Source organism: Mycobacterium sp. E3247 (assembly GCF_001667785.1).
In the GTDB taxonomy this organism is placed as follows: Bacteria; Actinomycetota; Actinomycetes; order Mycobacteriales; family Mycobacteriaceae; genus Mycobacterium.
The window spans coordinates 1-56,341 of the sequence record NZ_LZJG01000554.1; the positions used below are offsets into that span (position 1 = coordinate 1).

Below are 56,341 nucleotides of genomic sequence, written 5' to 3' on the forward strand. Positions count from 1 at the left end.
GGAGGCGGGTACGAACCGCCGGCGGGTGCGGACGGAGGGGGCGGGGTTTCCTGCCCACCCGTTGACTCGGGCGACGGGTGAGGTGGCGGATTTGTGCCGCCGGGCGGCGGTTGATCGGTCATGGGCACCCCTTCCACTACGGACCAGCTGAGCCAGGCCGCATTACAGTACCTGAGCGCGCGGCGGCCGGGCGAGACTCGCTAGCGACGCCCCGCTGGTCCACGAGGCGCCTCCGAGAGGAAGCCCAGCAGGTCGTATCGGGTGATCACCCCGACCGGTTTGCCCTCCTCGACCACCATCAACGCGTCCCAGTCGCGCAGCGCCTTGCCGGCCGCACTGACCAGCTCCCCCGCGCCGATCATCGGCAGCGGCGGGCTCATGTGCAACGAAACGGCGTCGGCCAGTTTGGCGCGGCCCTCGAAGACCGCGGACAGGAGTTCGCGCTCGGAGACGCTGCCCGCCACCTCTCCGGCCATCACCGGCGGCTCGGCGCCGACCACGGGCATCTGGGACACCCCGTACTCGCGCAGGATGCCGATGGCGTCGCGCACGGTCTCGGACGGATGGGTGTGAACCAGGTCGGGCAGCTCGCCCGATTTGCGGCGCAGCACGTCGCCCACCCTGGCCTGCTCGGTCGACCCGTCGAGACGGCTGCGCAGGAACCCGTACGACGACATCCAGGCGTCGTTGAAGATCTTCGCCATGTACCCGCGCCCGCCGTCGGGCAGCAGGACCACGACGAGCGCGTCGGGCCCGGCCTCCTCGGCGACCTTGAGCGCGGCCACCACCGCCATCCCGCACGACCCCCCGACCAGCATCGCCTCCTCGCGGGCCAGCCGCCTGGTCATGTTGAACGAGTCCGAGTCGGAGACCGCGATGATCTGGTCGGGCACCGTGCGGTCGTACGCGTCCGGCCAGAAATCCTCGCCGACGCCCTCGACCAGGTAGGGCCGGCCGGTGCCGCCGGAATACACCGACCCCTCGGGGTCCGCGCCGATGATGCGCACCGCTCCGCCGGACACTTCCTTCAGGTAGCGGCCGGCGCCGGTGATGGTGCCGCCGGTGCCGATGCCGGCGACGAAGTGGGTGACCTTGCCGTCGGTGTCGGCCCAGATCTCCGGGCCGGTGGTGGCGTAGTGGCTGGCCGGGCCCTCCGGGTTGGCGTACTGGTCGGGCTTCCACGCACCGTCGATTTCGCGGGTCAGCCGGTCGGAGACGCTGTAGTAGCTGTCCGGGTGCTCGGGCGGCACCGCGGTCGGGCAGACGACCACCTCGGCGCCGTAGGCGAGCAGCACGTTGCGCTTGTCCTCGCCGACCTTGTCGGGGCAGACGAACACGCATTTGTAGCCGCGCTGCTGAGCCACCAGCGCAAGCCCGACGCCGGTGTTGCCGGAGGTGGGTTCGACGATGGTGCCGCCCGGCTTCAGGAGTCCGCCCGCTTCGGCGGCGTCGATCATCCGCACCGCGATCCGGTCCTTCGAGCTCCCCCCGGGGTTGAGGTACTCGACTTTGGCCGCCACGGTCCCGGCGCCCTCGGGGACGACGGAGTTCAGGCGTACCAGCGGCGTGCCGCCGATGAGCTCACTGATGTGCTGGGCAATCCGCATGCGTTCATCGTCTCAGGCACCCCTCGGGGGTGCACGACGTGCTTCCCCTCGGCGCCCACGGCGGTTGCGCTAGCCGGTGGCCTCGCGGATGTAGTCGCCGATCTGGCGAAGCGACCGGGCCGCCTCCGGCACCACCGGTGCCGCCAGCTGAAAGTCGTGAACCTGGCCGGGCCACACCCGCACCTCGGCCGGCACGCCGACCGCCGCCAACCGGCTCGCCGCCAGCCGCGCGTCGTGCAGCAGCACCTCGGAGCCCGAGACGTGGATCAGGGTCCGCGGCAGGCCCGGTTTGATGTGCTCCAGCGGCTCGTAGACCTCTTCGGGTTTGCCGGCGATCGTGCGCTTCCGCGCCGCGCTGGCGACCAGCTCGGCGAGCGCGTCGAACGCCCGGGCGGAGAACATCGCGTCGGTGTCGATGTTGGGGTGCGCCTGCTTGTATTCCTTGGCCAGCTGCAACAGCGGCGAGATCATCACGAGGGCGGCGGGTTCCTCGTCTTCCTCCTGGAGGCGTTGCGCGAGCGCGAGCGCCAGGTAACCGCCCGCGGAGTCGCCGGCGAGCACGATCTGATCCGGCTGGTATCCCCGCAGCCGCAGCCATTGGTAGCCGTCGTGGCAATCGTCGAGGGCCATCCCGATCGAGTGCTTGGGCAGCAGCCGGTAATTGACCACCAGGACGGGTGCGTCGGCGAAGTTCGACAGCGCTTCGACCAGCCGGCCGTGGGAGTTCGCCCCGCACGTCAAGAAGGCGCCGCCGTGGAAGTAGACGACCACCCGGCGGGTGCCGTCGGCCGGCAGCACGCCGGGTGCGCGCACCAACTGCGCCGAGGCGTTGGGCAGCTTCACGGTTTCGCGGACGGTGGCCGACACCGGCAGCACCGCCCGGGCGGCCAGGTCGATGAGGCCCCAGGGCCAGGGGAAGTTCGGCACATGGCTGCCGACGGACAGCACCGGCCGGACGGTGATCCGCGACGTCAGGTTGGCCAGCCGCGCGGCAACGCTGGGCCCGGATTCGAGGACTTCGACCGGCGTGCCGTCGCTCATCGCGAACTTGCGGGTCTTGGCCCTGCGGGCCCTCAGCACGTCGTGGGGGCGTACGGCATTCTGGGGCCAGCCGGATACCTTGCCGGGTGCGCTCATGCTCAACACTTCCTACGCCTTTGTAGTGCGATACAGCATGTGACGAGGCGGCCAAGCGTCTGGTTCAGCCGTTTGCTCGAGGCGCTCAGCCAACCCCTGGGGATCAGGGTGACAGGCATTTTTTACGACAACGTCGGAAAAGCCCGATTCGATACCAATTCGTTTCCCGCCGTGACCGGATTGTTGGTCAGCCGACCCCGCAAACAAGCGAGCCGAACTAAACTGGCTTCCGTGACCATGCGGCTGCCACGTCGTTCGGCGATCGCTCTGGCCACAGCGGGTGCACTCGCCTCGACGGGAACTGCCTACCTGGGGGCGCGAAACCTGCTCGTCGGCCAGGCGACGCACGCGCGCACCGTCATTCCCAAGGCGTGGGACATCCCCCCGCGCGCCGACGGCGTGTACACCCGCGGCGGCGGGCCGGTGCAGCGGTGGCACCGCGGCGTGCCCTTCGACCTGAGCCTGATGATCTTCGGCGACTCGACGGCCGCCGGCTACGGGTGCATCAGCGCCGAGGAAGTGCCGGGGGTGCGCATCGCGCGGGGCCTCGCCGAGCAGACCGGCAAGCGGATCCGGCTGAGCACCAAGGCCATCGTCGGCGCCACGTCGAAAGGCGTTTGCGGCCAAGTGGATGCGATGTTCGTGGCGGGCGCCCCGCCCGACGCGGCGGTCATCATGGTCGGCGCCAACGATGTGACCGCCCTCAACGGCGTCAGCCAGTCGGCCCAGCGACTCGGGTTGAGCGTTCGCAAACTGCGCGCCCGCGGCGCCGTGGTGATCGCCGGCACCTGTCCGGATCTCGGGGTGATCACCGCCATCCCCCAGCCGCTGCGTTCGCTCGCGCACGAGCGTTGTTCCCAACTTGCGCGTGCCCAAGCCGCGGCGGTGCGGTCCGCCGGCGGCATGCCGGTACCGCTGGGACAGCTGATGACCCCGCAGTTCCGGTCCACGCCCCACGTGATGTTCTCCCCGGACGGCTTCCACCCGTCCGCCCCGGCATACGCGATCGCCGCCGACGCGCTGCTGCGCGCGCTGTGCGAGGCGCTGGGCGAGAAGGTCGACATACCGCCGATGGACCTGGCGGCATCGACGACCGAGCCGGTCCTCGGCCAGCGCCACACCCGAACCAGCGTGATGTCGCGGCTCTGGCGGCGCCCCGTGCCGGGACCCGCCCCGTCGTCGTACCCCCTGGTGGGCACCGACTAGATTCGAGCTAGCCCGTCGGCGTGGAGCCACCACCCGTTTTTCAGATAGCGAGCTCGTCGGAATCCGGAAGGGATTTGAAGGGAACCGTCATGCCTGAAGCCGTCATTGTCTCAACCGCCCGCTCGCCGATCGGCCGCGCGATGAAGGGGTCGCTGGTCTCCATGCGGCCCGACGACCTGGCCGCCCAGATGGTGCGGGCCGCGCTGGACAAGGTGCCCGCGCTCAACCCTCATCAGATCGACGACCTCATCCTGGGCTGTGGCCTGCCGGGCGGCGAATCCGGCTTCAACATGGCCCGCGTCGTCGCCGTCGAGCTCGGCTACGACTTCCTGCCCGGCACCACCGTCAACCGGTATTGCTCGTCATCGCTGCAGACCACCCGGATGGCCTTCCACGCGATCAAGGCCGGCGAGGGCGACGCCTTCATCTCCGCGGGCGTCGAGACCGTCTCCCGCTTCGGCAAGGGCAACTCCGACTCGTGGCCCGACACCAAGAACCCGCTGTTCGACGAGGCGCAGGAGCGTTCGCAGGCCGCGGCGGCCGGCGCCGACGAGTGGCACGACCCCCGCGCCGACGGCAACCTGCCCGACGTCTACATCGCGATGGGTCAGACCGCGGAGAACGTCGCCATCATGACGGGCATCAGCCGCGAAGACCAGGACCACTGGGGCGTGCGCAGCCAGAACCGCGCCGAGGAGGCGATCAAGAGCGGCTTCTTCGAGCGCGAGATCTCCCCGGTGACCCTGCCCGACGGCAGCACCGTCAGTACCGATGACGGCCCCCGCGCCGGAACCACCTACGAGAAGGTCTCCGAACTCAAGCCGGTCTTCCGGCCCAACGGCACCGTGACCGCCGGCAACGCCTGCCCCCTGAACGACGGCGCCGCCGCGCTGGTGATCACCAGCGACACCAAGGCCAAGGAACTGGGCCTGACCCCGCTGGCGCGCATCGTGTCGACCGGGGTCAGCGGTCTGTCACCGGAGATCATGGGCCTGGGCCCAATCGAGGCCTGCAAGAAGGCGCTCGCCCGGGCGGGGATGTCGATCAACGACATCGACCTGTACGAGATCAACGAGGCCTTCGCGGTTCAGGTGCTGGGCTCGGCGCGCGAGCTGGGCATGGACGAGGACAAGCTGAACGTGTCCGGCGGGGCGATCGCGCTGGGCCACCCGTTCGGCATGACCGGCGCGCGCATCGCCACCACGCTGATCAACAACCTGCAGACCCACGACAAGACGTTCGGCCTGGAGACCATGTGCGTCGGCGGCGGGCAGGGTATGGCGATGATCATCGAGCGGCTCAGCTGACGCCTCGCCGGAGCTAGCTGTCGAGCCTGCGCCCAGGGCGGCGACACGCCGAGCGGGTCCGCCCGCAGCGCACACTCGACGCCAGCGCACACGAAAAGACCGGCACGCCGATCGGCGTGCCGGTCTTTTCGTTGAACAGAACTAGTCGTTCTGCAGATAACTCAGCAGACGCAGGATCTCGATGTACAGCCAGACCAGGGTCACGGTCAGGCCGAGGGCGATGCCCCAGGCCGCCTTCTCCGGCGCACCGGCGCGCACCATCTGGTCGGCCGCGTCGAAGTCGATCAGGAAGCTGAACGCCGCGATCGCGATGCACACCAGCGAGAAAATGATCGCCACCGTTCCGCCGCTGCGCAGGCCCAGGCCCGTACCGCCGTTGACGTGGAACATCGCGAGCACGAAGTTGCCGAGCATCAAGGCCAGGACGCCGAACATCGCGGCGACCAGCATCCGGGTGAACTTGGGTGTCACCCGGATCGCGCCCGTCTTGTAGACGACGAGCATGCCGAAGAACACCCCGAAGGTGCCCAGCACGGCCTCCCCGATCAGCGCGCCCGCGTTGGCGTGCGAGACCGAGAAGTTCGCGAAGACGAACGAGATGGCGCCCAGGAAGAGGCCTTCGAGGACGGCGTAGCTGAGCACGATCGCCGGGCTGTCCTGTTTGCGGCCGAAGGTCGCGACCAGCACCAGCCCGAGGCCGCCGAGCGCGCCGACCATGGTCAGCGGCATCGCCAGCGCGAGGTTGGACGCCACCAGGAAGTAGGAGACCACGGCGGACACCGCCAGCACCGCCAGCGTGATGCCGGTCTTGGTGACGACGTCGTCGATGGTCAGCGGACGCGAAGCCCTGGCCTCCTGGTAGGGAGCTTGGTAGGGGGCCGCGTAGGGGTCGGCTCCATAGCCCTGCATGGGGGCCGCGCCCGTACCGAATTGCGCGTATCCGCCTCGCTGCTTGGGCAGCGAACGAAATACCGGGTTGCTTGTCTCCCGCACCGTCGGATCCTCTCTATTGGCTCGAGCTGTGCGAACACACTCTCAACGCGCAGCGCCCGCTCCGGGTTCCCAGTCGACCTGGCCAGGCCTCGGGGCATTTGCTGCCGTGGTCGCGTTAAAGATAACCCTTACCCGCGGGGATCGCGCCGGTCGTCACGATCTAGATTTTTCGTCGAGGGTGGACCGGCGATGGGAGGCCAGGGCGTGACCGACGGATCCGATGAGGTTCTGACCCACATCGACGGCAACGTCGGTCTGATCACGCTCAACCGCCCCAAGGCGATCAACTCGCTCAACCAACCGATGGTGGACGCGCTGAGCGCCGTGCTCGCCGACTGGGCGAAGAACGACGCGGTGGGCGCGGTGGTGCTCTCCGGTGCCGGCGAGCGCGGGCTGTGCGCAGGTGGCGACGTCGTCTCCATCTATCACAGTGCCCGCAAGGACGGGGTCGAGGCGCGGCGGTTCTGGCGGGACGAATACCTGCTCAACGCCCAGATCGCCGATTTCGCCAAGCCTTACGTGGCGCTGATGGATGGCATCGTGATGGGCGGCGGCGTAGGGGTCAGCGCGCACGCGAACACCCGCGTCGTGACCGACACCTCCAAGATCGCGATGCCGGAGGTCGGCATCGGATTCATTCCCGATGTCGGCGGGATGTTCCTGCTGTCCCGGGCGCCCGGCGGGCTAGGCCTGCATGCCGCGCTGACCGGAGCTCCGTTTTCCGGAGCCGACGCCATCGCCATGGGATTCGCCGACCACTACGTGCCGCACGACGACCTCGGGGCGTTCACCCGGGCGATCATCGCCGACGGCGTGCAGAGCGCGCTTGCAGAGCATGCCGTCGAGCCTCCGCCGAGCAGCCTTGCCGCACAACGCGATTGGATCGACGAATGCTACGCCGCTGACACGGTCGAAGACATCATCGCCAGCCTGCGCGGCCATGACGCCGGACCGGCTGACGACGCCGCCGACCTGATCGGCACCCGCTCGCCGATCTCGTTGTCGGTGACCCTGGAGGCCGTCCGCCGCGCCGCCGACCTGCAGACGGTCAAAGACGTTCTGGTTCAGGACTATCGGGTCTCGTCGGCGTCGCTGCGATCACACGATCTGGTGGAGGGCATCCGGGCGCAGCTGATCGACAAAGACCGCAACCCGAAGTGGTCGCCGTCCTCGCTGGCCCAGGTGACCCGGGCCGATGTCGAGGCGTACTTCAAACCCGTCGACGACGACTTGCGTTTCTAGAAAGGCGATTTGCGATGACTGACACCTCCCCCGGGAACTACGAGACCATCCTGGTCGAGCGCGACGGCCGGGTGGGCACCATCACCCTGAACCGGCCCAAGGCGCTGAACGCGCTGAACACCCAGGTGATGAACGAAGTGACCAGCGCGGCAATGGATTTCGACAACGATCCCGGCATCGGCGCGATCATCATCACCGGGTCGGCCAAGGCGTTCGCCGCCGGCGCCGACATCAAGGAGATGGCCGCGCTGACATTCGCCGACGCGTTCGACGCCGATTTCTTCGCCCCCTGGGCCAAGCTGGCCGCCGTGCGGACCCCGACCATCGCCGCGGTGGCCGGGCACGCGCTCGGAGGCGGCTGTGAGCTCGCCATGATGTGCGACGTGCTGATCGCCGCCGACACAGCGAAGTTCGGGCAGCCGGAGATCAAACTCGGCGTCCTGCCCGGCATGGGCGGCTCACAGCGCCTGACCCGCGCCATCGGCAAAGCCAAGGCCATGGATCTCATCCTGACCGGGCGCACCATCGACGCCGCCGAAGCCGAACGCAGCGGCCTGGTTTCGCGCGTGGTGCCGGCCGACGACCTGCTGGCCGAGGCCAAGGCCGTCGCCACCACGATTTCACAGATGTCCCGCTCGGCGTCCCGGATGGCCAAGGAGGCCGTCAACCGCGCGTTCGAATCGACACTGTCCGAAGGACTTCTCTACGAACGCCGGCTGTTCCACTCGACCTTCGCGACCGAGGACCAGACGGAAGGCATGGCAGCCTTCGTCGAGAAGCGCACTCCGAACTTCACCCACCGGTAAGCCTGCGATGAGCGAGCCGGGCCCCGCGACGAACAATCCGACGGCCGTCACCGAGGAGGCCGAACCGGGCGCACCTCCGGAAGCCACACCCGAAGCCCGCCCGGCGGCTCGCGGCCCCCGGTGGACCGAAAAGCCCTGGTGGGTCCGCCACTACACATTCACCGGCACCACGGTCGGTCTCGTCTTCATCTGGTTCTCTCTGACGCCGTCGCTGCTGCCGCGCGGTGCGCTGTTTCAGGGGCTGGTCAGCGGGATCTCCGGCGCCATCGGCTACGGGCTGGGCGTCTTCGCCGTATGGCTGGTGCGCTACATGGGCGCCATGGATCACAGCCCCCCGCCGCCGCGCTGGGCGTGGAAGGTGCTGATCCCGATCGGTGCGCTGGGCATGGTGCTGATGGCCGTCTGGTTCCACGTGTGGCAGGACAACGTGCGCGACCTGATGGGCGTCGCCCACCTGCAGTGGTACGACTACCCGGTGGCCGCGGGCCTGTCGCTGGTGGTGCTGTTCACCCTGGTCGAAATCGGCCAGTTCATCCGGTGGCTGGTCCGGTTCCTGGTCGGGCAGGTCGACCGGATCGCGCCGTTCCGGCTGTCGGCGACCATCGTGGTGGCGCTGCTGGTGGTCCTCACCATCACCTTGCTCAACGGTGTCGTGCTGAAGTCCGCCATGCGCACCATGAACAACACCTTCGCCTCGGCGAACAACGAGATGAATCCCGACACCGCGCCGCCGAAGACCCCACTGCGCTCCGGCGGCCCCGAGTCGCTGGCGTCGTGGGAATCCCTTGGCCACCAAGGCCGCATCTTCGTGGAAGCCGGGCCCACGGTCGCCCAACTCTCCGCCTTCAACGGCACACCCGCGACCGAACCGATCCGGGCCTACGCCGGGCTGAACTCGGCAGACGGGATCACGGCGACCGCCGAACTCGCCGCGCGGGAGCTGCAGCGCACCGGCGGACTGCAGCGTGCCGTCGTCGCCGTCGCGACAACCACCGGCACCGGCTGGATCAACGAGGCGGAGGCCGACGCGCTCGAGTACATGTACAACGGCAACTCCGCGATCGTCAGCATGCAGTACTCGTTCCTGCCGAGCTGGCTGTCCTTCCTGGTGGACAAGGAGAACGCCCGCCACGCCGGGCAGGCGCTGTTCGAGGCCGTCGACCGCCTGATCCGCCAGATGCCCGAGGCGCAACGCCCCAAGCTCGTCGTGTTCGGCGAAAGCCTGGGATCGTTCGGCGGCGAGGCGCCGTTCATGAGCCTCAACAACGTCCTCGCCCGCACCGACGGCGCCCTGTTCAGCGGACCGACCTTCCAGAACACCATCTGGACCGACCTGACGTCGACGCGCGATGCCGGTTCCCCGGAGTGGCTGCCGGTGTACAACGACGGCAAGAACGTCCGCTTCGTCGCTCGCCCAACCGATTTGGGCCGTCCGACCGCCCCGTGGGACCACCCCCGGGTGGTCTATCTGCAACACGCCTCGGATCCGATCGCCTGGTGGTCCCCCGACCTGCTGTTCAGTCAGCCCGACTGGCTGCGGGAGCGGCGGGGCTATGACGTGCTGCCCGAGACGCGCTGGATCCCGGTGGTGACGTTCCTGCAAGTCACGGCCGACATGGCGGTCGCGGTCGACGTACCCCAGGGGCACGGCCACCACTACGTGGCCGACGCGGCCGACGGGTGGGCGGCGGTGCTGTCACCGCCCGGATGGACGCAGGAGAAGACCGACAGGCTGCGGCCACTGCTCCATTCGGACGCCACCTCCACCGGGTAGCTAGAGCCAGCGGCGGCCGGGGGTGCCGGAGTTGGCGAGCACTCCCGGGCCGGCGTCGAGCGGGGCGGCACCCGAAAGCTGTTCAAGGACACCGGCTCCCGCGAGCGCGTGGTAGCCGCCGACGACGTCGGTGGCGCGGTGCAGGCCGATGTCCAGCAGCGCGGCCGCCGCGAGGCTGGAGGTGTAGCCCTCCGAGCACACGATGACCCACTCGACGTCGTCGCCGACGGCCTCGGGCAGCCTGGCCTCGCTGGTCGGGTCGCAGCGCCACTCCAAGACGTTGCGTTCGATCACCAGGGCGCCGGGGATCTCGCCCTCGCGGAAACGCTGCGCCTGCGGCCGGATGTCGACGAGCACCGCCCCGCGCCGCAGCGCGTCCGGCACTTCGGCGGCGGGAAGGCGGCGAAAGCGGCGGCGGGCGGATCTCAACACGACGTCGATGCGGCTCATCACGGTCCTTCCGGTTGATCGGTCAGTTCGGTGCGCTGGCGGCGCAACCGGTTTCGGCCGGTGACCTCGTAGTAGGACATCGCGGTCAGCGGCGGTGAGTAGGCATGCACGCTCAGCGAGGGCCGCACCGGACCCGAGACGGACACGGCCACGGGCCGGGGCGCCCACACCACGTCGTGCACCCAGCCCAGTGGGAACCCGGCCTGATCGCCGGCGTCCAGTCGGCGCTGGCGCAGAACGCGGCCGTCCCAACGGAATTCGGTGAGCGACCCGGACACCACCGTCAACGCGCCCAGGGAGCCGCCGTGATCGTGCAGTTCGGTGTGATGGCCGGGAACCCAGCTGATCAGCCAGACGTCCAGCTCGTCGTCACCGTGGATGCGGGTGAACCAGCGCCGCGACTCCGGTATCCCGCCCGGCGGCAGCAGGTGGTCGCAGCGCCCGCTCAGCACGTCGTCGGCGGCCCGGTCGGTGGCGTGCAGCAGGTCGGGCACGCGCAACCGGGTCGGGCCCGGCGACGGGGACGAGAAGGTGCGCGGGCGCAACGCGGCCGGCGCGGCGAGGGGCACAGGACTCGCCAGGGGCAGTGACATCGTGGAGCTCCAGGGAAAACGGGATCGGACGGGCGGCGGCGTGTTACGGCCGACAACACTCGCAAAATCCGAAGCGCTCCATCACGGCCGCCAGTGTTGCATAGATTGGGTCGGTGCGCTGGTGCGGTCACCGGCCCCGGCTGTGGGGCACGCTCGTCGTGGCGGCCGCTGTGTTCGCGGGCACAGCGTGCTCGGCCGGCGCCCCGAGCCGCACCCCGGCCTCCCCGCCGGGGCGGCCGGCGGGCGTGCCGGGTAGCCCCGACGCGGCGCCGCCGGGCGCCGTCGGGCTCTCCCCCTCCGGCGTGACGACCAGAGTCGACGTCCCCGCGAATTCGACCGAGGAGGAGTATTACCAGGCCTGTCACGCCGCCAAAGTGTGGATGGACGCCCAGCCCAGGACCGATCAGTCGCTGTTCGAGCCCTATCTGGCGATGGTCCAGGCCGCGCCCTCGGGCACCGCGGGCAGCTGGAACGCCCGCTGGGCGGATCTGGCGCCGGCCCGGCAGGCGGCCGTGATCACCGCCGCGCGCGCCGCCGCCAACGACGAATGCGGCTAGCCCGTTCGAACCCGTGCGCGATTGAATTCACGGGTACCTAAAGTGACGGCCCGGCCGGTGTGCCGGCCGGCTCCGCCGCGCAGAATGAAGGAATGCCGGATGGAACGGGCGGTGTTGGCGTGCGCCGATCACCGACGCGGGTGGCGTTGGCGCTGGGCAGCGGCGGGGCCCGCGGCTACGCCCACATCGGGGTGATCGAGGCGCTGCGCGCCCGGGAGTACGAGATCGTGGGCATCGCGGGCTCGTCGATGGGCGCACTGGTCGGCGGTTTGGAGGCGGCCGGGCGCCGCGACGAGTTCGCCGAGTGGGCGAAGTCCCTGACGCAGCGCACCATCCTGCGGCTGCTGGACTTCTCGATCAGCGCGGCCGGGGTGATGCGGGCCGAGAAGATCCTGGACGCGGTGCGCGACATTCTCGGCCCGGTCGCCATCGAGCAGCTGCCGATCCCCTTCACCGCCGTGGCGACCGACCTCTTGGCCGGCAAGTCGGTGTGGTTTCAGCGCGGCCCCGTCGACGCGGCGATCCGCGCCTCCATCGCCATACCGGGCGTGATCGCGCCCCACGAACTCGACGGGCGCCTGCTGGCCGACGGCGGAATCCTGGACCCGCTGCCGATGGCACCCCTCTCGGCGGTCAACGCGGACGTGACCATCGCGGTGAGCCTGTCCGGCAGTGAGGCGATCGCCAACCGTGAGGGGGAGGCCGGCGCGACCGCCGACTGGCTGAACCGCATGGTGCGCAGCACTTCCTCGCTGCTCGACACCTCCGCGGCCCGGTCGCTGCTCGACCGGCCGACCGCACGCGCGGTGCTTGCCAGATTCGGGGTGTCCCCCGCGGAAGCGGACGCCTGGCCGGACGACGCCGACGTCGCCGAGGCCGCCGAGGCCGCCGAGGCCGCCGCCGGGGATGATCCGGCCGGCGAATTGTCCGACACCACAACCGAAGTCCCGAAGCTGGGCAGTTTCGAGGTGATGAACCGGACGATCGACATTGCGCAGGCCGCGCTGGCGCGCCACACGCTGGCGGCCTACCCGCCCGACCTGTTGATCGAGGTTCCGCGATCGATCTGCCGGGGCCTGGAATTCCACCGGGCGGCCGAGGTCATCACCGTCGGCCGGGCACTGGCGGACGAGGCCCTGGACGCGTTCGAGGCCGACCGCGCCGCGCCCCCCGCAGCCGAAGACTGAAAATTCTTCTGCCGCACACGATTCAACCCCGGCTCGATCAGACGCCGAGGAACCGCGCGACGGCCGGGGCTTCGCGGCGGCCTTGTTCGCGTCCGGCCAGCGCCGAGGTGACGCGGCACTTCGGGTCCAGCGGATTGGGTCCGAAGGCCGCCACCGAGCCCGGGTCGGCGAACACCGCGAACGTTGCGCCGGGAAAGGCGGAGATCTCCGCGGCAGGCCCGGCGCCGAACGGCGAGGGCGCGTCCGCGCCCGAGGGCACCAAGACAACCGCCGCGTCGCAATCACCGGCCACGCCGAGGTTGACCGAGCTGGCGACGCCGCCGTCCATGTAGCGTCGACCCCCGATCGCCACCGGCGGCCATGCGCCGGGCACCGCGCAGCTGGCCGCCACCGCGTCGACGAGGTCGACGCCGGACTCGCGATCGAAGACGACCAATTCGCCGGTGCTTACGTCGATGGCCGTGATCCGCAGCGTCCGGTCGGGCCAGTCGTGCGACGGCAGGCGCTGGGCGATGACCTGCCGGCGCAGCGGTGGCGGAACGGTTTCGGCCGCCAGCGCCACCGCACCGATCCGCTGCAGCTGCTGCCGCGTCTTGTCCGACCCGTCGGCGTAGGGCTCCGCCAGGGCCGCCAGGAACATCCCGGTGATGGTGTCGACGTCCACCCCGGAATCGATCTCGGCCGACGCTTCGGCGACCTGCCGGCCGAACAGCGCGTCGAGCGTGCTCCCACTGCCGATCTGCGCGGCGACCGTCGAGCCGGCCGAGGTCCCCACCAGCACGTCCGAATCCAGCAACAGCCCGGCCGCCGCGGGCGACTCGTCGGCGATGCCGCGCAAAACACCTGTCTCCCAGGCAATTCCCGCTATCCCACCGCCCGCCAGCACAAGCGCCCGTCTGGTTGCCATGCCCACCCACTCTGCCAGGCCGGCATCGGGCTAACTCTGAGCGCTCGGCACCGCGTGTTGCGCGTCGTGGACCGGCGCGCTCAGTTCGGCCCGGCGGAGCTGATGCGCGGGCGGGTGGGGCAGGATCACCGTGCGCTCGACACGCAGGCCGGCGTCGACGTGGACCAGCTCACCGGGCTCGAGCAGACGCCAGCGGGGGTCGTCGTCCATGCGTTCGGTGGCGAACACCACCGACGGGCGGGTGCACAGGTGTTCCGATCGCGCGTTGATTCGCTTGGTGCGCATGTCGAATTTCGGGGCTTGGGCGGGGGCCTCGCCGGACCGGTCCAGGACGTAGAGCTCATGGGTGTCCGGGTACCGCAGCGCCCACATGTCGGTGGCCGTGCTCAGCAGCACGTTGACCGCATAGATCGGCACATTGGCCGCAAGCCATGTCATAGCATCGACCAGACCCGCGGTCACGTCACCGTCGAGCGCCCGGATCGAGGCGGTGACCAACGCGAACACCCGCTCGGAATCGGTGTCGCCCAGGACCAGTTCGTCGATGCCGACCGCGCGCAGCCGCTCCTCGAGGATGTCCAGGCCCTCCAGGACGCCGTTGTGCGCGAAAATCCGGCCGTCCTGCAGGAACGGGTGGGTGTTGCGGACGTCGAGCGAACCGGTCGTCGCGTAACGCACATGCGCGATGAACGTGGTGCCGGTCAGCTCGTGCGCTTCGGTGGCGAACGCGGCGTCCTCCCAGGCCGCCATGGGCTGCTTGTCCAGCTGCGGGCGGCCCCGGCGGTCGAAGACCCCCAGGCCGGTCCCGTCCGGATTCCTCCTGCTCTGTTGGGCGAGGCTGTCGGGGGCGCCCAGCAACCAGAAGGTCGCGGTGCATACGTCCGTCCCGGCGTGCAGCCCGAATAGTCGGCACATACCGGCACGGTACCCAGCTTCAGCGGGTCAGCACCTGGGCGAGGTCCTGTAACGCTCGCCGCGCGTAGCGCTTCCACAGCATCCCGAACAGTGGCAGGCCCGGCGCGGACAGCGGCGACTTGGGGTAAATGGTCCAGCGCCAGGTGATCTCGGTGCCGTCGCCGGCCGGGGTGAAGGTCCACTCGCCGGTGACCGAACCGACCAGGAGCGCCATCGGCCCGTGGATTCCGGTGAGCCGGTAACCGAACGATCGCGGCGCGTCGACACTGGTCAAGTCTTCCCGCGCGCTACCGCCGACCAACATGATCGTGCGGCTCCGGCCCGCGGTGTCCCAGTCGCCGGTCTGGTCCCGCACCTCCCTGATCGGCGGGATCGGGCCGTACCAGCGGCCGAAGATCTCCGGAAGGGAGACGGGCAGCGTGCCGTGGAACGCCGCGTCCTGCGCGACGGGCACCACGCGCGATTGCTCGACGACGAGGGGCTGGGTCATCGGGGATCCTTCCGCAGGGCTGGTGAATCTCGAATAGACCGAACAGGCCGACCCTATTCGTGAGCAGTCGCGGCCCGCGCTCAGTCGCGGGCCTCGACCACCCAGTAGCCGTGCTCGGCGTAGCGCGCCCGGATGGCCTTCTTGTCATACTTGCCCACGCTGGTGCGCGGAATCTCGTCGACGAACGCCCACCGTTCGGGCAGCCACCAGCGAACAACCTTCTCCGCCAAAAACTTTCGCAGATCCTCGGCGCTGACCGTGGTGCCCTCCTTGGCCACGACGACGGCCAGCGGCCGTTCCTGCCACCGCTCGTCGGGCACGCCGACCACCGCGGCCTCGACCACATGCGGGTGCCCGATCAAGCCGTTCTCCAACTCGACCGAGGAGATCCACTCGCCGCCGGACTTGATCACGTCCTTGGCCCGGTCGGTCAGCGTCACGAATCCCTGCTCGTCGATCCGCCCCACGTCACCGGTGCGCAGCCAGCCGGAGTCGAACTTCGAGTCGTCGGCGGTGAGGTAGTAGGAGCCGGCGATCCACGGGCCGCGGACTTCCACCTCGCCCACGGCGGCACCGTCGTTGGGCAGCGGGCGGCCGTCGTCGTCGACGATGCGCATTTCCACGCCGCAGAGCGGCTGGCCCTGAGTCGCCCGGAACGCCCAGTGCCGGTCCGCGGGCGTTCCCGGCGGCGGCCACGCCATGGTTGCCATCGGCGAGGTTTCCGTCATGCCCCACAGCTGCCGGATCTGCACGCCGTGGTTCTCCTCGAAGGTGCGCATCAGCGACACCGGAACGGCCGATCCTCCGCAGACCACCAGCCGCAGCGACGACATGTCGTGGCCGGGTTCTTCCTCCAGGCGGTGCAGGACGTCGTTCCAGATCGTGGGCACCGCACCCGCCACGGTTGGCCGCAGGTCCTCCACCGTGCGGATCAGCGACCGCGCGTCGAGGTGGCAGTCGGGTAATACCAGGTCGGCGCCGGCCATCAGCGCCGCGTAGGGCAGCCCCCACGCGTTGGCGTGGAACATCGGCACGATCGGCAGCACGCTGTCGACGGATCCCACGCCGATGCCGTTGGTGGTGCAGGCCGCCATGGTGTGTAAGTAGCTCGAGCGATGGCTGTAGACAACGCCTTTGGGGTTTCCGGTGGTACCACTCGTGTAACACATTGCGGCCGCGGACTTCTCGTCGAGCTCCGGCCATTCGAAGTCGGGGGACTCGCCGTCGAGCACGTCGGCATACCGCAGCACGGCCTTGCCCGATCCCTCGACCGCGGCGGTGTCGCCCTCCCCGACCACGATCACGGTGTGCACGGTCTTGAGGTCGCCCAGCACCGGGGCGAGCAACTTGGTCAGCGACGCATCGGCCAGCACCACCTGGTCTTCGGCCTCGTTGGCGACATAGGCGATCTGCTCGGCGAAGAGGCGGATGTTCAGGGTGTGCAACACGGCACCCATCGACGGCACCGCCAGGTAGGTCGCCAGGTGTTCGGCGTTGTTCCACATGAACGTCGCCACCCGCTGGTCCCCGGTGACGCCCAGGCGTCGCAGACCGTTCGCCAACCGAGCGGCATCTTGACCCAGCTCACGGTAGGTGATTCGCCGGTAGCCCGCACCGGTGGCGGTGGCGACGGTACGCGCACCGTGGATACCGCAGCCGTGCCGCATGATCGCGGTGATCGTCAACGGAAAGTCCTGCATCGTGCTGTCCATCGAGATACCGCCTTTGGATCGAGGCGCAGCGTCGCCTGATGTCAACCCTGCGGAACGCGTGGTGCTGGCCGCGTCCCGGGGCCGGCAACGCCTGGCCGCCGGCAGCCTCCACCCTAAGCCCGGGCTCGGCGACCGGTGCGCAATTTCCCTAGGCGAGCACGGGTTCCCGCGGCACCGCCACGGGCAGCCGGGTGGTCGACGCCTCCTCCGGCCCGCCGCCGGCGGCGATCGGCACGACGGTGACGACGCCAGAGTGGCCGGCGATGTAGAGGTATCTGCCGTCGGGGCTTTCGACCACGCAGGACGGGTGCCTCGCCACCCCGATGTCACCGACGACGTCGTGGGTGCTTGTGCACACGACGGCGACATGCTCGTCGCTGACCAGGTAAGCGTGGCGCCCGTCACGACTGAGCGCCAGGCGGGTGAGCGGACCGGCGAGCTCGCTGAGCTTGCGCGTCCCGGTGATGTCGCGGGCCCGGGTGTCGACGACGTCGAGCACCGCGCCGACCACCGGGCCGCAACTGGCAACGTAGGCGGTGCTGCCGTCGCTGCTGAGCGCGACGTCGCGGATGGGCAGACCCAGCTCGTAGGCCCCGACGATGCGGGAGCCGCCGTCGGAGGGTGCGCCGGTCTCGATGACGACAAGTTCGCCGCCGGAGGGCCCGTTGGTGGCGGCATAAAGCTGAGCGCCGTCGGGGCTGAGGCGCACGCAGTCCGCGGTGACACCCGCCGCGCCGGCCAGGTCGATCACCTCGGTCTCGTCGGTGGCGGTGTCCACGACCACGACGTCGGCACCGCGGGCGTGGTTCCGGCCGGCGTAGACGAACCTTCCGTCGGCGCTCACGGCGAGGTCGCTCACGCTGTGGGCCAGCGGATGCGTCGCGATGCGCGCGTTCGACGCGACGTCGACGACGGTGACGGAGTCATAGGACGGGGTTGCGGTGCTGATGTAGGCGCGCGGGGCGTCGCCGCCGCTCAGGGCGACCGCGAACGGCTCGTCCAGGGCGAGGGTTTGCACCACGAGGCGGGCATCGGTGTCGACGATGGAGACCGTGTCGCGGCCGTGGTTGGCCACGACCAGCCGGCTGCCGTCGGGGCTGATGCCGATGTCGCTGATCGGACCGTTTCGCACCGGAATTGCGACGATCGAAGTGTCGTCGAATTGGAACACCCGGTCATCCGGGAAGGCCTTGCGGCCGGTCGAAGCGCTCACGCTGTACCGCCTTTGCTGTGTTGTCGGCGCGGGGCGAAGTCGCCGGGACTTGCGCGACAGTTCGGCCTCCGGATCCCGCAGGATCTCAGCGCCTAAAAGGCGCCGACGCGACTGGTTTTGCGAGTCTACCGGCCAAAATTCGCGTCAAACGGTTCGAAAATCCCCCGACGTTAGCTACGTCACTCCCCGCACTCAGGTTCTGCTCAGGCTTTCAATTACGCTGTATCGCAGTCGCTTACCCGTAGCGAAACTGACGCAAACGCGCATCCGGGGTATTTCGCTTTCACCGCTAACGTTCCCGGTCAGCGCCCTGAGGCCATCCACGTTAAGAAACTCTCAGCGTTCACTTCCCGGGGAGGGGAAGATCACAGGCCTTCACTGGCTGAACTGGGTCTGCGGCCTGGCCAAGGCGGCACCGTCGACCAAGATGTCGAGCTTTTCGTTGTAAAACGCCACCAGACCGGCGATCTGGCCCACCGCGGGCAACGGGTAGTGGTACGTCCAGGCCAGGTCCGGGTGCACGACACCACCGGAACGCACCGACCAGTAGCCCGACGTCACGCCTTTGTACGGGCACAGCGTCTGTGTCGCGCTGGGCTCCAGATGCTCGAAGGCGACATCCGTTGGATCGATGTAATACCTTGTCGGCAAACCTGTTTCGAATAGCAGCACAGGAGAACTGGTGTCCGCCAAGATCATTCCGTCCAACTCCACACGAACATGCCGGTGTGAGCGTAGCGCATCCACCCGCGAGTAGGGATTGCGCGGATGGCCGTAGATCGGCTCGTCTTCCTCGAACCAGCGCAACGATTCCCATTCGAATCGCACGGTCCCGGCCACCGGGCCGCCACCGTCGGCGTCGAACACCCGCGCGGCGGACGGGTAAGTCGCACCGGCGCCCTGCAAGGAGTGCAGCCGCGACGGACCGAACTGCACCTTCTGCGGATGGTCCTCGTCGCGCAGGAACTCCGCGCGGACATCAATCAACGGGATGTAGTACTGCGGGTAGTAGGGGACCTCCCACACATAGCGGGCGGCGGTGGTGTCGAAGACCAGCGCGTCGCCCAGATAACCGCGCACCCGGCGCGGCGCGGGTTCGACCCTGCCGCGCATGGCGGCCATCTGGGGGTAGTCGCGATCGGCGGTCACGTCTGATCCTTGGCGGCCAGGCCGGCCGGCGCGTGGGCGATCGCCGCCCGGATGGCGTCGGCCAGCGCCAGGGCGCTTTCCTCGGTGAGCTCCAGCGCCACCCGCGCCGACGGCCCCAGCTGCGGGTTGAGCACGTCGATGTTGACGGTGTGGCCGTAGGGCGCGTGGACCGGGTGATCGACATACACCGTCGCGCGGCTGGCGCCGAACCACCCGGTGGCGCCCTTGCCGCTGCCGTCGATCGCGACGTGTTCGGTGAGATGAGTGCACATGACGGGCGTACCTAGCCTTTCAGGTGGGTGGCGAAGAAGTCGTCGATGCGCCGCCAGCCGTCGACCGCCGCCACCGGCCGGTAGGCGGGCCGGTCGACGGAGAAGAACGAGTGGCCCGCGCCCTCGTAGGAGTGAAACTCGTGCGGCTTGTCGAACCGGCTCAATGCCTCGTCCAGTGCGGCCACCGCGGCCGGCGCCGGGAATCGGTCGTCGAGCCCGAACAGGCCCAGCATCGGACAGCTCAGATGCGGCGCCAACTGCAGTATCGGCTTCATCGCCTTAGGCATGCCCTCGGGTGGATCCTCGACGATGAAGGCGCCGTAGCAGTCCACCGCCGCGTCGAACGGCAGCGAACACGCCGCCAGGTACGCGTGTCGCCCACCCGAGCAGTGGCCGATCACACCGAACTTCCCGTTGGCGCCCGGCAGCGAACGCAGGTGCTCGACCGCGCCCGCGACGTCGCCGACCAGCCGCTCGTCGGGCACCCCGCCGGCGGCCCGCGCCGCCGCCGCCGCGTCGTCGGGCGACGCGCCCGGCGCCTCACGCGAATAGAGGTTGGGGGCCACGGCGTGGTAGCCGCTGACGGCCAGCCGCCGGACGAATTCCTTGGTCTCGCGGTCGTAGCCGGGCATGTGGTGGATCCACACGACTCCCCCGCGCGTCCCTTCGGCTAGGGGTGAGGCACGGTACGCCTCGATCTCGTCGCCGCCGTGGCCGGTGATCGTGATGGTTTCCGCCCGAATGGCGTCGGGGCTGAGCGCGTTCATCGCAAACCTTCCGGGCTCGCCGGCTGGGCCGCAACCGGACGGAGCGCGTGCGGCCGGTCGGGCCGCCCCGCCGGACACCAACGTATCGGAACACCCGCGCGCCCGGGCGATTCGTGTTCTCTCCCGGGCCCGGCGCCGGCCCGCAACTCGCGTGTCGTGCGACCCCGCCACCCCGGGTGGACGTCACGCTGTAGGGGACGCCGAGCAGGAACTGGCCGCGCTGACGAATGGGGCACCGCACGTGGTTGACAGCGCTGAACATCGAGAGCCGCGAAGCCATGCCGCAGAACAGGGCCATCACCGGCTGGTGGGTCGGCCGCACCGCGACGACGAGGGTGTGATCGTCGAAGCCGAACAACGGGCCGCCCGGTTGCGTTCCGAGGAACATCGCTTCGGCCGGCGCGGCGAGCGGTTCGACCGGCGTTCCCCCTTCGTCACGGGAATGACCGCCGCGGCCGGCGTGGCAGTGACCTATGGGGCGGTCCGCGTCCTCGGGTCGATGTCGTCGGTGCTGGTCTTGATCGGTGTGGCCATGTTTTTCGCGCTCGGGCTCGAGACCGCCGTGTCGTGGCTGGTCAACCACAAGCTGCCGAGGTGGGCGGCGGTGACGGTCGTGGTGACTCTCGTGTTCGCCCTCATCGCCGGGACAGTGGCCGCGACCATTCCCCCGCTGGTGCAGGAGGCACGCCAGCTCGTCGAGCAACTGCCGCATTATCTGCAGCACATCCAAGACCGCTCGTCGCTCATCGGCAGGCTCGACGAGCGCGTCCATCTGCAACAGCGGATCACCGAGATGGTCAACGGGTCCGGCCGCTTCACCTTCGCGGGGATCATCAGAACCGGGTCGGAGGTGTTCGGTGTCCTGTCCCACATCGGCATCGTGGCGATGCTGACCATCTACTTCCTGGCCGACATGCGCCGGATCCGGGCCGGCTTCTACCGGCTCATGCCCAATTCCCGTCGGCCGCGCGCCATCCTGATCGGCGACGAAGTGGTGGCGAAGTTCGGCGCCTATCTCTTCGGGAACGTGCTGACGTCGGTCATCGCGGGGTTCGCCACGTTCGTGTGGTGTGTCCTGCTCGATGTCCCCTACGGGGTCCTGCTGGGTGTCGTGGTCGCCGTCTTGGACCTTTTTCCCTACGGCTCCACGGTGGGCGGATTCGTCGTTGCCGCCGTCGCGGTCAGCGTCTCGATCCCGGTCGCCATCGGGACCGTCGCCTTCTACATGGGATTCCGGCTGGGCGAGGACTACCTGTTGACGCCCAGGATCATCGGGCGGGCCGTCAGGGTGCCGGCCGGCGTCACGGTCGTCGCCGTGCTCCTCGGCGCCGCGTGGCTGGGCGTGGTCGGAGCGCTGGTGGCGATCCCGCTGGCCGCGGCGCTCCAGCTGCTGGTGCAGGAACTGCTGTTCCCGGCGCTGGACGAGGCGTGAAAACGTACCGAAGCCGTTGCCGCATAAGAAATGACGGCGACGGCGCTCTATTCACATTCCGCGCTCATGCTGGCTGCGGGCCCCCAGCCATCCGCTGCCCACCAGGAGTCCCGTCACGGTTGCCCCGAAGGCGAATCCGCCGACGTGGGCGAAGAACGCGACACCACTGCCACCGGATTTCGCCGACATCAGCGCGTAGTTGCCCTCGAAAAACTGCAACAGGAACCATCCCCCGAGGTAGACCCACGCCGGGACCCGGATTGGGAACCACCCCACCAGCGTGAGGATGCTCGAGCTGGGATAGAGCACGAAGTAGGCACCCAGCACCGCGGCGATCGCGCCGCTGGCTCCCAGGGTCGGTATCTGCGCGTCGGACGCGCTGCCGAACAGCAGGGTCATGGCGCTCTGCAAGAAGACCGCGGCGAACCCGCCGACGAAGTAGAAGATCAGGTAGCGCAGCCTCCCGAAGGCGTCCTCGACGTTCTTGCCGAAGATCGCCAGAAACCACATGTTGCCGAGGATGTGGTCCCAGCCCGCATGCAAGAACATGGCGGTGATCCACCCGATGCCCCACGGCTCGGGCGTGGCGCAGGAGTTTTCGATGGCGCACGGATAAAACGACGCCTGGTGGATCGCTGCCTCCGGGTCCGGCAATTCGTAGAACACAAACACCGCAAGGTTCGCGGCGATCAGCCCCACATTCATCCAGGGGAACCGGCGGGCAGAAATACTATCGCTGTAGGGAATCATCCGAACGCTTCCGTGCCGTGCAATGTCGACGTGTCCCAGGCTGGTCGGGCGTCACCCTGGACACGAGAGTCCAAAGACACTTGGTTACCGTCTGGACGTGGTGCCTGCCCTGTCAGCGAGTGAGCGCGCGTCCGCTCTGTCGCACGGGGTGGGCGTCGTCCCCGGTACCGTCGGCCGCCCCCGTGCCGCCTCGCGGCCCCCGGTGAGGTCGAGCGCGATGTCGACGAGCATGTCCTCCTGGCCGCCCACCATCCCGCGACGCCCGGCCTCGACCAGAAGCGTGCGCGCGTCGACGCCGAACCGTTCGGCCGCCGCCTCCGCGTGGCGCAGGAAGCTCGAATACACGCCGGCGTAGCCGAGAGTGAGCGTCTCGCGATCCACGCGCACCGGCCGCTCCTGCAGCGGGCGGACGAGGTCGTCGGCGGCATCCTCGAGGGCGTCGAGGTCGCAGCCGTGTTGCCAGCCCATCCGGGTGGCGGCCGCGATGAACACCTCGAGCGGGGCGTTGCCCGCGCCGGCGCCCATGCCGGCCAGGGATGCGTCCACGCGCCGGCACCCGTGCTCGACGGCGACCATCGAGTTGGCGACGCCGAGGGAAAGGTTGTGGTGGGCGTGGATGCCGATCTCGGTCTCGGCGGAAAGCTTTTGGCGCACCGCGTCGACGCGCTCGGCGACGTCACGCATGGTCATCGCACCGCCGGAGTCGACGACGTAGACGCAGCCGGCGCCGAACCCCTCCATCAACTTGGCCTGGTCGGCCAGGGCCCCCGGGGTGGTCAGGTGGCTCATCATCAGGAAGCCGACGGTGTCCATGCCCAGCTCGCGGGCGGCGGCGATGTGGTGCGCCGAGATGTCGGCCTCGGTGCAGTGGGTGGCGACCCGCACCACGGTGGCGCCGACCCGGTGCGCCGCGGCGAGGTCGCGGATGGTGCCGATTCCCGGCAGGATCAACGTGGCGATCTTCGCGCGGCGGACCACCGCGGCGACCGCCTCGATCCATTCCAGGTCGGTGTGTGCGCCGAACCCGTACACGCAGGTGGAGCCGCCGAGCCCGTCGCCGTGGGCGACCTCGATGGAGTCGACCCCGGCGGCGTCGAGCGCTGCGGCGATGCCCGCGGCCTGTCGCAGTGTGTACTGGTGGCGCACCGCGTGCATCCCGTCCCGCAAGGTGACGTCGCTGATGTAGAGCTGATCGGTCATGACGGCGCCCCCGCACCCGTCAACGCATGCGCGGCAATGCTTTCGGCGGTGGCCAGCGCCGCGGAGGTCATGATGTCGAGGTTGCCGGCGTAGGCGGGCAGGTAATCCGCGGCGCCGGCCACCTGCAGCAGGGTGGTGACCCGGGTGCCGATGAACTTTCCAGTCTCGGGAATGTGCAGCGGGTTGTCGGGACCGAACGTCTCGAACTGCACGGGTTGCTTGAGCCGGTACCCGGGCACGTAGCGCCGGACCCGCTCGATCATCGCGGCGATGGACGCCTCGATGGCGGCGTGCTCGCAGTCGCCTTCCACCAGGCAGTAGACCGTGTTGCGCATCAGGATCGGCGGATCCGCCGGGTTGAGCACGATCACCGCTTTGCCCCGCTGCGCCCCGCCGACGACTTCCAAAGCGGTGGCCGTGGTTTCGGTGAACTCGTCGATGTTGGCCCGGGTGCCCGGGCCCGCGGACTTCGCGGAGATCGACGAGACGATCTCGGCGTAGGCCACCGGCGCCGAGCGGTTCACCGCGGCCACGATCGGTACGGTCGCCTGCCCCCCGCACGTCACCATGTTGAGGTTCGGCGCGTCGAGGTGGTCGGTGAGATTGACCACCGGGACGCAGAACGGACCGATGGCGGCCGGGGTCAGGTCGAGGACGCGTACGCCGTTGTGGCGCAACGCCTCCCAGTGACTGGCGTGGGCCTCGGCGGAGGTGGCGTCGAACACGAGGCGCACCCGCTCGAAGCCCGGCATGGCCAGCAGGCCGTTGACGCCCTCCGACGACGTCGGCACGCCCAGGCGTTTCGCCCTGGCCAGCCCGTCGGACGTGGGGTCGATGCCGATCATCGCGGCCATCGTCAGAGGTCCGCCGCCGCGCAGGATTTTGAGCATCAGATCGGTGCCGATGTTGCCCGACCCGATGATCGCCACGGGAAATTGCCGACCGGCCATGGGGTGTCCTCTCCGCTTACGCGAAGCTCACGCCGACCGCGCCGAGGCCGGTGATCGCGGCCCTCGCCCGGTCGCCGGCTTCGACGAAAGCGGCCGTGGTGTAGGAGCCCGACATCACGAACTGCCCGGCCTCGATCGCGGTTCCGTATTCGGCCAGGGCGTTGGCCAGCCACGCGACGGCCGCGGCCGGATCGCCCATCACGGCGGTGCCCCGCCCCGTTTCGATGAGCGCGTCGTTCAGGTAGAGCGCCGCGGTGGTGCCCGGCAGGGGCGGCGCGTCCGAGATCGGCACCCACTCGCCCAGCACCACGGCGCCGGAACTGGCGTTGTCGGCGACGGTGTCCGCCAGGGTGATCCGCCAGTCGGCGATCCGGCTGTCCACGATCTCGAGCGCGGCGGCCACCGCTTCGGTGGCCGCCATCACCTCGGCGACCGTCACGCCCGGACCGCGCAGCGGTGCCCGCAGCAGGAACGCCACTTCGGGTTCCACCCGCGGCGTGCAGAACGCGCGCCTGAGCACCGGCGCCCCGTCGCCGAGCACCATGGTGTCGAGGACGTAGCCGAAGTCGGGCTCGTCGACGCCGAGCAGCGCCTGCATCGGCGCGGAGGTCAACCCGATCTTGTGGCCCCGCAGCCGTTCGCCGGCAGCGAGGTGGCGCTCGAGGTTGCGTCGTTGCACCGCATAGGCCTGGACGACATCAAGGCCCGGATAGGCCTCGGTCAGCGGCGGGATCGGGCTGCTGTTCGCCCCTGCCGCAAACAACCGCCGGGCGGCCTCGTCCAGCCGGCCGTTTTGGGCGGTCGTCTCGATCATGTGAAGTCCCCGGATTCCAGCAGCTGGGTCGCCGACTGGAAGACCAGGCGGGCGTGCAGGTCGAAGAGCTTGATCAGGTCCACCGAGTCACCACCGATCTCTTTGGCGATGAACAGGCCGTCCGCTCCGGCGATCGCGTAGGTGGTCAGCAGCCGCACCCCCTCCTCGTCGAGCCCGGGCGCAACGTCGCGCACGACCGCCTCGAACCGGTGAAAGGCCGCGTCGCGCACCTGGAGGAACATCTCCCTCGCGCGCGGCTCGACGGGTCGGCGCTCCAGCGCCAGCATCAAGCCCAGGCGGATGAAGTCGGGCGCGTCCAGCAGCGCCTTGGCCACCTGCGTCCCCAGGTCGGCCACCCGCTCCTGGACCAGGGCGCCGCCGGGCAGGTCGAGGGCGGCCAGCCAGCGGCCGAAGCTGCGCTCGATGACCGCGGCGATCAGGTCGTCCTTGTCGGCGAAGTGCCAGTAGATCGATGTCGGCGGCAGGCCGCTTTTCTTGCTGACCAGCGAGATCGTGGTGCCTTCGTACCCGCGCTCGGTGGCGACCTCGGTCGCCGCATCGAGGATCCGCTCGCGCGACTGCTCCCCGTTGGCCCGGGTGCGTCTGCCGGCGCGGGATCCGCTGGAGCCAGTGCTGCCGGAGCCTGTGGTCACGTTGCCCCCTTTTGAGTGTTGACCGTCACGCTATCGAAGCTTACTGTATGGATCACTACATTAACAAGCCGCCGGAAGGGCCGAGATGACTGAGCAAAAAACCTATGACGTGGCGATCGTCGGCTACGGCCCCGTCGGCTGCACCGCGGCGAACCTGTTGGGCCAGCTGGGCCTGAATGTTGTTGTGGTGGAACGTGACCCGGACATCTATGCGCGGGCGCGCGCCATCTCCACCGACGAGGAAGTGGTACGCATCTGGCAGCAGGTGGGGCTGGCGGACCGGCTCAACGCCGACATGCAGCCGGGCTGCGGGGCGAACTTCGTCGACGCCAACGGCGTACCGTTCGTCAAGCTGTTGCCCGTGTCGAGGGGTAACGGGCACCCCCCGCAGCAGTTCATTTACCAGCCGGCGCTCGAGAAGGTGCTGCGCGACGGGGTCGATCGCTTCCCCAACGTCTCCGTCCTGCTTCGGCACGAGTGCCTGCGTTTGCTCCCGCAGGGCGACTTCGTGGAGTTGATGCTCGCCGACCTGACCACCGACGAGTTCCGGCGGGTCCGCGCCTCCTACGTGATCGCCGCCGACGGCGGGTCCAGCGCCACCCGCGCCCAGCTGGGTGTCGGCTTCAGCGGCCGCACCTACGCCGAGCGTTGGATCGTCATCGACACCAAGGTGCTCAAGGAATGGCCCGGCCACGACCGGCTTCGGTTCCATTGCAACCCCGAACGGCCGACCGTCGACTGCCCCACCCCACTGGGACACCACCGCTGGGAGTTCCCGGTGCGCGACGAAGAGGACGAGCGGGACCTGCTCTCGGAGGACGCGATCTGGCAGGTGCTGCGCGGCCAGGGGATCTCGCCGGACAATGTGCAGATCTTGGGGTTCGCCTGCTACAGCCACCACGTCCGCTTCGCCGACCGGTGGCGGGTGGGCCGGATCTTCCTGGCCGGCGACGCCGCCCACGCGATGCCACCGTGGATCGGCCAGGGCATGTGCGCCGGGGTGCGGGACGTGGCGAATCTGTGCTGGAAGCTCGGGGCCGTGCTGAACGGGTCGCTGCCGGAATCGGTGCTCGACACCTATCAGACCGAGCGGCTGCCCCACGTGAAGGAGGTGACCAATCGCGCGGTGAAGACCGGCAAGCTCATCATCGAGCGGAACCGGTTGCGCGCGGCGGCCCGCAATCACATCTTCCGGACCGCGAGCAGGGTGCCCTACTTCTCCACCTGGCTGCGCGACCACCGCTGGTTGCCCGACGCGCGCTACCGCGACGGTCTGCTCGCGCGCAACGGGAACGGGGCCGTCGGCTGGCTGATCCCGCAGCCCTGGGTCCGCGACGAGAAGGGCGACAGCGTGCGCCTCGACGACGTGGTCGGCGGCCGGTGGACCGTGCTGCACACCGGGCGCGCAGTCACAGCACCGGACTGGCTGGCCGCGGGCGTGCCGGCCTTGAAAGTCATCCCGCCCCAAAGCGTTCCGCGCGCCGACTGCGTCGTCGACAGCGACGGATCGCTGACCGCCTGGCTGGACAGCAAGGGTGCGTCGGCGGTGGTCGTGCGGCCCGACGGCTTCGTCTACGCCGGGGCCACCGACGGCCAGCCCCTTCCGCCGCCGCCGGCCGGCTTCAAGTCGTAAGGAAAGACCCAGTGACCACTACCACCCTCACCGAACGCACCGTCAGCGTCAAAGGAAAAGACATCTTCGTCGCCGAGACCGGCAGCGGCCCGGCCCTCGTGTTGCTGCACGGCGGCGGACCGGGCGCGTCGGGCGTATCGAATTACGGGCGCAACATCGAGGCACTCGCCGAGAACTTCCGGGTCATCGTTCCGGACATGCCCGGGTACGGCCGCTCCACCAAGGGCGTCGACCGGGGCGACCCGTTCGGGTACCTCGCCGATCACATCCGGGGCATGCTCGACGAGCTCGGCATCGACAGCGCGCACCTGGTCGGCAATTCCTACGGCGGGTCGTGTGCGCTGCGCCTGGCCCTGGACACGCCCCACCGGGTGAACAAGCTCGTGCTGATGGGTCCCGGTGGCGTCGGGACGACCCGCGGACTGCCCAGCGAGGGCCTGCGGAGCCTGCTGGCCTACTACGGCGGCGACGGACCGAGTCTGGAGAAGCTGCGCACGTTCATCCGGTCATACCTGGTGTATGACGGCGCCGCGGTGCCCGACTCGCTGATCGAGTCCCGCTACCAGGCGTCGATCGATCCCGAGGTGATCGCAAACCCGCCGCTGCAACGGCCGTCGGGGTTGCGCACGCTGTGGCGGATGGACTTCACCCGCGACCACAGGCTGGCCGGCCTCGCGACGCCGACGCTCATCGTCTGGGGCCGGGAAGACAAGGTGAACAAGCCGAGCGGCGCAGCGATGCTGGCCGACCGGCTGCCCAACGCCGACGTCCTGCTGGCCGCCAACACCGGACACTGGGTCCAGTGGGAGCGTGCCGAACTGTTCAACGCCGTCGCTGCCGCGTTCCTGAAAACCTAACCACTGCAATCAATTACAAGGATCAACATGTCTACCACCCACCGGCCCTCGGTGTTCGGCAATGCGCACCTGGGTTATGTCGTGATCGAAACCGACAAGATCAGCGACTGGAAGCGCTTCGGCCGCGACGCGATCGGCATGCACCTCGACGAGATGGCGCCCGACACCGTCCGGTTCCGCCTCGACGACAACGAGTGTCGCGTGCTGCTGCGACGGGGGCCGGCGGAAGACGTCGTCGCGCTCGGTTGGCAGCTCGACGGTCACGCAACGTTCGACGAGATCAGTCGCCGCGTCGCCGACCACGGGGTGCCCAGCGTCGAGGGCAGCGACGAAGAGGCGAAGCTGCGCGGGGTCGAGCGCTTCCTGCGGTTCCCCGGCCCGAACGGACTCGCCCAGGAGATCTACACCACCGCCCGCAGCGCGCCGCTGTCCCTGGACATCCCGGGCAGCGGATTCGTCACCGGCACAGGCGGAATGGGCCACGTCGCCCTCACCACGAAGAAGCCCCACGAGGTGCGCGGCTATTACAACCACGTCTTCGACGCGCGGCTTTCGGACTACATCGACGAGACCATCAGCGGAATGCGGTTCAAGATCCGGTTCCTGCGAGTCAACGACCGACACCATTCGGTGGCGATCGCATCGGTGAACGCGTTGCCGATCAACCCGATTCGCACCCGCGTCCAGCACGTCAACGTGCAGGTCGCGGCCCTCGACGATATGGTCACCTCCTACCAGCGGGTCAAGGCACTGGGTTTCGGCATGGCCCTGTCGATCGGGCAGCACACCAACGACAAGGAGCTCTCCTACTACGCGGCGACGCCGTCGGGCTTCGAATGGGAGGTGGGCTGGAACCCGATCGTCGTCGACGAAGCGACCTGGAGCCCCACCACCCACCAGGGCATCAGCATCTGGGGCCACCGGCCGGAAGGGCAGGCCGTCATCGCCAAGCTCCACCAGTTCGCGGCGGCCACCCGCTCGCTACGGCACCGGGAAGACACCGTCGCGGCGCTCAGCGCGCCGGGCATCGCCGACGACTAGCGGCGATCGCGAGCGCGGCGAAGCCGGGCGAAGCGGGTCGCCGACGACTAGCGGCGATCGCGAGCGCGGCGAAGCCGGGCGAAGCGGGTCGCCGACGACTAGCTGCCCGCGCACCGGTCAGCGCCGCTTGTCGCGCACCTTGTAGGTCGACGGCCACGACTTGCGCGATTCGTCCCCGGTCAACGGGATGCCCATGCCCCCGACCTTGACGTTGTAGGCCTCCTTGCCGGGGCCGACCTCCCGGTTGGCGTGTTCCTGCGCGAGGAAGTACAGCTCGTCGATGGTGGCTTCGTCGTAGGCGACGAACGAGGTCTCGCGCTCGAGGTCATCGACGCCGATCAGCATCCGCGCGGGGAGGAATCGCGAGGCCAGCGCCGCCAGACCCAGCAGCGTGAACGGAATCAGCCAGTAGCACACGTACGACAACGGGGTCCCGGTGTCCCGGATCGTGGCGTCGCCCCGCAGGATCGGCGGGATCGCCGACGACACCGTCATGCTGGCCACCGTCGCCACCCAGATCCAGCTCAGGACGCGGACGGTCCGGCCGAACAGTTCGGTCTTCACGACGTCGGCGGGTTGTTCCGCGGCGGCGAACGCGCGCACGAAGGTCCTGCCCGTCAGCGTGCCGACCAGCGCCACCATGAGGAAGCCTCCGGTGCTGAGCGGCAGCATCCACCGCCGGGCGAATGTGTCGCCCAGCGCGAAGGTCAGCGCCACCAGAACCACAAAGACTGCGACAGAACCGATTTCGAGCGTTCGCTCCGGCTTGCCGCCGACCGCCCCGATCACCATGGCGATGACCGCGACCGCCAGAGCGGTCAACACGGCGGCGCCGAACGGCACGTTGCCGACGAGCACCCAATAAACGATCCACGAAGCAAGACCAAACAGCATGCCCACGATGCGCCAGTCTATGAGTGGCGGATCGCCGCGCCGCCGGCGGCAGGCCAGAAATTTGGTCCGCGGGCCAAACCGCGCACCGTCGAGTCCGGGCTGACCACCGTGATCACCGCGCCACCAAGCGCTTTCCTCGGCGTGCGCCCGCGCCAAGTAGTAGGGGCCTTACGACCCTTGGCGTCATGCCCAGCCGGCGTCAGTCTTGACCCAGACGTTTGCAGGCGGTGGCGGGCTCCGGAAGCTGTCAGCCAGGACAGGGTGAGGCTGGGTCGAGCTATGGAACGCACGGCGACACCGGCTGTGGGCGTGGTGGCGATCGGTGCATCCGCAGGAGGCATCGAAGCGTTGTGTGAACTGGCGGCGGGCATGCCGGCCGACTTCCCGTTCGCTGTCATGATCGTCATCCACATGAGCCGGGGAGCGCCTTCGCTGCTGGCCCAGATCATCGGCAGGTGCGGTCCATTGCCGGCGGTCGCGGCCGTCGACGGCGCGGTCCTGGAGGCCGGACGTATTTACGCCGCCGTGCCCGATCACCATCTGCTTGCCCGCGACCACCGGATAGCCCTGTCGGATGGTCCGTGGGAGAGCGGTCGCCGACCGGGGATCGATGCGCTTTTCCGGTCGGTCGCGCTGGACTACGGCCCCAGGGCAATCGGTGTCCTGATGTCGGGCCTGCTCGACGACGGCGTGGCCGGGCTGCGCGCCATCAAGGCGAAGGGAGGAGTCACCGTGGTCCAGGAACCGGCGGACGCGCTGTTTCCCGATCTGCCGAACAACGCCATCAAGGCCTCCGTGGCCGATCACACCGCGGCGGCCAAGGACATCGGGAGCCTGCTCGCCGAGCTGGCCGGCCGGAACATCGAAGAGCCGGCGGCGGACCCGGACGGGCGGCTCGAGTTGGAGAACCAGATCGCAATGGACAGCCAATTCGCGGCGGCGGTCGGCATGGAGGACCTGGGCCCGCCGACCGGGTACACCTGCCCCAGCTGCAACGGCGCGCTGATGGCCGTTGCCGACAACGGGTACCGCTGCCAGGTCGGGCACGCATGGACCGCACAGGCGCTGCTGGTGGCTTACGGCGACGAACTCGAGGAAGCGGTCTGGGCGGCCATCCGCACCCTGAAGGACACCGCGCGACTGTCTCGCACCTTGGCCGAAAATGCGGAGAGCGCAGTCGATTTGGAAGGCTACACCGCCGCGGCGAACCAGGCCGCGCACGCGATCGCCGCGCTGCGCCAGGGCCTTCTGGCGGCCAAGGCCGGCAACAACGGGACCACCGAGGCGTCGTCGTGAAAGGCTAGCCGGACGCGCCGGTGTTCAGCGCCATCGCCAAGAAGTCGAGACGCCACAGCGACTGGAACAACTTGCGTCCGAATTCCTTTACCAGACCGGCGTTTTCCGGCCCGACATCGTCACGCTGTGCCATGGACTCGATGATCTCCCGAATCGTGCGGCGGCCGTCGACCTGCTGGACGAAGGGCAGCTGGGCCGGGTTGAGCTTCAACTTCGCGCCGGGCAAATGGATCTCGTCGCCGGACAGTAGGCATGCCGTGCGCAGCAGCGGGACGTAATCGAACGCTTCAGCCGTGGAAAAGTCGATTGCGTAATGCTCTTTCGGACGTTCCGGGCGACAGGCCATGAAGAAGTGGGTGGCGTTGGCCGGCTGCAGCCGTTCCATGACGGACCACAGTTCGACGTCCGGGAGCCGGTCCAGCACGGCCTGGAACCGGCTCGCCGGCGCGACGAAATCGTGCGGGTAGTAAGGCGTTTTGTGAAACCATCCCTGGAATGCCAGCCCGGCGGAGCTGACCAGGTCCAGGCATTCCGTGACGGTGTAGCTTCGCTGGCGACTGTGCAGAAACGTATCGACCAGGGCGCCGTCGGACATCAGATCGTTCGCGCGGTTGAGGTAGGACCGCACCGGGTGATCCGCCGGTAGCACCGTGATCGCCTCTTTGACCATTTGGACCGATGCATCGTCCTGCGTTAGTCCGAGGTCGCGAAACACCGATTCGAGCATGTCGACGCCGATGCGGCCGTACTTCGCGTAAAGCATGACGGCCAGCACCCCATCGGCGCGCAGACGTCCGCCCAGCGCTTTGAGGCCGGCCAGCGGCTCCGCCATGTGGTGCAAGACGCCGGTGGAGACGATCAGGTCGAAGTCGCGGGACAGCGTCGCCACTTCTTCGATGGGAAGCAGACGCAATTCCAGGTTGTCGAGCCCGTGCTTGTCCTTCAAGTATTGCTGGTGCTTCAGCGCCGACCGGCTGACGTCGATGGCGACCACTGTGGCGGCGCGGTTCATGAACGCGATCAGGGCCGCCTGGAAGGTGCCGCAGCCCGCGATGAGAATGTCGAGATCCGGCTTGTAGCCCCGGTCGGGCCACAACACCCGGTGCGCCCAGAAGGGATCGAACCAATCCCAGTGGTTCGTGCTCCATGCCGCGAGGTCGGTCACGGGAGGCGGATATTCCCACCGATCGTATTGGCGGGAAACATCGTCGGCCCGCGGATCGTCGGTCACTTCGGCGCAACTCCTTCGCGGTGGCGGTCGCGACCAACTTACTGTGCTTGGCCTCGGTCGGCCCGCCGACGGTATGCCGCGATGACCGGCGTTCGCGTTCACATCAGCGGGGGACCCGGTATCAGCCAGATCAGCGAGGTGTCGATGAGCCCGCGGTACTGCGGGCAGTAGGCGGCCACCGACAGGCCGATGAAATAACCGGACTCCCGCATCGTGAGGTCGGTGTCGCGCATCACCTTCATCGCCAAAACGCTTGCATTCGCGTTGTTGTCGAATCCCGTACACACCCGGTGCGCCATGGCGATCGCGGTGCCGCTGTCCCGGACCTCGATCCCGTAATTCACCAGCGACGCGATGAACGCATCATCGACCGGATCCGCCGACGCCGACCCCGAACAAAGCGCCGCGGTGGCGGACAGCAGGAGCACGCAGGCGACCACCCATCGCTTCCCACGCGGGACGTTCATCCGGCTGGGCATCCCTTCTTTGCGGACCTTCGGTGCGGACTACTGCGTCCCCGCGCCGTCGGCGACCCGGTCAATTCGGCGAAGATACCGATACTTTCGCCCCGGCCGCCCCTTGCGCGGACTGCCCGTTGGTCTGCGGCGCGCTCATGTCGCGCAGCGCGACGGGTTGTGAACGCCACCCGGCGTATCCGAGGGCCGCGCTGATCGCCGTGTAGACAACGGCCTCCGTCCACATGAACCCGACGCCCCACTTCCTGCCGAGGAAGATGGGCTCGTCGATGATGCCGGCTGATGCGGCGACGGCGTAGCCCGCGTGCGCATAGGCGATTCCGGCGAACGCTCCGCAGAAGAATTTGCTGATTTCGCGATTCATGTCATTGCCCTCTCTCGGTAGCCACGAAGTCGTGTGGTTTCACTGTCGCGACTCCCCCGTAACCGGGCATAGGGGCCAAGGTCCTCCCGCACCGGACCCTTCGTCGCATTCCGTCGAGCGCCTTTAGGCCCGCTCGACCGATGACCTACGGGTGTTCGTTGAGGACGCGATCGCGGATGGCGGTGGCGGTGGACAGATGCCCCTCCGCGGAATTCATGAACTCCCCCGCATGGCGGGCCTCGTTCGCATCCTTGTCCTCGACCGCGGCGACGCAGAAGTGGGACGCGGCGTCGAAGTCGTCGAGGCTGGCTTGCAGCGCCGTGGTGAGTTCTTTGTCAGGAGACGGCAGGTGGCCCTGCAGGAAACTCGCCGCCTCATGGCCATCGTGGCAGGCCGCCCCGAGGCCGGGGTAATCCTGGCTGCCGATGGCGAAGGTGGCCTTGCCCATGGCGATTCCCAGGTCCTGCATGTGGTCTTTGGTCAGCTCGACCCATTCGCGCACGGCCTGGGAATGCGGCGTTGTCGTGGTGGTGGTGCCCCCGCCGGTGTGTGTCCGAGTTGAACACCCCGCGATGAGAAGAACCACCGCAACGACCCCAATGGCTTGCTTGATCACCCTGGTGATCCTTCGCCCCCGCGACGCCAGTCAGACAGGGCATAAAGGCTCTACCTCCGATAGGAAGACGACCCAGATTTGCTCAAACTACCGCGTACGATGCGTTGAACTGCACGGACGCTCGGTGCCCAGTCGGACTCGACAAGGGACCAAAGTCCCCTTCCCACCGGAGTTCTCGTCCGGGCCTAGCAAGCCAGTTATGGTGACGCCCATGTTCTGGCGTCGTGGCCGGCGGTCAGCGGCACTGCTTGCCGTGCTGCTTTCCGCGTGCCATTCGACCGGAGGCACCCCACACTCCGCGCCGTCGCCGGTCACCCCGACGTCATCGTCTGCTCCGGTGTCCAACCGGGCCGGCGCATTGTTCTACGCCAAGGCGGGGTCGCTGTACGTCAGCGCGCCTGCGGGCGAGCCGGGGCGCAAGCTGACGGACGGCCCTGCGGACACCCAGCCCGCGCCATCGCCCGACTTGGCGCACGTCGCGTTCGTGCGAAAGGTGAAGGGTGACGACTACGGCGGTGAGTTATGGGTGCAGGACCTCTCGCAAGAGCTCATGCCCGTCGGTCCGCCGCGGCGGCTCGTGGACCCGGCGAAAATTCCGCAGGTCCCCGACGAGGGACCGACCATGATCGCAAGCCCCAGATGGTCGCCGAAGGGACAACAGGTGGCCTTCGTCGACCACCCCGCTGACGGGATCATCAACGGTGGCCGCCTGCTCGTCGCGGCCACGGACAATGGCGCGCTGGTGCCCGCAGAACCGCCGCTGTTCGCCGTACCCGACTTCGCGTGGTCACCCGACGGCGGCGACATCGTGTGGGTCAACTCGCGCAGCGACGTGCGGCCTGTCGATGTCAATGTGCTCGTGGTCGGCGGCGCATCCAGACGGGTCGCGGCCGGCACGAATGCGTTCTCGGTGACCTATGGCAAGGACGGGCAGACCATACTGTTCACCACCGGTGACGCTTCGGGTCCGGATTTCACAAGTATTCCCTTCGCTCTGCGTACCGGCGGCATCTACTCCGTCCCAGCCGACAAGGCTGGCGCCCAGCCCACAATCGTGTTCACGCAACAGGGTTCGAACTACAGCGACATCGCCGTGCTGGACTCCGGTGCGGTGGCATTCACGAAGCCGGGCCCCTCGGACTCGTCGAAGGCGATCCAAATTCTCGGCAAGGCGGACTACATGCCGCGTACGACGGCGACTGACGTCGAAGCAAGCGGCCAAGGACCGGCGTGGGGCGCCGGCAACTTCGTGGCCTACCTCGACACCTCTCCGGAAAAGGCGTTGGTGGTAACCGATTTCGACAACCGCAATCCCAAGCGCGTTGACACCGGCGTCGATGCCTTCGCCTGGACGCCCTAGCCGCTACCAGAGCACGTCGCGGTCGGCGGAGACGATGAAGCCGTGATTGCCCTACGCCTGGCAATGCACCGCACCGGTGTTGTCGACCGCGAGGGAGACCAGGCCTCTGGCCTCTGTACACGCTCGCCGGCGGGAGAACGAGAACGTCGCGGGTGAAGATCGCGATGTCCGAATGGCGGTACGCGACACCGTTTCGGCCGCCGAGCGGTCCGCGAACTCGTCGGCGATCCGGTAACCGCGATCGAAGGCTTCAGGTCACCTGTGCTTGTAGCCACGCGTACAGGTTCGCCGGATAGGACTGGCCCTGGTAGGCGGCCCATGCCACGCCGAGAAAGTTGTCGGTGTCCTTGGTCCACACCACGGCGCCATCGCGGTCGGTCTGGAAGGTGCGCGCCCGGCCACAGGCAACAGACCCGTACGTGGTTCCGTCGGAGATTCGGAGTCGAATGGGATCGGGAGACTTCGCCCCGGGACACGTCGTAGCGGTCCAATCCACGCCATTGACCACCGCCGAGAAAGCCTTCTGCAGCGTTGCCTGGTCACCGAAAATTTGATAGACCGCCGACGTCGGCCCGCCCGCGAACGAGTTAGGCCCACAACTCATTGCGGCCACGGCCGTCCCACGATCAATGGCTTGGCAGGTATCGCTGCTGTAGCCGGCCGGTAGCAGGTCACGTAGCGTGACGGCCGGATCAGCACGGGCCGGAATGGTCGGGACCATGGACGTCAACGCGACAGTCGCAGTGACGCAGGCGAGCCGGTTCATGACGCAACACTCGTCTGGTGCGGGCACGGTGACTAGGGACTTCGGACCTCGGTTGAGACAAGGGCTGCGCCTTACGAACGGTTAAAGACCTACGTCACTATCGCGCCGGCCGGCTCAGGATTGGGCCCGCACATTGTGCTTTTCGTTGGTAGCTACCAGACGACAACTTCAGCGTTGTCACCGGCGTAGCAGTTCCAAGAATCGACGATCATGCCGTTCTCGAAATATGCAGGACGCTTGGTGGGGTCACAGAACACCTCATACCACTGATCAGTCGTGGGCGAATAAGCCAGGAAGTGAAGCCCGCCTGCAGTGAATTTGTCGTGGACGTTCCTGGCGAAAGGACAACTGGTGTGACCGCCAGCCACGCCCTCATGGCCGTCAGGGCACATAGTGAACACTGTCACAGTGGCACGCGTTGACGGCGCCGCCAGCAGGCCTGAGCCCAGCAGAGTGATTAACAGGGCGGCGCCCAACAGCCACACGCAAGCGGCGGCCAGCCACAGCCTTCTGACGCCTGAGCGGGTATGGCGGTGAACTGCTGCTGCACGTTTCGCGGTGATCTTCATCGGGTGCCCCCTCGGGAGCCATTTGCCGGATAGACATTAAGGGTCCGCCATCGCCACCAGCACGCAAGGGCCGTTCGGCCCCGACAGCTCGGGCCCTAGTGCCCAAATGAATCGGAAGTACGCGATCAGCAGTCGGCCAGTCACCCCGAACGGCAACGGGAGGGGTCTCGCCTTGCTAAGAACGATTCGGATGTTTCGGAAAACCGGTGAACCATTTGATCTACCGACGCTAGTCTTACGCTCTCGACTCCCTCGAAATGAGAGCAACGTATTTGCCTTGGGCTACAAAACATATGACGTCAAATCAGACGCGAAGATCCTGACCGAACGCATGATAGGAATCGAGCAAGACTTCCACTATTCGTCGGGTGAAAAGAAGACAGACGCGGTCTTAACCGGCGTTTATTTCCTGCATATGCACCTTCGGGAGCAACCGGACGGAAACGTGGATTTGGAGTTCTTGGGCAAAGAGGACCAGTTGTCTGCCGCGGTCAGCGAGAACGAATGTCCATCTACCCGCCGACCAACTTAGACTCCTGGCCGACAAGGCAGACCGCTACCGTTCCCTAGTGCTGCTGCTGGGGGTTGGCGGCTTGCGATGGGGCGAGGCTGCCGCTCTGCGGATGATCCATGCCGGGGCCAACCCGAAGGTAGTGCAGCGGATGCCGGGGTATGCCAGCGCGGTCATGACGCTCGATGTACAGCGATTTGTTCGCAGCGACCTGGACCATGTCGCCGAAAGTGTGGCCAACCAGGGCGGCCGGCGGCCACCGACGCCGGTGCCCCCAGTCGGACTCGAACCGACACTTGACGGATTTTAAGTCCGCTGCCTCTGCCAATTGGGCTATGGGGGCTCGGCGGCGAATCTAGCGCGCGGCCGCCGAATCCCGGACACCGCATCCCGCCGTATCGAGCGAAATCGCCCACATGCGGCACTGCAGGGCATCGGCTAGGATCCGCGCCCACGCGCCTTAACCACGGCTTTCCGGCAGATGACAGATCACGCCGCCATGTCGTCCGGCAGGACCATGTTAAAACTGCCGCCCTCATCGTTAAGAAGCCGTAAACGGCTGTCACCCCGGCCCTTTCGGCCGGGAACGTGGAGTCGGGGGTCGTTAGTGTTACGCCAACGCACAGGGGCCGTTACGCGAACACTCAGGGTCGATCCACCGCATGGGGGTCGGCCGTTCCGAACACTAGGAGCAAATCGATGGCATTTTTGACGACACAGACACAAGAGATGTTAGCTGCGGAGCAGCTGCTGTCGGGAATCAACACCAACCTGGCGGCGCAGAACGCGGGTGCGGCGCCGGCGACGACGGCGATCATCCCTGCGGGCGCTGACCCGGTGTCGGCCCAGCAAGCGGCCATCTTCACGGCGTACGGCGCCCAGTACCAGACCATCGCCGCCGAGGCCCAGACGCTGCTGGAAAACTACGCGCAGACCCTCGGCATCAGCTCCGGCAGCTACAGCAACACCGAGGCCGTCAACGCCGCGCAATCCAGCCTTCAAGCGCTGAACGCCGCCCCCCTCGCCGCAGACCCCACAGCCACTGCTTCCTCGAACACCCCGCTCGACTGGCTCTCGTACCTGCTCGGCAGCACAGGCAACGGCACCAACCCGAGCATGCTGGGTGGGATCTTCGGCCTGTCGAGCAACGGCGCCAACATCGGCAACATCGGCGTCGGCAACTGGGCCTCCGCCGGTTCGGACCTACTGGGTCTGGCCGGTGGCGGACTGCTGGACACCTCCGCGGCCGACGCCGCCGGATCGGCCGCCGACGCGGCGGGCCTGGCCGACGTCACGGCGCCCGTGGCCGGCGGGGGCATGGCCGGGGTGGGCGCCATGCCGGTGGCCTCGATGGGCTCCGCGACCATGGTCAACAGCCTCTCGGTGCCGCCGAGTTGGGCCGGCCAGGCCACCCCGGTGGTCGGCACCAGCGCCGCGCCGCTCGAGACCGTGGGCTGGACCGCCGCGGCCCCGCAGGCCGGCACGGGGACCGTCATCCCCGGAATGCCGGGGATGGGCGCGGCCGCGCGCAACAGCGCCGGCTTCGGCGCGCCGCGCTACGGCGTCAAGCCGATCGTCATGCCGAAACCGGCGACCGTCTAGCCCTCGGGTAATCCGCACCGACTTCGAATTCCAAAAGACAAAAGGAGCAGGAAACACAAATGGTTCTTGACTTTGCAGCAATTCCCCCGGAGATCACCTCCTCGCTCATCTACTCCGGCGCGGGCTCGGCGCCCCTGATGGCGGCCGCCGCTGCGTACGCCAACCTCGGTGCCGAGATCAGCACCACGGCGACCCAGTGGGAGTCGATCGTCTCGCTGCTGACCACCGAGAATTGGACGGGGGGAGGGTCGGCGGCGGCGGCCGCCGCGGCCCAGCCCATCATCACCTACCTGACCGAGACCGCGGCGACGCTCGAGCAGGCCAGCGCCCAGGCCACCGCGTCGGCGGCGGCCTTCGAGGCGGTGTACGCGGCAGTGGTCCCGCCACAACTGGTCATCGCCAACAGAACCACGCAGGCGGCATTGTTGCCGTTCGCCGTCATCCCCACCGTCGCCGCCGAGATCGCCGCGTTGGACGCGCAGTACGCCGAAATGTGGGCCCAGGACGCCGCCGCGATGGCCGCCTACCAGGCCGCCTCGCTGGCGGCTGGGGTCCTCACGCCGGTCACGCCGCTGGCGTCGACCACCAACCCGGCGACCGCCGCGGCCGCGGGCAGCACCGCCCTCGCCGCGGACTCGACGCTTGGCACGGCCCAGGCGTTGGCTCCCACTGCCGCCGACGCGGCCGCCGCGGCCCCCACCCTGCCCTTCACCACCACGGGCTGGCTGTCCTCGATCGACAACTTCCTCGGCACGCCGTCGGTCCTCAACGCCATCAACGGCAGCGTGAACACCGCGGCATGGTGGGTCTGCAACACCATCCCCACGGCGGTCTCGCTGGGTCACACGCTGGGCTCCGTGCCGTCGATCCCCTTCGCCCTCACCGACTCCGTCACGCCGCTCGCCGGCGGGATGGTTCAGGGCACCATGGTGGGCTCGGTATCGGGTGCGGGAGCGTCGGCCGCCCTGGGCGAGGCCTCCGCGGTCGGCGGGCTGTCCGTGCCGGCCGGCTGGAACGCGGCCGCCCCGGCGTCGTTGGCATCCTCCACCGCACCCCTCGAGGGCTCCGGGTGGACGGCCGCGGCCGAGGCGGAACCGGTCGCCGCGATGCCCGGCATGCCGGGAATGGCCGCGGCGGCCAAGGGCGCAGGCGCCTACGGCACCGGGCCGCGATACGGCTTCAAGCCGATCGTCATGCCCAAGCAGGTTGTTGTCTGATGTCGGAACCACCGATACGGGAATTTAGGGGGTATATGTCACCCGTTTGAGGCGATCAGTTAACCGGTTGGCCGTAATCTATCCATAGCGCGGCCACCACCGCATCAATTGCAACTGTTAAGACTTCGACACTGAAGGCTTGAAGGACAAGGAGAAAGCAACATGGCAACACGTTTCATGACCGACCCGCACGAAATGCGGGCGATGGCGGGCCGCTTCGAGGTTCACGCGCAGACCGTCGAGGACGAGGCCCGCAAGATGTGGGCGTCGTCGATGAACATCGCCGGTTCGGGCTGGAGCGGTCAGGCGCAGGCCACCTCGTACGACACCATGGGTCAGGTCAACCAGGCCTTCCGCAACATCGTCAACATGCTCCACGGGGTGCGCGACGGGCTGATCCGCGACGCGAACAACTACGAGCAGCAAGAGCAGGCTTCGCAGCAGATCCTGAGCAGCTAGCAGCCGAAAACTACTGCTGTCCAACACTTTTAAGGAGTTAAGCAATGACCATTAACTACCAGTTCGGCGATGTCGACGCCCACGGTGCCTTGATCCGGGCCCAGGCCGCGTCTCTGGAGGCTGAGCACCAGGCCATCGTTCGCGATGTGCTTGCTGCCGGTGACTTCTGGGGCGGTGCCGGTTCGGTGGCCTGCCAGGAGTTCATCACCCAGTTGGGTCGTAACTTCCAGGTGATCTACGAGCAGGCCAACTCCCACGGCCAGAAGGTGCAGAGCGCCGGCAGCAACATGGCCAGCACCGACAGCGCCGTCGGGTCCAGCTGGGCCTGACACCGCGTCCTCACTCGAAGGGCCCGCACACCGTGGTGTGCGGGCCCTTTCGGTTTGTTCGGAAACCCTTGCGGGCCGGGCTATCCGGCCACCGGCGAACGCGGAATCAGTGAGGGACGGAACCCGATCCGGTGAACCCCGCCGTCGGACTCACGCCCGACCATGGCGCCCAGCGGCAGCTTGGAGATTCCGGTGGCCTGCGGCGCCGTCGGCCCCGCGCCCCACCCGGCCGGCGCGACGTTGGCGTCGAGGGCGGCGGGCAGCGGTGTCACCGACGAGACGGTGTCTGCCCAACTCGGCGGCACCGACAACGTTCCCAACGAGGCCGCCTGGCCCACGCCCGCCGACGCGCCTTCGCCGAGGCCCCCGACCGGCCCGAGGGCTCCCAGGCCGGCCGCGTCCCCGAGGCCGCCCAACCCGGGGACCGCACCGCCTTCGGCCCCGAGGATCGAGCCCGCACCCTGCAGGTCGATTCCCAGGCCGTACACGTCCATCCCGATTCCGGCGCCGTCGGCGCCCAAACCCGCGCCATCCCCGCCCAGGCCGGCGAAATCGGATCCCACGCCGACCACGTCCGAGGCCAGCCCGGCCGCATCCCCCGTGCCGGCGGTGCCGCCGAGAGCCGTCCCCAGACCCGACGCGGCGCTCAGGCCCGTGCTGGCCGTCTTCGTCGCGCTCTTCGACGTGCCGGTCAAGCTGGAAAGCGCACTGAGGGGACTTGAGGCCCCGGACGTTCCCAATGACGCCCCGGTGCCCACCGCCGCCTGCGACAGGCCCGCGCCGGACGTGGACCCGGGCGTCGACATACTCTGCAGCGCCTGCGGAACGCTGGACATCACCTGCGATGACGCCGTCTGGGCGGCGCTGCCGGCCTGGGTGCCGGTCGCCTGGCTCACCGCGCCGGCCTGGCCGGCGATGCCGCCCGGATTGGTCGTCTGCGGCGGCGGCGGCGCGAAGGCGCCGAAGGTCGACGCGGAGGCGGAGCTGGCGGCGTAGGTGTACATCGCGGTCGCATCCTGCGCCCACATCTCGCTGTATTCGGCCTCGGTCGCCATGATGGCCGGCGTGTTCTGCCCCAGGACGTTCGTGGCGATCAACGCCATGAGGCGGGCACGGTTGGCGGCGATGAGCGGGGGCGGCACCGTCATCGCGTACGCCGCTTCGTAGGCCGCCGCCGCGGCGGTGGCCTGGGTCGCCGACTGCTCGCACAGCTCCGCGGTGGCCCGCAGCCACACCACGTAGGGAGCGACCGCGGCGGCCATAACCGTCGATGTCGGCCCCAGCCATTCGTCCGTCAGGGTCGTGATCACCGACTCATAGCCACCGGCCGCCGAGTTCAGCTCCAGGGCCAGCGAGTCCCATCCCGCCGACGCGGTCAGCAGCGTCGCTGGCCCGGGCCCCACATACATCCGGCCGGAATTGACCTCCGGAGGCAACGCGCCAAAGTCCATTGCTTTCCTTTGCTAGTTGAGTGACCGCAGTCGAAGCGGCGTTCCGCCGGCCCGGACCTCTGAAAAACGTTTCAGACGACCAGGATTCGTAACACCACGTAACTTGCTCTTAACGACAATTGGAGACGTCGTCGTCCCCGGCCGTCGTGGGTACGCGTTCGGCACCGACGGTGCGCGTCGCGATAACACGGGATTCGATTACCGAAATCGACTCTTGCGCCGACGATTTGGAGAGCCTAACCTCGCAAATACTCTGGCCCGCCAGACCAACGACCATGCATCCCAGTATTTTTGGGAACTCAGCTCATCTCAAGCTGGCTGATGCGACACATATGAAACTCATATTTGAGCGACATGTGATGTGACGCGGCCGACATCCGCACATTTGAGGTTTCTATGAGCTCCGTGACAGTTCGGTGTGTGATTTGCCAGAATGGAGGGACATGACGGCAATGTCGGGATACGCGGGAGGCCAGCGCCCTCGCCAAGCCATCCTCGGGCAGCTACCCAGGATTTACCGCGCCGACGGGTCTCCGATCAGGGTCCTACTGGTCGATGACGAGCCGGCGCTGACCAACCTGGTGAAGATGGCGTTGCACTACGAGGGCTGGGTTGTCGACATCGCCCACAACGGGCGCGAAGCGCTGGCGAAGTTCGACAAGGTCAACCCCGACGTCCTGGTGCTCGACATCATGCTTCCCGACGTCGACGGGCTGCGGATCCTGGAACGCGTCCGCCAGTCCGAGCCGTATACCCCGACGCTCTTCCTGACGGCGCGGGACTCCGTCATGGACCGGGTCACCGGCCTGACCGCGGGCGCCGACGACTATATGACCAAGCCGTTCAGCCTCGAAGAGCTCGTCGCCCGGCTGCGCGGATTGCTGCGCCGTTCGGGCCAGCAGACGCCGCCGGCCGCCGAAACCCTCAAAGTCGGCGACCTGAGGGTCGACACCGCCAGCCGCGAGGTGACCCGCGACGGCACCCAGATATCGCTGTCCTCGACCGAGTTCGAGTTGCTGCGCTTTCTCATGCGCAACCCCCGCCGCGCATTGAGCCGCACCGAAATCCTCGACCGCGTCTGGAACTACGACTTCGCCGGCCGCACCAGCATCGTCGACCTCTACATCTCGTACCTGAGGAAGAAGATCGACTCCGGCCGGGAACCCATGATTCACACCGTGCGCGGTGTCGGGTACATGCTGCGGCCACCGGAATGACCACGGACCGGGATGCCCTGGCCGGAGACCTTCCGCGGTGGCTACCCCGTTCATTGCGGCGCCAATTGCTGTTGGGCGTACTGGCCGTGGTCAGCGTGGTGCTGATGACGGTGGGAATCGTCTCCGTGCTGAGCCTGCGCGGCTACGTCACCTCGATGAGCGACGCCGACGTCGCCGGTTCCCTGGACGCGCTGGGCCACTCCTACGCCAAATACCTTGAGGGCGAACGCAATCCGTCCGCCGGTGCCAAGCCGCTGGACCAGGCGATGCTGCAGTTCCCCGACCAGACGCCGGGGAACCTGATCGTGGTGCTGCACAACGGGACCGTCATCGGATCGGCGGTGTTCTCGGAAGCCGAGGCGCGGCCGGCGCCCGCCGACGTGGTTCGCGCCATCGAAGCGCAGTCATGGGGCGAGGGGCCGCCACGGACCGAAAACCTGCGCAGCCTCGGGTTCTACCGGCTCAACAGCCACGTCGACGGATCCGACGTCCTGATCGCCGGGGTGTCGCTGAATCTCGCCGACCAGATCATCGCGCGCAAGCAGCTCACCACCACCGTGCTCATCGCGGCCGCTCTGGCGGTCACCGCCGGGCTCACCGTGTGGGTCGTCGGCTACACCCTTCGGCCGCTGCGCCGGCTGGCCGGCGTCGCGGCCGAAGTCGCCGCCATGCCGCTCACCGACGACGACCACCGCATCAGCGTCCGGGTGAGACCGCGGGACACCAACCAGCAGAACGAGGTCGGCATCGTCGGCCACACCCTGAACAGGCTGCTCGACAACGTCGACAGTGCGCTGGCGCAGCGTGCCGAATCCGATCTGCGCATGCGGCAATTCATCACCGACGCCAGCCACGAACTGCGCACGCCGCTGGCGGCGATTCAGGGATACGCCGAACTCACCCGCCAGGACAGCTCCGAGTTGCCGCCGACCACCGAATACGCGCTGGCCCGCATCGAGTCCGAAGCGCGGCGCATGACGCTGCTGGTCGACGAGCTGCTCCTGCTCTCCCGCCTCGGCGAAGGGCAAGACCTGCAGAGCGAGGACGTCGACCTGGCCGAGCTCGTGGTCAACGCCGTGAACGACGCGGCGGTCGCGGCGCCCACGCACCACTGGGTGAAGGACCTGCCCGACGAGCCGGTGTGGGTCCGCGGCGATCATGCGCGGCTACACCAGCTGGTCAGCAACCTGCTCAACAACGCCCGGGTGCACACCCCGCCGGGGGTCACCGTCACGACTGCGATCGCCTGCCACCGCGACGGGCCCGGCGGCCCCGTCGCGGAACTGAGCGTCACCGACGACGGGCCGGGCATCGACCCCGAGCTGCTGCCCCGCTTGTTCGAACGTTTTGCCCGGGCCGACAATTCGAGGCTCAACAGCTCGGGCACCGGGCTGGGCCTGGCCATCGTCGATTCGATCGTCAAGGCCCACCACGGCTCCGTCACCGCCGAATCCGCCGAGGGCAGAACGGTTTTCCGGGTGCGGATCCCGATGATCGCGGGCCCCGGCGCCTAGGGTGTGACCGTCATCGGGGGCTGCCAGACGCAGGCCGCTTCCCGTGGTTGGCCTTTTTCTTCCGGCGGGCGCGCTTCTTGTCGGCTCGCTTGGACATCGCTTGCCTCCCTTACCTTTAGCGCAACGCAGACGCGACAAGGCGCGCGCTGAGCTTTGCCAGTCGGTCGCGAGCCCGCGGGTTATCGATCAGCGCTGCAGTCTTTCCGGGCCGCAGGCCTTCGTAGAAGCCACCATTCATCACGCCGTAGTCAGGCGATCCAAGCGTGGTGAGTATCGGAGCAGCCTCCTCGGCCACCTGACCGACGCGACCGTAAATGGGCAGCAGCCGAGTGTCGAAGACGCCGGGATCGACGCTCAACGCGGTGAACGAATCCCCGACAGTCTCGGCCAGAGTCTTGGTGTACATCGTCAGCGCCAGCTTGGATTGCGCGTAGGCCGCCAGCGGCCAATACTGCTCGCCGGCCAGATTCTTCCACTTGATGGTTCCGCCGCGGTGCATCACCGAAGAGACGTTGAGTACTCGTCCGCCACTCGCGACGAGCCGGGGCGTCAATTTGGTGGTCAGTAGATAGGGCGCGAGATAGTTGACCTGGAAGGTCAGCTCCGTGCCATCTTGTGTGTGGGTGCGCCGCTCCGCGGCAAAGACCGCGGCGTTGTTGACCAGCAGATCCAGGGCCGGCAGGGTCGCTGTGAGCATGTCACCCAACTCAGCAACCTCCTTGAGGCGGGTGAAGTCGGCAACGACCAAAAACAGGCGCAACGGTTCCGCGCCGTCTTTGACCAAACGCGTCATCGCGTCTTCACCACTGTCGTGGTCTGGGGCGTGCAGATAGACGGTCGCGCCCTCGTCGACGAATCGGCGGGCGGTCGCAAACCCGATGCCGTCGGTGGCACCGGTGACGAGAACTACCAGAGATTTCGAATTGATCATGCGAATAACAGCTTTCAGGTATGGCGGGACCAACTGCGGCCACCATGGAATGAGAGGACGAATTGACGGAGCGATCCGAACCGCTACGTGCCGAAGAGCAAGGTTCAGAAGATGATTGAGCCACGCGACGGTGGCTCGTCGTCCCAACCCGCACCGTAGCGCTCCAGCACCGAAGGCACTGCAATGGCGACAGCAGCGGTACGGGTCATGACTCCATGGCAGCCTGCGGCAGGGCACGTACGCCATGCAACTGTCGATTTCTTGATGCGAATGTTGCTTTCCCTGACGCGTTGTTAACGCCGTGCCGGCGCTTCCTCAACCAGACGGTGGCGATTGTTGTGACCACGCAGAAGACGGTTAACAAGGTCGCCGCCGCGGCAACGGCATCGGGAATTGCACCAGGGCGTCAGACATCCGCGAACGCCGCGACGCTCTCATAGGCTTCCCACCAGGTGGCCTCATGCTCGACCGGTGAGATTTCATGACTCGCCAACATGCGGTCGGCATCAATGAGCATTTCGACCAGCGCTCGCCACTGCATGTACCTGCGCAGCTCCCGCACGTCGCCGGTGTTGGGCATGAGGATGATCGACAACGATCTGGCTCGGACGCTGCGGGGCCCGGCCCGTAAGAAGAGGAGCATGCTGGTACTCAGGTAGGCGACCGCAGCGACTGTCAGCACGGCACCGGGTGAGGTCGTCGCATTGCCGAACACCATGACACCGAGCAGCATCAGTGCGGCGGCGGTTATCGGCCAAGCACGCCAGAGCCGTGCCAGCCGCCGATCAGTGGTACTGACTCCGGGTGGGTAGATGATCAGGCTATAGCGGCGAACCCCGTACCGGCTGACCACGGCCTCATACGATCCCCATGGGTGCGCGCCGTCGAGCAGGCGCGACAACCAACCCAGCCCAGCAATTGGTGCCTGGGTCGGCTGGGCAACTACGCGTTCAACGGTTCGGTCGTGAGCGTCACGCATGGTTTTGGGTCTACGCCGAGCGCACGGCGCCCACCGTGACCCGAACGGCATCCATACGCCCGAGCCGCGAATGTTTACGGATCCTTTTCGACCTATGGCATGGCTCGGCGTGTCTGATCAGAATCCGGTGAGCACCACACTTGCAATTATCGGCCCAGGTCAGTTATAAATCCGCCGTGATGGCGAGCGCTACGGTGCTCATTTCGTGGGCGGTCGCACCGATGTGACGCCAAGCCTCGGCGTGATGTGGCCACAGTGGCGGCGGGAAGAGCTGCGCACCAATCTGTGGCTGGTCCCGACGATCGTAATCTTCGGGGCCCTCGGACTTTTCGGCGTTACATTGCGGCTGGACCGAGCCGCTTACTACGGGCGGTTTCGGCCTCCTTCGTTCGTGATCAGCGGCACCGCCGATGCAGCGCGTCAGATCCTGACCTCCATTGCGGCATCGGTGATCACTGTGGTTGGGATCGTCTTTTCCATCACGATCGTGACGCTGACACTGGCGTCGACGCAGTTTGGTCCGCGAATGTTGCGCAATTTCATCCGTGACCGGGGCACCCAACTCACCTTGGGAACATTCGTAGCGACATTTGTGTATTGCGTCGTGGTGCTGGTTTCGATCGGACCTGGTGATCGGGGCGAGTTCGTCCCCCACATTTCGATCACGACTGCGTTCGGTTTGGTGCTGATCGATCTGGCGGTGCTGATCTATTTCATTCACCACATCGCCACCCAGATCCAGCTCCCCCAGGTGATCGCCGGCATCGCCAAAGACCTTGCCCAAGCAGTCGCCGCACAAAGCGAGGATCAGCCGCGATTCGCGACGCGAAGGCCAGCGCAAGGCCCCTCTCTCGACGAGCTGCTCGCCCGAATAGAAACGTCAGGAAGCGTCATCCGTACCCCAAAGAGTGGCTACCTTCAGTTCATCCGTCACCAGACGCTGGTGCGCATCGCCACCGAGGCGGACGCAGTGATCCGGCTGCCCTACCGCCCCGGGCATTTCCTCGTCGAAGGCCGCGAACTGGCCAGTGTCTGGCCCCCGGACACCGCCGAGCGGGTGGCTCAATCCCTGGCCCGCGCTCAGGCGACCGGCCCGCACCGCACGCTGTCGCAGGACGTCGCCTTCGGCGTCGACCAGCTCGTGGAGATCGCCATCCGAGCACTATCGCCGGCCGTCAACGACACGTTCACCGCGCTCACGTGCGTCGACTGGCTAGGCGATTGCCTGTGCAAGATCGCACCCGTATGGTCCCCGACCCAAGTCCATCGCGACCAGCGCGGGGTCATCCGCGTCATCTCCGATCAGGTCAGTTACGAGCGGCTGGTGCAGCGGGCATTCGAAAAGATCCGCCAGGCCGGGCGCGGCATGCCGGCGGTGATGATCCGCCAGCTCGAGGCGCTGACGACGATCATGGAACAGACGATCGATCCGCAGCGCGCGCAAGTCCTGATGGATCAGGCTGACATGGTCGAGCGCGCGAATCTGGAATCAGTTCCCGAACGGTCCGACCGCGCTGACGTCGAACGCCGATACGGCGCATTACGAGCCCTCTACGAACGCCTCGTTGCGTGAGCCGGCCGACCGGCGCTTGTCAAAGTCATTGCTGCAGTTGACTTTTGGAATCCAGATCACATCGCAGGTGATTGAGGCGGCACTCGGCCGAGCGGGCGGCGACAACTTCGAACTGACATGCGTAAACAAACCGTAAAGGTGCGCCGTGAGCCCGTTAGGAAAGTGTCAACCAAAGGCCCTATCGGATCGACCCCAGCTAACTTCAAGCTGACCTTGCCTCCGAGGAAAGCGCTGTGGCTACCTCGATGAGGTCCTTTCGTATGCACGCGATGGGCGCGGAACGGAGACAAGATGGGCGTGTTGGCATTCGTACTGCTCACGGTGGCGGTGTTCGCCGTACTGGGCTTGGTGCAGAAGTTGGTCGAGCGGCTGTGAACTACGAAAACATCGTCGGTTTGGTGCTTTCCGTCGTGCTTGCCTTGTTCCTCGGGTGCGCCTTGTTGTTCCCGGAGAGGTTCTAGTGAGCACAACAACAGCAGGCGTCATCTTCCTGCTCGTCCTCGTCGTGGCCTTGGTGCTGGTGCACGTGCCCTTCGGTGACTACATGTACCGGGTCTACACCTCAGACAAGGACTCCTATGTCGAGCGCGCGATCTACCGGTTAATCGGTGTTGACTCCCGCTCGGAGCAGACGTGGGGGGCCTACGCGCGAAGCGTCTTGGCGTTCTCGTCGATCAGCATCCTGTTCCTGTTCGTGTTCCAGCTCGTGCAGGGCAAGCTGCCGCTGCACTTGCATGACCCCGCGACGCAGATGACCCCGGGGCTGGCGTGGAACACCGCCGTCAGCTTCGTTACCAACACCAACTGGCAGGCCTATTCCGGCGAATCGACACAGGGCCATCTGGTGCAGATGGCCGGGCTGGCGGTGCAGAACTTCGTCTCGGCCGCGGTCGGCATGGCGGTGGCGATCGCGCTGGTGCGCGGGTTTGCGCGCAGGCGCACCGGCGATCTCGGAAACTTCTGGGTCGACCTGGTTCGGGGCACGCTGCGCATCCTGCTGCCCATCGCGGTCCTAGGCGCGATCGTGCTGGTCGCAGGTGGAGCGATTCAGAACTTCCACCTGAACGACCAAGTCGTCACCACCCTCGGCGGCACCCAACAAACCATCACCGGCGGCCCGGTCGCCAGCCAAGAAGTCATCAAGGAGCTCGGCACCAACGGCGGCGGCTTCTACAACGCGAACTCCGCCCACCCGTTTGAGAACCCCAACGCGTGGACGAACTGGATTGAGATATTCCTCTTGCTGGTGATCAGCTTCTCGCTGCCACGCACGTTCGGGCGCATGGTGGGTAACACCAAGCAGGGCTACGCGATCGCGTCGGTCATGGCGTCGCTGTACTTGATCAGCGTGACATTCATGATGTGGTTCCAGCTCCAGCATCACGGCACGGTGCCGACCGCGATCGGCGCGGCGATGGAAGGGGTCGAGCAGCGGTTCGGTGTCGCCAACTCTGCGGTGTTCGCCGACTCGACGACGCTCACCTCCACCGGCGCCGTCGACTCGTTCCACGACTCTTACACCAGCCTCGGCGGGATGATCACCATGTTCAACATGCAGCTGGGTGAAGTCGCGCCCGGCGGCACCGGCTCGGGCCTCTACGGCATGCTGGTCCTGGCGGTGATCACCGTATTCGTTGCGGGGCTGATGGTCGGGCGCACCCCGGAATACCTCGGCAAGAAGATTAATCCTCGCGAAATCAAGCTTGCCGCAAGCTATTTCCTGGTTACGCCGCTGATCGTCTTGACCGGCACCGCGATCGCGATGGCGCTACCGGGAGAGCGCGCCGGGATGCTGAACACCGGCCCGCACGGCCTGTCCGAAGTCCTCTACGCGTTCACGTCGGCGGCCAACAACAACGGGTCCGCCTTCGCCGGCATCAGCGTCAACACCAACTGGTACAACACCGCCCTCGGCTTGGCCATGGTGTTCGGCCGATTCCTGCCGATCGTGCTCGTCCTGGCCTTGGCCGGCTCACTGGCCAGGCAGGGCATGACGCCCGAATCGGCCGGCACTCTGCCCACCCATCGGCCACAGTTCGTCGGAATGGTCGCCGGCGTCACCCTGATCCTTGTAGCCCTCACCTTCCTGCCCATGCTTGCTCTCGGGCCTCTCGCCGAAGGAATCCACTGATGACTGCCTCCACCATCGACACGGCTGAGGAGACCCAGCCGACGGAGCACACAAGCACAAAACGGGTGCAGGGCGGCCTGCTCGACCCGAAGATGCTGTTGAAGTCGACACCCGATGCGCTGCGCAAACTCGACCCGCGCACCCTGTGGCGCAACCCGGTGATGTTCATCGTTGAGATCGGGGCCACCTGGAGCACCGTGCTCGCGATCATCAACCCGACCTGGTTCGCATGGTTGATCGTGATCTGGTTGTGGCTAACCGTATTGTTCGCGAACCTCGCGGAGGCAGTAGCCGAAGGCCGCGGCAAGGCTCAGGCAGAAACGCTGCGGCGAGCCAAGAGTCACACGTTGGCGCGACGGCTCAAGGACTGGAGGCCAGGCGCGCCGGTCACCGAAGAAGAGGTCGCGGCACCGCTGCTGCAACAGGGCGACATCGTCGTGGTCGAAGCCGGGCAGGTGATACCGGGCGACGGCGACGTCGTCGAAGGCATTGCCTCCGTGGACGAATCGGCGATCACCGGCGAGTCCGCGCCCGTGATCCGCGAGTCCGGTGGTGACCGCTCGGCGGTCACCGGAGGCACCACCGTGCTGAGCGACCGGATCGTCGTGCAGATCACCCAGAAGCCCGGGGAAAGCTTCATCGACCGAATGATCGCCCTCGTCGAGGGCGCCAACCGGCAGAAGACCCCCAACGAGATCGCGCTGAACATCCTGTTGGCCGCGCTGACGATCATCTTCGTCTTCGCCGTTGCCACCCTGCAGCCGCTGGCGGTCTATTCGAAAGCGAACAACCCGGGCGTCCCGGACACCCAGGCGCTCAACGCAAATGGCGTCACCGGAATCGTGATGGTGTCGCTGCTGGTGTGCCTGATCCCCACCACAATCGGCGCGCTGCTGTCGGCCATCGGCATCGCCGGGATGGACCGGCTGGTCCAGCGCAACGTGCTCGCCATGTCCGGGCGCGCGGTTGAAGCGGCGGGCGACGTCAACACACTGTTGCTCGACAAGACGGGGACCATCACCCTCGGCAATCGACAGGCTGCCGCCTTCGTCCCCCTCGACGGGGTCACGAATGAGCAACTTGCCGATGCCGCTCAGTTGTCCAGCCTCGCCGACGAAACACCGGAGGGACGCTCGATCGTCGTCTACGCGAAGCAGCACTTCGGGCTGCGCGCGCGCACACCCGGCGAACTCTCCCAGGCCCAATGGGTGGCCTTCTCTGCCACGACCCGCATGTCGGGTGTCGACCTCGACGGGCATCTGCTGCGCAAGGGTGCGGCCAACTCGGTCGCGGAATGGGTACGCGGCCAAGGCGGCAAGGTGCCCCACCAGCTCGGCGAGATTGTCGACGGCATCTCCGCCGCCGGCGGCACCCCGCTCGTCGTCGGGGAGTGCCGTGACGGCGCGGCGGCGGTGCTAGGTGTCATCCACCTCAAGGACGTCGTCAAGCAGGGCATGCGGGAACGCTTCGACGAAATGCGCAAGATGGGCATCCGGACGGTGATGATCACCGGGGATAACCCGCTGACCGCCAAAGCGATTGCCGACGAGGCAGGTGTCGACGACTTTCTGGCCGAGGCCACTCCCGAGGACAAACTCGCGTTGATCAAGCGCGAGCAGGAAGGCGGCAAGCTAGTCGCGATGACCGGCGATGGCACCAATGACGCGCCGGCCCTGGCTCAGGCCGACGTGGGCGTGGCGATGAACACCGGCACGTCGGCGGCAAAAGAGGCCGGCAACATGGTCGACCTCGACTCCGACCCGACCAAGTTGATCGAGATCGTCGAGATCGGCAAGCAGCTGTTGATCACCCGCGGCGCGCTGACCACCTTCTCGATCGCCAACGACATTGCCAAGTACTTCGCGATCATCCCGGCCATGTTCGTCGCGCTGTTCCCGGGACTGGACATGATCAACATCATGCGGCTGCACAGTCCGCAGTCGGCGATCCTGTCGGCGGTGATCTTCAACGCGGTCGTCATCGTGGCGCTGATCCCGTTGTCTTTGCGCGGCGTCCGCTACACACCGAGCAGCGCGTCAAAATTGTTGAGCCGCAACCTCTACATCTACGGTCTCGGCGGCATCGTGGCCCCGTTCATCGGAATCAAGGCGATCGACCTGATCATCCAATTCGTCCCAGGGATGTCCTGACATGAAATTCTCGAATTTCGTCCGCGTGCATTGGGCGGCCTTCCGCGCGCTGCTGGTGCTGACCGTGATCACCGGTCTCGCCTACCCGTTGCTCATCTGGCTGGTCGCACAGCTGCCCGGACTGCACGACAAGGCCGAAGGATCGATCCTCACGGCCAACGGAAAGCCGGTCGGCAGCCGCCTGATCGGTCAGCTGTTCACCGATAAGGACGGCAACCCGCTGCCGAAGTACTTCCAGAGCCGCCCCTCGGCGGCCGGCACGGGCTACGACCCGACGTCAACGAGCGCAAGCAACCTCGGGCCGGAGAGCATCGTCGACACACCCGCCGATCCCGCGCAGCTGACGACGGGCAAGTCCGCGTCTGACGCGGGATTCAAGCCGGGCCTGTTGACGACGGTGTGTTCGCGCAGCACCGCGGTGGGCCAGCTCGAGGGTGTGGACGGATCGCGACCGTTCTGCACCGGCGGCGGTGTGGGTGCCGTTCTTTCGGTGATCGGACCCCGTGACGCGCGCGGAAACGTCGTCCATCCCACCCGGGTGGTCAGCGTCAACGAGCCGTGCCAGACGACACCGGCACCGTTCCTTACGCTCTACGAGGGGGTCCGCGTCGAATGCGCAAAGTACGGCGAGGACTACTCGATCGGCCAGATCGTGCCCATCCGCGGCGCCGCACCGGCAGACCCCGCCGTGCCCGCCGACGCCATCACCGCCAGCGGCAGCGGCCTCGACCCGAATATCTCGCCTGCCTACGCCGCAATCCAAATCCCCAGGGTGGCCAAGGCCCGGCACGTCAGTCCGGATCAGATACGCGCGGTGGTAGCCCAGTACACAAGCGGCCGCACTCTTGGTTTGTTCGGTGAACCTTGCGTCAGCGTGTTGCAGTTGAACCTGCAACTCGATCAAAAATATCCAGTCTCGAGCTAGGGCGATAGGTGGATGATGGTTGACGTGAGTGTCGTTGACCACCGTCCCAAGCGCGGCGAGCTGCGGATTTACCTCGGTGCGGCTCCTGGCGTCGGTAAGACGTATGCGATGCTCGGCGAGGCGCATCGCCGGCTTGAACGCGGCACCGATGTGGTGGCGGGCGTCATCGAGACGCACGGAAGGGCGAAAACCGCTGAGCTTCTTGAGGGCATCGAGTTCATCCCGCCGCGCTTCATTGAATATCGCGGCGGCACCTTCCCCGAGCTCGACGTCCCGGCCGTCCTGGCGCGCAGACCCCAAGTCGTCCTGGTCGACGAGCTCGCGCATACCAATACCCCGGGCAGCAAGAACGCCAAGCGCTGGCAGGACGTCGAGGAACTGCTCGACGCCGGGATCACGGTGATCTCCACCGTCAACGTCCAGCACCTCGAGAGCCTCAACGACGTCGTCGCGCAAATCACCGGCATAGAACAAAAGGAGACGATCCCGGACTCAATAGTCCGGCAGGCCTCGCAGGTCGAGCTCATCGACATCACACCGGAGGCGTTGCGCCGCAGGCTTTCCCACGGCAACGTCTACGCCCCAGAGCGCATCGACGCGGCGCTGTCAAATTATTTCCGGCGCGGAAACCTCACCGCCTTAAGAGAATTGGCGCTGCTGTGGCTGGCTGACCAGGTGGACACGGCGCTCGCCAAGTACCGCGCGGAGAACCAGATCACCGACATGTGGGAGGCGCGCGAGCGAGTCGTGGTCGCGGTAACCGGCGGCCCGGAATCGGAAACGCTGGTTCGACGGGCATCTCGGATCGCGTCGAAGTCCAGCGCGGAGCTCATGGTGGTGCATGTGATCCGCGGCGACGGCCTGGCCGGCCTGTCGGAATCCCGGATGGCGAAGATCCGTGAGTTGGCGAGCAGCCTCGACGCCTCACTGCACACCGTAGTCGGCGACGACGTGCCCACTGCCCTGCTCGATTTCGCCCGCGAGATGAATGCCACACAGTTGGTGATCGGCACCTCTCGACGGTCCCGGTGGGCGCGCATCTTCGAGGAGGGGATCGGCGCGACGATCGTCGAGCGGTCTGAAAAGATCGACGTGCACCTCGTCACCCACGAGGAATCCAAACGCGGCTTCCGCGCGGCGTCGATCTCACCGCGCGAAAGACGGGCCGCATCGTGGCTTGCGGCACTCATTGTGCCGTCGGCCATCTGTGCCGTCACCGTGAACTTTCTCGACCCGTATCTGCAAACGGCCGGCGAAAGCGCCTTATTCTTCGTCGGGGTTCTGCTGGTGGGCCTGCTGGGAGGAGTTGCGCCAGCGATCCTTTCGGCGGTGCTGTCCGGGCTGCTGCTGAACTACTTCCTGACAGCCCCCCGGCACAGCTTTACCATCGCCGAACCCAACGCCGCGGTCACCGAACTGGTGCTGCTGATGATCGCGGTCGCTGTCGCGGTCCTCGTCGACGGCGCGGCCAAACGCACCCGGGAAGCCCGTCGCGCCTCCCAGGAGGCCGAGCTGCTGACCCTGTTCGCGGGCTCCGTCCTGCGCGGGGCCGATCTCGAGACGCTCCTCGACCGGGTGCGCGAGACCTACGCACAGCGCGCGGTCAGCATGCTGCGCGAACCAGCCGAGGAGGACCGCGCCGAGGGCAAGAAGGCCGACGTCGTCGCGTGCGTGGGCAGGGATCCGTGTGTCACCGTCGCCTCCGCCGACACCGCGATCGAGGTCGGCGACGACGAGTTCTGGATGTTGTTGGCGGGTAGGAAGCTTTCGGCCCGCGATCGCCGGGTGCTGAGCGCGGTGGCCAAGCAGGCCGCGGGGCTGATCCGGCAGCGAGAGCTGGCCGAGGAGGCCAGCCGGGCCGAGGCGATCGTGCGGGCCGACGAGCTGCGGCGCTCCCTGCTGTCGGCGGTCAGCCACGACCTGCGCACGCCGCTGGCGGCGGCCAAGGTCGCGGTGTCCAGCCTGCGCGCCGAGGACGTCGCCTTCTCCCCCGCGGACACGGCGGAACTGCTGGCGACCATCGAGGAGTCGATCGACCAGCTGACGGCGCTGGTCGGCAACCTGCTCGATTCGTCGCGCCTGGCCGCCGGTGTGGTGCGCCCGGACATGCGAAGGGTGTATCTGGAGGAGACCGTGCAGCGGGCGCTGATCAGTATCGGCAAGGGC

54 protein-coding genes, 1 tRNA gene and 2 pseudogenes (1 of these 57 cut by a window edge) are annotated in these 56,341 nt (G+C 67.5%); 26 read left to right on the top strand and 31 right to left on the bottom strand.

All coding sequences use genetic code 11. From position 1 onward, the window contains the following. Positions 1-200: 200 nt before the first annotated feature. Together A9X04_RS28240 and A9X04_RS28245 are read right to left on the bottom strand one after the other, a co-directional pair. Positions 201-1,607 carry a cystathionine beta-synthase gene (locus A9X04_RS28240; RefSeq protein ID WP_067928164.1) on the bottom strand — a complete coding sequence of 469 codons (1,407 nt, stop codon included), beginning with the start codon at positions 1,605-1,607 and terminating at the stop codon, positions 201-203. A 69-nt stretch (positions 1,608-1,676) separates the two neighbouring features. Then, entirely contained in the window at positions 1,677-2,744 is a 1,068-nt protein-coding gene (locus tag A9X04_RS28245) for an alpha/beta hydrolase fold domain-containing protein (protein ID WP_067928166.1), read from the bottom strand. Positions 2,745-2,987: 243 nt separating this feature from the next. Between A9X04_RS28245 and A9X04_RS28250 the strand changes: the two genes are divergently transcribed. Further along, on the top strand, positions 2,988-3,950 hold the full coding sequence (locus tag A9X04_RS28250; protein WP_102420134.1) for an SGNH/GDSL hydrolase family protein: 963 nt from the start codon (positions 2,988-2,990) through the stop codon (positions 3,948-3,950). Positions 3,951-4,039: 89 nt separating this feature from the next. Then, on the top strand, positions 4,040-5,257 hold the full coding sequence (locus tag A9X04_RS28255; protein WP_067928170.1) for an acetyl-CoA C-acetyltransferase: 1,218 nt from the start codon (positions 4,040-4,042) through the stop codon (positions 5,255-5,257). 141 nt (positions 5,258-5,398) lie between these two features. Here A9X04_RS28255 and A9X04_RS28260 read toward each other — a convergent pair whose 3' ends face one another. Then, the gene (locus tag A9X04_RS28260) at positions 5,399-6,250 is read right to left on the bottom strand and encodes a Bax inhibitor-1/YccA family protein (RefSeq protein WP_067928173.1); all 852 of its coding nucleotides are present in this window, start codon (positions 6,248-6,250) and stop codon (positions 5,399-5,401) included. A 204-nt stretch (positions 6,251-6,454) separates the two neighbouring features. Here A9X04_RS28260 and A9X04_RS28265 point away from each other — a divergent pair, with 204 nt between their 5' ends. The 3 genes from A9X04_RS28265 to A9X04_RS28275 are packed head-to-tail and all read left to right on the top strand — an operon-like array spanning position 6,455 to position 10,072. After that, positions 6,455-7,492 carry an enoyl-CoA hydratase/isomerase family protein gene (locus tag A9X04_RS28265; protein WP_067928276.1) on the top strand — a complete coding sequence of 346 codons (1,038 nt, stop codon included), beginning with the start codon at positions 6,455-6,457 and terminating at the stop codon, positions 7,490-7,492. A gap of 14 nt (positions 7,493-7,506) precedes the next feature. Next, positions 7,507-8,298: an enoyl-CoA hydratase gene (locus A9X04_RS28270; protein ID WP_067928176.1), complete on the top strand. Its 792-nt coding sequence runs from the start codon at positions 7,507-7,509 to the stop codon at positions 8,296-8,298. 7 nt (positions 8,299-8,305) lie between these two features. After that, a complete protein-coding gene (locus tag A9X04_RS28275; RefSeq protein WP_067928179.1) occupies positions 8,306-10,072 on the top strand; it encodes an alpha/beta-hydrolase family protein in 1,767 nt (588 codons plus the stop codon). Here A9X04_RS28275 and A9X04_RS28280 read toward each other — a convergent pair whose 3' ends face one another. Both A9X04_RS28280 and A9X04_RS28285 read right to left on the bottom strand, forming a co-directional pair. Further along, a complete protein-coding gene (locus A9X04_RS28280) occupies positions 10,073-10,522 on the bottom strand; it encodes a rhodanese-like domain-containing protein (protein ID WP_067928182.1) in 450 nt (149 codons plus the stop codon). Next, a complete protein-coding gene (locus A9X04_RS28285; protein WP_231985840.1) occupies positions 10,522-11,115 on the bottom strand; it encodes a cysteine dioxygenase family protein in 594 nt (197 codons plus the stop codon). Before A9X04_RS28285 ends, A9X04_RS28280 begins: the two co-directional genes overlap by 1 nt. 113 nt (positions 11,116-11,228) lie before the next feature. On the opposite strand from A9X04_RS28285, the gene A9X04_RS28290 reads away from it, so the two are divergent. Together A9X04_RS28290 and A9X04_RS28295 are read left to right on the top strand one after the other, a co-directional pair. After that, positions 11,229-11,672: a lipoprotein LpqV gene (locus A9X04_RS28290; protein ID WP_369807555.1), complete on the top strand. Its 444-nt coding sequence runs from the start codon at positions 11,229-11,231 to the stop codon at positions 11,670-11,672. Between the two features lie 92 nt (positions 11,673-11,764). Beyond that, positions 11,765-12,859: a patatin-like phospholipase family protein gene (locus A9X04_RS28295; protein WP_156764576.1), complete on the top strand. Its 1,095-nt coding sequence runs from the start codon at positions 11,765-11,767 to the stop codon at positions 12,857-12,859. Between the two features lie 37 nt (positions 12,860-12,896). On the opposite strand, the gene A9X04_RS28300 is transcribed toward A9X04_RS28295, so the two are convergent. The 8 genes from A9X04_RS28300 to A9X04_RS28335 all read right to left on the bottom strand — a co-directional run bounded on the left by A9X04_RS28300 (position 12,897) and on the right by A9X04_RS28335 (position 20,284). Beyond that, positions 12,897-13,766, bottom strand: a complete 870-nt coding sequence (locus tag A9X04_RS28300) for a patatin-like phospholipase family protein (RefSeq protein WP_067928189.1) — start codon at positions 13,764-13,766, stop codon at positions 12,897-12,899. Positions 13,767-13,796: 30 nt separating this feature from the next. Continuing rightward, the gene (locus A9X04_RS28305; protein WP_067928192.1) at positions 13,797-14,681 is read right to left on the bottom strand and encodes a class II glutamine amidotransferase; all 885 of its coding nucleotides are present in this window, start codon (positions 14,679-14,681) and stop codon (positions 13,797-13,799) included. A gap of 19 nt (positions 14,682-14,700) precedes the next feature. Further along, positions 14,701-15,171 carry an SRPBCC family protein gene (locus A9X04_RS28310; RefSeq protein WP_067928195.1) on the bottom strand — a complete coding sequence of 157 codons (471 nt, stop codon included), beginning with the start codon at positions 15,169-15,171 and terminating at the stop codon, positions 14,701-14,703. 80 nt (positions 15,172-15,251) lie between these two features. Beyond that, positions 15,252-16,883, bottom strand: coding sequence for a long-chain fatty acid--CoA ligase (locus A9X04_RS28315; RefSeq protein ID WP_067928197.1), 1,632 nt, complete (start codon positions 16,881-16,883; stop codon positions 15,252-15,254). A gap of 148 nt (positions 16,884-17,031) precedes the next feature. After that, positions 17,032-18,096, bottom strand: coding sequence for a YncE family protein (locus A9X04_RS28320; protein WP_067928200.1), 1,065 nt, complete (start codon positions 18,094-18,096; stop codon positions 17,032-17,034). 375 nt (positions 18,097-18,471) lie between these two features. Beyond that, on the bottom strand, positions 18,472-19,218 hold the full coding sequence (locus A9X04_RS28325; protein ID WP_067928285.1) for a DUF427 domain-containing protein: 747 nt from the start codon (positions 19,216-19,218) through the stop codon (positions 18,472-18,474). A gap of 23 nt (positions 19,219-19,241) precedes the next feature. Beyond that, positions 19,242-19,517: a DUF6295 family protein gene (locus tag A9X04_RS28330; RefSeq protein WP_067928202.1), complete on the bottom strand. Its 276-nt coding sequence runs from the start codon at positions 19,515-19,517 to the stop codon at positions 19,242-19,244. Between the two features lie 11 nt (positions 19,518-19,528). Then, positions 19,529-20,284, bottom strand: a complete 756-nt coding sequence (locus A9X04_RS28335) for a dienelactone hydrolase family protein (RefSeq protein ID WP_067928204.1) — start codon at positions 20,282-20,284, stop codon at positions 19,529-19,531. A 307-nt stretch (positions 20,285-20,591) separates the two neighbouring features. Here A9X04_RS28335 and A9X04_RS28340 point away from each other — a divergent pair, with 307 nt between their 5' ends. After that, positions 20,592-21,716 (top strand): AI-2E family transporter, encoded by a 1,125-nt coding sequence (locus tag A9X04_RS28340; RefSeq protein ID WP_067928206.1) that lies wholly within the window; start codon positions 20,592-20,594, stop codon positions 21,714-21,716. A 51-nt stretch (positions 21,717-21,767) separates the two neighbouring features. Here the strand turns inward: A9X04_RS28340 and A9X04_RS28345 are convergent, their stop codons facing one another. From A9X04_RS28345 to A9X04_RS28365, 5 genes and pseudogenes are all read right to left on the bottom strand, one after another. Then, positions 21,768-22,421, bottom strand: a complete 654-nt coding sequence (locus A9X04_RS28345) for a rhomboid family intramembrane serine protease (protein WP_197509467.1) — start codon at positions 22,419-22,421, stop codon at positions 21,768-21,770. Positions 22,422-22,667: 246 nt separating this feature from the next. Then, a pseudogene (gene dmpG, locus A9X04_RS28350) lies at positions 22,668-23,666 on the bottom strand (4-hydroxy-2-oxovalerate aldolase); the annotation flags it as partial. Beyond that, the gene (locus A9X04_RS28355) at positions 23,663-24,616 is read right to left on the bottom strand and encodes an acetaldehyde dehydrogenase (acetylating) (RefSeq protein WP_197509469.1); all 954 of its coding nucleotides are present in this window, start codon (positions 24,614-24,616) and stop codon (positions 23,663-23,665) included. The gene A9X04_RS28355 and the pseudogene dmpG, both read right to left, overlap by 4 nt. A 16-nt stretch (positions 24,617-24,632) precedes the next feature. Continuing rightward, positions 24,633-25,430: a 2-keto-4-pentenoate hydratase gene (locus A9X04_RS28360; RefSeq protein WP_067928212.1), complete on the bottom strand. Its 798-nt coding sequence runs from the start codon at positions 25,428-25,430 to the stop codon at positions 24,633-24,635. Beyond that, positions 25,427-26,083, bottom strand: a complete 657-nt coding sequence (locus tag A9X04_RS28365) for a TetR/AcrR family transcriptional regulator (RefSeq protein WP_067928215.1) — start codon at positions 26,081-26,083, stop codon at positions 25,427-25,429. The genes A9X04_RS28360 and A9X04_RS28365 overlap by 4 nt, the downstream gene beginning before the upstream one ends. 85 nt (positions 26,084-26,168) lie before the next feature. On the opposite strand from A9X04_RS28365, the gene A9X04_RS28370 reads away from it, so the two are divergent. The 3 genes from A9X04_RS28370 to A9X04_RS28380 are packed head-to-tail and all read left to right on the top strand — an operon-like array spanning position 26,169 to position 29,614. Continuing rightward, positions 26,169-27,716 (top strand): bifunctional 3-(3-hydroxy-phenyl)propionate/3-hydroxycinnamic acid hydroxylase, encoded by a 1,548-nt coding sequence (locus A9X04_RS28370; protein ID WP_067928218.1) that lies wholly within the window; start codon positions 26,169-26,171, stop codon positions 27,714-27,716. Positions 27,717-27,727: 11 nt separating this feature from the next. Beyond that, a complete protein-coding gene (locus A9X04_RS28375) occupies positions 27,728-28,573 on the top strand; it encodes an alpha/beta fold hydrolase (protein ID WP_067928219.1) in 846 nt (281 codons plus the stop codon). 27 nt (positions 28,574-28,600) lie between these two features. Continuing rightward, the gene (locus A9X04_RS28380; RefSeq protein WP_067928222.1) at positions 28,601-29,614 is read left to right on the top strand and encodes a VOC family protein; all 1,014 of its coding nucleotides are present in this window, start codon (positions 28,601-28,603) and stop codon (positions 29,612-29,614) included. Here the strand turns inward: A9X04_RS28380 and A9X04_RS32495 are convergent. Both A9X04_RS32495 and A9X04_RS28385 read right to left on the bottom strand, forming a co-directional pair. Then, a pseudogene (locus A9X04_RS32495) lies at positions 29,558-29,728 on the bottom strand (hypothetical protein); the annotation flags it as partial. The gene A9X04_RS28380 and the pseudogene A9X04_RS32495 overlap by 57 nt on opposite strands. Before the next feature lie 3 nt (positions 29,729-29,731). Then, on the bottom strand, positions 29,732-30,514 hold the full coding sequence (locus tag A9X04_RS28385) for a hypothetical protein (protein WP_067928290.1): 783 nt from the start codon (positions 30,512-30,514) through the stop codon (positions 29,732-29,734). 273 nt (positions 30,515-30,787) lie between these two features. Here A9X04_RS28385 and A9X04_RS28390 point away from each other — a divergent pair, with 273 nt between their 5' ends. Continuing rightward, entirely contained in the window at positions 30,788-31,804 is a 1,017-nt protein-coding gene (locus tag A9X04_RS28390) for a chemotaxis protein CheB (protein ID WP_067928224.1), read from the top strand. 4 nt (positions 31,805-31,808) lie between these two features. On the opposite strand, the gene A9X04_RS28395 is transcribed toward A9X04_RS28390, so the two are convergent. The 4 genes from A9X04_RS28395 to A9X04_RS28410 form a co-directional block, all read right to left on the bottom strand. Then, positions 31,809-33,035: a methyltransferase gene (locus A9X04_RS28395; protein WP_067928227.1), complete on the bottom strand. Its 1,227-nt coding sequence runs from the start codon at positions 33,033-33,035 to the stop codon at positions 31,809-31,811. A gap of 98 nt (positions 33,036-33,133) precedes the next feature. After that, the gene (locus tag A9X04_RS28400; RefSeq protein WP_067928229.1) at positions 33,134-33,502 is read right to left on the bottom strand and encodes a DUF732 domain-containing protein; all 369 of its coding nucleotides are present in this window, start codon (positions 33,500-33,502) and stop codon (positions 33,134-33,136) included. A gap of 70 nt (positions 33,503-33,572) precedes the next feature. Beyond that, positions 33,573-33,875: a hypothetical protein gene (locus A9X04_RS28405; RefSeq protein ID WP_197509471.1), complete on the bottom strand. Its 303-nt coding sequence runs from the start codon at positions 33,873-33,875 to the stop codon at positions 33,573-33,575. Between the two features lie 145 nt (positions 33,876-34,020). After that, positions 34,021-34,491: a hypothetical protein gene (locus A9X04_RS28410; protein ID WP_067928231.1), complete on the bottom strand. Its 471-nt coding sequence runs from the start codon at positions 34,489-34,491 to the stop codon at positions 34,021-34,023. A 466-nt stretch (positions 34,492-34,957) separates the two neighbouring features. Here A9X04_RS28410 and A9X04_RS28415 point away from each other — a divergent pair, with 466 nt between their 5' ends. Beyond that, positions 34,958-35,851 carry a hypothetical protein gene (locus A9X04_RS28415; protein WP_231985841.1) on the top strand — a complete coding sequence of 298 codons (894 nt, stop codon included), beginning with the start codon at positions 34,958-34,960 and terminating at the stop codon, positions 35,849-35,851. 250 nt (positions 35,852-36,101) lie between these two features. Here the strand turns inward: A9X04_RS28415 and A9X04_RS28420 are convergent, their stop codons facing one another. Together A9X04_RS28420 and A9X04_RS30120 are read right to left on the bottom strand one after the other, a co-directional pair. After that, positions 36,102-36,617: a hypothetical protein gene (locus tag A9X04_RS28420; RefSeq protein ID WP_156764578.1), complete on the bottom strand. Its 516-nt coding sequence runs from the start codon at positions 36,615-36,617 to the stop codon at positions 36,102-36,104. Positions 36,618-36,769: 152 nt separating this feature from the next. After that, positions 36,770-37,186 carry a hypothetical protein gene (locus A9X04_RS30120; RefSeq protein WP_156764579.1) on the bottom strand — a complete coding sequence of 139 codons (417 nt, stop codon included), beginning with the start codon at positions 37,184-37,186 and terminating at the stop codon, positions 36,770-36,772. Positions 37,187-37,463: 277 nt separating this feature from the next. Between A9X04_RS30120 and A9X04_RS30720 the strand changes: the two genes are divergently transcribed. Next, positions 37,464-37,718 (top strand): hypothetical protein, encoded by a 255-nt coding sequence (locus tag A9X04_RS30720; protein ID WP_156764580.1) that lies wholly within the window; start codon positions 37,464-37,466, stop codon positions 37,716-37,718. A 248-nt stretch (positions 37,719-37,966) separates the two neighbouring features. Here the strand turns inward: A9X04_RS30720 and A9X04_RS28425 are convergent. Then, positions 37,967-38,040, bottom strand: a tRNA-Leu gene (locus A9X04_RS28425). A 356-nt stretch (positions 38,041-38,396) separates the two neighbouring features. Here A9X04_RS28425 and A9X04_RS28430 point away from each other — a divergent pair. The 4 genes from A9X04_RS28430 to A9X04_RS28445 all read left to right on the top strand — a co-directional run bounded on the left by A9X04_RS28430 (position 38,397) and on the right by A9X04_RS28445 (position 41,304). Then, positions 38,397-39,299: a PE domain-containing protein gene (locus A9X04_RS28430; protein ID WP_067928236.1), complete on the top strand. Its 903-nt coding sequence runs from the start codon at positions 38,397-38,399 to the stop codon at positions 39,297-39,299. A 59-nt stretch (positions 39,300-39,358) separates the two neighbouring features. Beyond that, positions 39,359-40,516: a PPE domain-containing protein gene (locus A9X04_RS28435; protein ID WP_067928239.1), complete on the top strand. Its 1,158-nt coding sequence runs from the start codon at positions 39,359-39,361 to the stop codon at positions 40,514-40,516. A 162-nt stretch (positions 40,517-40,678) separates the two neighbouring features. After that, positions 40,679-40,975 carry a WXG100 family type VII secretion target gene (locus tag A9X04_RS28440; protein ID WP_007168951.1) on the top strand — a complete coding sequence of 99 codons (297 nt, stop codon included), beginning with the start codon at positions 40,679-40,681 and terminating at the stop codon, positions 40,973-40,975. Positions 40,976-41,019: 44 nt separating this feature from the next. Beyond that, positions 41,020-41,304, top strand: coding sequence for a WXG100 family type VII secretion target (locus A9X04_RS28445; RefSeq protein WP_067928241.1), 285 nt, complete (start codon positions 41,020-41,022; stop codon positions 41,302-41,304). Between the two features lie 80 nt (positions 41,305-41,384). Here the strand turns inward: A9X04_RS28445 and A9X04_RS28450 are convergent, their stop codons facing one another. Continuing rightward, positions 41,385-42,755, bottom strand: coding sequence for a PPE domain-containing protein (locus tag A9X04_RS28450; protein ID WP_067928245.1), 1,371 nt, complete (start codon positions 42,753-42,755; stop codon positions 41,385-41,387). Positions 42,756-43,198: 443 nt separating this feature from the next. Here A9X04_RS28450 and A9X04_RS28455 point away from each other — a divergent pair, with 443 nt between their 5' ends. Continuing rightward, on the top strand, positions 43,199-43,972 hold the full coding sequence (locus A9X04_RS28455; RefSeq protein ID WP_067928248.1) for a response regulator transcription factor: 774 nt from the start codon (positions 43,199-43,201) through the stop codon (positions 43,970-43,972). Beyond that, complete coding sequence (locus A9X04_RS28460) at positions 43,969-45,486, top strand: cell wall metabolism sensor histidine kinase WalK (RefSeq protein ID WP_067928252.1); 1,518 nt, start codon at positions 43,969-43,971, stop codon at positions 45,484-45,486. The genes A9X04_RS28455 and A9X04_RS28460 overlap by 4 nt, the downstream gene beginning before the upstream one ends. Positions 45,487-45,496: 10 nt before the next feature. On the opposite strand, the gene A9X04_RS32500 is transcribed toward A9X04_RS28460, so the two are convergent. The 3 genes from A9X04_RS32500 to A9X04_RS28470 all read right to left on the bottom strand — a co-directional run bounded on the left by A9X04_RS32500 (position 45,497) and on the right by A9X04_RS28470 (position 47,396). Continuing rightward, complete coding sequence (locus A9X04_RS32500) at positions 45,497-45,583, bottom strand: 50S ribosomal protein bL37 (protein ID WP_369807572.1); 87 nt, start codon at positions 45,581-45,583, stop codon at positions 45,497-45,499. An 18-nt stretch (positions 45,584-45,601) separates the two neighbouring features. Beyond that, entirely contained in the window at positions 45,602-46,564 is a 963-nt protein-coding gene (locus A9X04_RS28465; protein WP_197509473.1) for an SDR family NAD(P)-dependent oxidoreductase, read from the bottom strand. Positions 46,565-46,823: 259 nt separating this feature from the next. Then, positions 46,824-47,396 carry a DUF6611 family protein gene (locus tag A9X04_RS28470; protein WP_156764581.1) on the bottom strand — a complete coding sequence of 191 codons (573 nt, stop codon included), beginning with the start codon at positions 47,394-47,396 and terminating at the stop codon, positions 46,824-46,826. A gap of 205 nt (positions 47,397-47,601) precedes the next feature. Between A9X04_RS28470 and A9X04_RS28475 the strand changes: the two genes are divergently transcribed. The 6 genes from A9X04_RS28475 to A9X04_RS28500 all read left to right on the top strand — a co-directional run. Then, complete coding sequence (locus tag A9X04_RS28475; RefSeq protein ID WP_231985842.1) at positions 47,602-48,969, top strand: DUF2254 domain-containing protein; 1,368 nt, start codon at positions 47,602-47,604, stop codon at positions 48,967-48,969. A 269-nt stretch (positions 48,970-49,238) separates the two neighbouring features. Then, positions 49,239-49,430: a potassium-transporting ATPase subunit F gene (locus A9X04_RS32505; RefSeq protein ID WP_369829033.1), complete on the top strand. Its 192-nt coding sequence runs from the start codon at positions 49,239-49,241 to the stop codon at positions 49,428-49,430. Beyond that, positions 49,430-51,100: a potassium-transporting ATPase subunit KdpA gene (gene kdpA / locus A9X04_RS28485; protein WP_067928262.1), complete on the top strand. Its 1,671-nt coding sequence runs from the start codon at positions 49,430-49,432 to the stop codon at positions 51,098-51,100. Before A9X04_RS32505 ends, kdpA begins: the two co-directional genes overlap by 1 nt. Next, a complete protein-coding gene (kdpB, locus tag A9X04_RS28490) occupies positions 51,100-53,250 on the top strand; it encodes a potassium-transporting ATPase subunit KdpB (protein WP_067928264.1) in 2,151 nt (716 codons plus the stop codon). The genes kdpA and kdpB overlap by 1 nt, the downstream gene beginning before the upstream one ends. Before the next feature lies 1 nt (position 53,251). Further along, on the top strand, positions 53,252-54,175 hold the full coding sequence (locus A9X04_RS28495; protein WP_067928267.1) for a potassium-transporting ATPase subunit C: 924 nt from the start codon (positions 53,252-53,254) through the stop codon (positions 54,173-54,175). 12 nt (positions 54,176-54,187) lie between these two features. Beyond that, positions 54,188-56,341 carry the 5' portion of a sensor histidine kinase KdpD gene (locus tag A9X04_RS28500; RefSeq protein ID WP_067928270.1) on the top strand. Its footprint extends 414 nt past the window's final position, so only the first 2,154 of its 2,568 coding nucleotides appear in the window; the start codon lies at positions 54,188-54,190; its stop codon lies off the right edge, out of view.

What these genes read in the sequence shown, in the direction of transcription:
- A9X04_RS28240 (WP_067928164.1), bottom strand. Translation starts at nt 1,607, where the DNA reads ATGCGGATTGCCCAGCACATCAGTGAGCTCATCGGCGGCACGCCGCTG.
- A9X04_RS28245 (WP_067928166.1), bottom strand. Translation starts at nt 2,744, where the DNA reads ATGAGCGCACCCGGCAAGGTATCCGGCTGGCCCCAGAATGCCGTACGC.
- A9X04_RS28255 (WP_067928170.1), top strand. Translation starts at nt 4,040, where the DNA reads ATGCCTGAAGCCGTCATTGTCTCAACCGCCCGCTCGCCGATCGGCCGC.
- A9X04_RS28270 (WP_067928176.1), top strand. Translation starts at nt 7,507, where the DNA reads ATGACTGACACCTCCCCCGGGAACTACGAGACCATCCTGGTCGAGCGC.
- A9X04_RS28275 (WP_067928179.1), top strand. Translation starts at nt 8,306, where the DNA reads ATGAGCGAGCCGGGCCCCGCGACGAACAATCCGACGGCCGTCACCGAG.
- A9X04_RS28280 (WP_067928182.1), bottom strand. Translation starts at nt 10,522, where the DNA reads ATGAGCCGCATCGACGTCGTGTTGAGATCCGCCCGCCGCCGCTTTCGC.
- A9X04_RS28285 (WP_231985840.1), bottom strand. Translation starts at nt 11,115, where the DNA reads ATGTCACTGCCCCTGGCGAGTCCTGTGCCCCTCGCCGCGCCGGCCGCG.
- A9X04_RS28295 (WP_156764576.1), top strand. Translation starts at nt 11,765, where the DNA reads ATGCCGGATGGAACGGGCGGTGTTGGCGTGCGCCGATCACCGACGCGG.
- A9X04_RS28300 (WP_067928189.1), bottom strand. Translation starts at nt 13,766, where the DNA reads ATGGCAACCAGACGGGCGCTTGTGCTGGCGGGCGGTGGGATAGCGGGA.
- A9X04_RS28305 (WP_067928192.1), bottom strand. Translation starts at nt 14,681, where the DNA reads ATGTGCCGACTATTCGGGCTGCACGCCGGGACGGACGTATGCACCGCG.
- A9X04_RS28310 (WP_067928195.1), bottom strand. Translation starts at nt 15,171, where the DNA reads ATGACCCAGCCCCTCGTCGTCGAGCAATCGCGCGTGGTGCCCGTCGCG.
- A9X04_RS28315 (WP_067928197.1), bottom strand. Translation starts at nt 16,883, where the DNA reads ATGGACAGCACGATGCAGGACTTTCCGTTGACGATCACCGCGATCATG.
- A9X04_RS28325 (WP_067928285.1), bottom strand. Translation starts at nt 19,218, where the DNA reads ATGGCCGCCATGCGCGGCAGGGTCGAACCCGCGCCGCGCCGGGTGCGC.
- A9X04_RS28330 (WP_067928202.1), bottom strand. Translation starts at nt 19,517, where the DNA reads ATGTGCACTCATCTCACCGAACACGTCGCGATCGACGGCAGCGGCAAG.
- A9X04_RS28335 (WP_067928204.1), bottom strand. Translation starts at nt 20,284, where the DNA reads ATGAACGCGCTCAGCCCCGACGCCATTCGGGCGGAAACCATCACGATC.
- A9X04_RS28345 (WP_197509467.1), bottom strand. Translation starts at nt 22,421, where the DNA reads ATGAATGTGGGGCTGATCGCCGCGAACCTTGCGGTGTTTGTGTTCTAC.
- A9X04_RS28355 (WP_197509469.1), bottom strand. Translation starts at nt 24,616, where the DNA reads ATGGCCGGTCGGCAATTTCCCGTGGCGATCATCGGGTCGGGCAACATC.
- A9X04_RS28360 (WP_067928212.1), bottom strand. Translation starts at nt 25,430, where the DNA reads ATGATCGAGACGACCGCCCAAAACGGCCGGCTGGACGAGGCCGCCCGG.
- A9X04_RS28370 (WP_067928218.1), top strand. Translation starts at nt 26,169, where the DNA reads ATGACTGAGCAAAAAACCTATGACGTGGCGATCGTCGGCTACGGCCCC.
- A9X04_RS28380 (WP_067928222.1), top strand. Translation starts at nt 28,601, where the DNA reads ATGTCTACCACCCACCGGCCCTCGGTGTTCGGCAATGCGCACCTGGGT.
- A9X04_RS28390 (WP_067928224.1), top strand. Translation starts at nt 30,788, where the DNA reads ATGGAACGCACGGCGACACCGGCTGTGGGCGTGGTGGCGATCGGTGCA.
- A9X04_RS28400 (WP_067928229.1), bottom strand. Translation starts at nt 33,502, where the DNA reads ATGAACGTCCCGCGTGGGAAGCGATGGGTGGTCGCCTGCGTGCTCCTG.
- A9X04_RS28405 (WP_197509471.1), bottom strand. Translation starts at nt 33,875, where the DNA reads ATGAATCGCGAAATCAGCAAATTCTTCTGCGGAGCGTTCGCCGGAATC.
- A9X04_RS28420 (WP_156764578.1), bottom strand. Translation starts at nt 36,617, where the DNA reads ATGAACCGGCTCGCCTGCGTCACTGCGACTGTCGCGTTGACGTCCATG.
- A9X04_RS30120 (WP_156764579.1), bottom strand. Translation starts at nt 37,186, where the DNA reads ATGAAGATCACCGCGAAACGTGCAGCAGCAGTTCACCGCCATACCCGC.
- A9X04_RS28430 (WP_067928236.1), top strand. Translation starts at nt 38,397, where the DNA reads ATGGCATTTTTGACGACACAGACACAAGAGATGTTAGCTGCGGAGCAG.
- A9X04_RS28435 (WP_067928239.1), top strand. Translation starts at nt 39,359, where the DNA reads ATGGTTCTTGACTTTGCAGCAATTCCCCCGGAGATCACCTCCTCGCTC.
- A9X04_RS28440 (WP_007168951.1), top strand. Translation starts at nt 40,679, where the DNA reads ATGGCAACACGTTTCATGACCGACCCGCACGAAATGCGGGCGATGGCG.
- A9X04_RS28445 (WP_067928241.1), top strand. Translation starts at nt 41,020, where the DNA reads ATGACCATTAACTACCAGTTCGGCGATGTCGACGCCCACGGTGCCTTG.
- A9X04_RS28450 (WP_067928245.1), bottom strand. Translation starts at nt 42,755, where the DNA reads ATGGACTTTGGCGCGTTGCCTCCGGAGGTCAATTCCGGCCGGATGTAT.
- A9X04_RS28455 (WP_067928248.1), top strand. Translation starts at nt 43,199, where the DNA reads ATGACGGCAATGTCGGGATACGCGGGAGGCCAGCGCCCTCGCCAAGCC.
- A9X04_RS28460 (WP_067928252.1), top strand. Translation starts at nt 43,969, where the DNA reads ATGACCACGGACCGGGATGCCCTGGCCGGAGACCTTCCGCGGTGGCTA.
- A9X04_RS32500 (WP_369807572.1), bottom strand. Translation starts at nt 45,583, where the DNA reads ATGTCCAAGCGAGCCGACAAGAAGCGCGCCCGCCGGAAGAAAAAGGCC.
- A9X04_RS28470 (WP_156764581.1), bottom strand. Translation starts at nt 47,396, where the DNA reads ATGCGTGACGCTCACGACCGAACCGTTGAACGCGTAGTTGCCCAGCCG.
- A9X04_RS32505 (WP_369829033.1), top strand. Translation starts at nt 49,239, where the DNA reads ATGGGCGCGGAACGGAGACAAGATGGGCGTGTTGGCATTCGTACTGCT.
- kdpB (WP_067928264.1), top strand. Translation starts at nt 51,100, where the DNA reads ATGACTGCCTCCACCATCGACACGGCTGAGGAGACCCAGCCGACGGAG.
- A9X04_RS28495 (WP_067928267.1), top strand. Translation starts at nt 53,252, where the DNA reads ATGAAATTCTCGAATTTCGTCCGCGTGCATTGGGCGGCCTTCCGCGCG.